Consider the following 57,671-nt stretch of genomic DNA (forward strand, 5'->3'; position numbering starts at 1 on the left):
CCTTCTGACGCTGCACGATCAGTTCCGAAAACGGCATGATCGCGAGCGCGAGGATGCCCACGAGCGCGAGCGTGATCACCAGCTCGATCAGCGTAAATCCACGCTGATCGAGCCGGCCTGCGCCGTGCAAGCGCATCGCGCTCTTTCGGGTGGCCACGGTTCAGTACCCGTTCTGGATCGAGCGAAGCGGGTTATCGCTCGGCATGGTGCCAGGCGGCATCTGCAGCGATGCTGGCGGCGCTGCCGGTGCGGCGGGCGGCGCGGGCGCCGGTGTCTCGGCGGCCCCAGGGCCCGGCTCCGCTTCGCCGCCCGCCTGATCCGCGGCCGGCGGCGCAGCCGGTGCCGGCGCCGCGCTCTGGGCAGCCTGCCCTGCGGGAGCCGCTTGCGGTGCAGGCGATCTCGAGAAGCGTCCACCGTACGGTTCGGGCGGCGGCGTCGTGCGCGGCGCCGGCGCCATCTGCCCGAACGCGCCGTTCGACGGGGACGGCAGCGCGGCAGCCGCCGCGGCACTCGCTGCCGGCGACGCGCCGCCTACCGTGCCGCCGCCGACCATGCCGGGCCTCGGCTTCGCCGCAGGCACCACGGACGTTTCCGCGCTCGCCATGACGGGATCCAGCCGCAGTTGGTCGGCGTGCACATTGACGTCGGTGCCCGACCACAATTCCTGCGTGTCCGCATCGGCTGCAAGCTGCGGCCGGATGATGTGCGGCGTGATCTGCAACACGATCTCGGTCTTGACGTGGTCGCCCTGGTGGTTGGAGAACAGCCTCCCTAGTACCGGCAATTGCCCGAGACCCGGCACCTTGTCGGCAGTTCTGCGGTCCGCATCCGAGATGAGGCCGCCGAGAATCTGGGTTTCGCCATCCCGTAGGCGGAGACTCGTGGATGCGCTGCGTGTTCCGATCTGATAGGCGAGCGAATTCAAGCCCTGTGGATTGTTGCTCGAGATCGTATTCGTGATGTTGCTGACTTCGAGATTCAGCTGGATGCCGACGTCGCCGTCGCGATAGACCCGTGGCTCCACTTCTAGCTTGATGCCGACATCGAGGTACTGAATCAACTGCGTAAAGGATGGGCCGCTCGTGCTCGGCGTGCTGGAGCTGGAGATCACCGGCACCTTGTCGCCAATCATGATCCGCGCCTTCTCCCGGTTGCGTGTCCTGATGCGCGGACTCGCAAGCAGGTTCGCATCGGTGTCGGTGAGCTTGAAGTTCGCCGTGGCCGAGAGGCTGCTGACGTTCAGCGAATTGACCGGCAGATGATGCAGCGCGCCCCATGTATCCGCGGTACTCGGGGTCGACACCGTGAACGAGTTCGGCCAGTCGATGCCGAGATCGGAGAGGCGCTCGTGCGTCACCTCCAGCACCTCGACCTCCATCATCACCTCGGGATCCGGCAGATCCTGCGCGGCGATCATCTCCTCGGCAACCTTGATCGTGTCCGGCGTGCCCCGAATCGTCACGGTATTCGCACGCTCGTCGATCACGACCTCCTTGATCTTCAGAATGCTCTTCAGCAATTGCTGGATCTGCTTGGAGTCGACGTTCGACAACTGAAACGTGCGTACCTTGAGTTCCTGATATTCGAGCTGCTTGGCGGGGGTCGCGGGGTAAATGAAAAGCGTATTCGCGTTGAGCTGCTTCTTGTCGAGCTGATTCTGCATCAGGATCATGTCGACCGTGTCCTGCACCGACGCGTTCGTCACGAAGATCGTCGTCTTCAGGTCGGCGCGGACGTCGCGGTCGAAGATCACATTCAGCCCCGTGGTGCGCGACAACGCTTCGAACACCATGCGCACGTTCGCGTCGCGAAACTGCAGCGTCACCGGCTTCTGCATGATCGACGAAGCGGCAAGCTTGTCGTCCCGTTCCGCGCGTTGCTGCCTGCGCTTCTCGTCGAGCTCCTTCTGCATCTGCAGCGCGAGGGTATTGGTCGGGTTCTCCACCAGCACGCGGTGCACCCGATCAGCCGCCTGCGCGTAGGAGCCGCGCTTCATCATGCGTTCGGCCTCCTGCAGGATGGCCAGATCCTTGCGGTCTTGATCGATCATCGCCCCGATCTTGCGTATGCGCTCATTGGTCGGGTCGATCTCGTTCGCCATATAGAGTCGCTGGACCGCCTCGTCGAACTGGTAGTGCTGGCGGAATAGATCGGCCTGGTCGAGCAGCGCGTCGACCTGGCTGTTGCGCTGGTTCAGATAGTCGACCTTCACCTGTGCGTTGGTCGGATCGTCATGAATGTTCGGGACGTGCATGCAGCCACCCAAGGCGAGCACCGACACGGCAATCGCAAGCGCACGCCTTCTCGCGACCTGCGTCGCGCCCGAGCACTGGACATGGAACAGGACGACTGGCGAGAGGCGTGTTGATGGGCCGCAGTCCTCGTCGCGGCTCGCACCCCGTGTGCGTGAGGTTTTCATTCACTTGTCCTCTCTTGGAATGGATACCACCTGTCTTTCGTGCAGCGGCAGGTAGGTCAGCACCACGTCCGACTCCGACACCGACTCGACGCGATACTGGCTATCGATCTCATCGCCTGGCGACACGATCAGCAACTGGTCACCGTTGCTGAGAAAAACCTGCGGCTTGTCCGCCTTTGCGTCGAGTTCCCCCACGTAGGTAAAAGGCACGGGAGGCGCGACCGGGGGAGCCGGCCGCACCGGTGCGGCCGGCACTTCAACGGGAGGCGGCGGCGGAAGCCACGAAGAAGCCGTGAATGGATCGTGGGCCGATTCGACGGAAAGCGGCGCGCGCAACGAGGCGAGCTTCGCATGGGGCGTCGCCGCCACCATGCTGGCGGCCGCGCCGTGCGCCGCGGATGCCGGCGCCACGGTCTTTACGGCTGCCTTGGACGCGAGCATGCGGTGCATGGCAACTGGCCCCGCGTGCGCGTCGTTGCGATGCTGGCTGTCGAGCACGGTGACGTGCGCTGGCATCTGGGGCGCCGCGACCAGCACGCGATACGCTGCCCCGGCGGCAGCGAATCCGCAAAACGCCAGCAGCACACGCATGCGCAGAGCGCGTTTCATGGCTGGGCGCTCCGGTAAATCAGTTCGAAGCGCACCCGCGCGTCGAGAATATTGCCGTCCACCGCGGGACGCTCGACATGGATTTCCCGTAGCGCTGCATTCGGCACGCTGTTGAGCACCGACGCAAGAAAATGCCGGATCGCGCTGTACTGATCTTTGACGGGCAACATCACCTGATAGCGCGTGAAGCGCGTGCCCGCATCCGTGTTCACCTGGTACTCGGCAGACCCAAGTGTCAGATTGCTGCCGTGCGCCTGCTCGAATATCGCCGCGATATCATCCGCGCTTTGCGAAAAGCGCGGGAACAGCTCCGGCAAGGCGTCGAGCGCTATCGCGTCCCCCTCCACGCTACGCGTGTCGGCCAGATGTTGCGCCTTGGCCGCCAGCGCGAGCCGCGCCGGATCCTGCATCTCCTTCGTATCGGCGTCCACGCTGGAGATCTCGGCACACATGAGGGCTGCCGCGACGATCATCAGCGCGCCGAGGAGTCCAGGCAGGCCGTACGAGCGACGTAGCTCGAACCGCAGTGTCAGCAGCATGTCCCGGAGTTGATCCGCTTTCATGACTTCCTCCAGACGGCAGTGATCTGGAAACGAACCGGCTTGCCCGGCACATTGGTCTCGACCAGATGATCGTTGAGCACGGCTTCGCGCAGCAGCACGCTCGTCTGCAGATACTTCAGGTACGCGATCATCGCGTCGACATTCTTCGCTTCGGCCGTGATGCGAATCTGGCTCTGCGCAGGGTTCTGGTCGATGCCGATCAGCGCGACATCATGGTCCGGATAATCTTCCACGATCGAAAAGAGGTCCTGCCACGGCACAGTCAGTTCGCGCAGTATCGACAGGCTCTGCTTTTCCGCCTGCTTGGCGGCCGGTGTCGGCGGCGGCTTCACCGCGTGTTTCTGCGCGAGCGTCCGATGCCGGACGGCGTCGAGCTCCGCCTGCACGCGATCGTTCTCGGCATGCGCATGCCAAAGCCGCGCGCCGCATACGAGCAGCAGCAGAACCGCGGCGCACAGCAGGATCAAGCCGCTCGTCGCGGAGCGGACACGGCGCCTGCCGAAGTCGATATCGAGGATCTGGATCATTGCGCATACTCCATCAGCCGACGGGCGGGTGCGCTGTCCGCCGGTTGTGCCGGCCGCACCGCAGCCGCAAAACGCGCTTCGAACGGCGCCGGGTCGGTGTCGTTCCCGAACAGATAGACCGTGCAATCTTCCCGCTTGAGGCCCGCACGAGTCGCCGAGCGTTCGAACAGCTGCTCGGCCAGTTCGGCAAGCCGCGAAGCGTTGCCCGCATCGCCAGGAAAGAGGCGCTGCGCGTCATAGGCGGCCCAGCCGCGCTGCTCGATCATCACGGCCTGCATCAACTCCTCGGCGACGAACATCAGCAGCGCCTCGCCGCCCGCCGCGACATCGAAGCGATTGAGCATTTCCGGAAGAGCCAGTTTCAAACTGGAAATTCGGACATCTCCGGTGGCGCTCACTTCATGAATGCCGTCATGAAGCGCGCGGGACATGGCGCTCGCAAACAGCGCACGGCCGCCTGGCTGCACGCAGAAGCGCACCAGCAGCGATTCGCCGGCAATCCCATAGGTATCGGTGAAATGGGCCAGCGCGATCTCTTCGAGCTCGCGCGCTCGCAGGGTGCGAAAGTCGCCGCGCAAGATCGCGTGGTTGCCCCAGAAATCGTCCAGCACCAAGTGTGCGTTGCGCGTCGACGACATCGCATCGCGGGGCGCTTTCTCATCTGCGTCATCCGCAGCGGCGCCGGACGTGGTGACGAGAGCCGCGCGCAGCGCGTCGAGCAGGCCCGACTCGGTGCCGTACTGGTCATCGGGAATCGTGATGCAGGCCGGCTCCGCGGGCGGCAGGTATTTGCGCGAGCGCCACCGTCCGGGCGCGCGTACCCCGACGACGATTTCGCGTGTGCCGACTCCGATCGCAAGCGGACTATTCAACCATCGTGACACGGTTAATCTCCTCGAGTGTCGTTTCGCCGCGCTTCACGAGATCGATCGCGGCGACGCGCAGCGTCTGCATGCCGTAGCGCATCGCCGCGGCCTTGATGTGTCCGAGCGGCGCGCGCTCCGACAGCAGTTGCCGCAGCTCGTCGTTCATGCGCAGCGCCTCGGCGATCGCACGTCGTCCGCGATACCCGCTGCCGCGGCATGCGGCGCAGCCGGCGCCGCGGCGAAAGAGGTAGCTGCCCGCTGTGTCCGGGTCGATTCCCGAGCGGATGAGCGTCTCCTTGTCGACCGTGTCTTCGGTCATGCAGTCCGGACAGCATTGCCGCAACAGGCGCTGTGCAACCACGCCATTCAGCGCGGAAACGAAGCTGTACGGATCGACCTCCATGTTGGTGAAGCGGCCGATCACGTCGAACACGTTGTTCGCGTGGACGGTCGTGAACACCTGGTGCCCGGTCAGTGCGGCCTGCACGGCGATCTGCGCCGTTTCCGGATCGCGGATTTCTCCGACCATGATCTTGTCCGGGTCGTGCCGGAGAATCGAGCGCAGTCCGCGTGCGAACGTGAGTCCCTTCGCTTCGTTGACCGGGATCTGGAGGATCTCGCCCAGCTGGTATTCGACCGGATCCTCGATCGTCACGATCTTCTCGAGGCCGTTGTTGATTTCCGTCAGGATCGCGTAGAGCGTCGTTGTCTTGCCGCTGCCGGTCGGCCCCGTGACGAGCAGCATCCCGTACGGCATCGATGCGATCGTGCGCATGAAGCGCGTGTCGCCCTCCTGAAAGCCGAGTGCCTCGAGCGTCAGACCACCTGCGGATTGCGAAAGCTGATAGCGGTCCAGGATCCGCAGCACCGCATCCTCGCCGAACTGGTTCGGCATGATCGACACGCGGAAGTCGATTTCACGCCCCGCGTACTGCGCCTTGAAACGGCCGTCCTGAGGCACGCGCCGCTCCGCGATGTCGAGCTCGGAGATCACTTTCACGCGCGAGAGCACCTGGTCCGCGACGTCGCGACCCTCGGCACGGCCGACCACGGTGAGCACGCCGTCCACGCGGCACTTGATCATCAACCCATTCGCGCGGCATTCGAGGTGAATGTCGCTCGCCATCATCTTGAGCGCGTCGTAGATCGTCGAGTTGAGCAGTCTGACCACCGGACTGTCGTCGCTGCTGATGCCCTGCAGCGTCAACGCCAGCGAGGCCGGATCGACCGTGTTCTGGATCCGGTCGTCGAACGCGAGGGAGTCCATCGCGCGGACGTCCTTTTCGCGCACGGCTAGAAACGCATTGACGTCTCCTGCGCTTGCGAGCGCCCAGCGATACGGGACGCTGGGCCGCGAGCGCATCCGATGCTCGACCCAGCCGCGCGTGCGTGCATCGAGCGGATCGGCGATCGCGAACAGCAGTCCATTGCCGCCGTCCGGATCGTGGAAGCACACGCAGAGGCGGGTTGTCGCGTCGACGAACGGAATCACTTCGAAATCCGGTTCGAGCTGATTCAGCTCGCGCATGGCGATCGATTTCATCCGGAAAAGCGCTGCCAGTTGCACGCGCAGTTCGTCCGCGCTGAGCGAGGTCTGCGCCATCAGTTCCTCGAGCGCGCGGATGCCGGAACCATGTTGCTCGCCGAGCGCTCTCAGTGCGTCGCGCAGATCTGCGCGCGCTTCGGCGTGAAGGCCTTCCGGTAGGGCGATGACGGTATCCACGCGCTTCCCCAATACGTTCTACTGAATGCTCGACGCGATTTCGAAGATCGGCATGTACATCAGTACGACGATGCCGCCTATTACCACGCCAATGAAGATCATCATCGCGGGCTCGATCAGTCGCGAAATCAGATCGATCGTGCGCGACACCTGCGCCTCCTGGAATGCCGCGATCCGGTCGAGCACGGGGCCGAGACCGCCCGTCTTCTCTGCTACCGTCAGCAGACGGTACGCGATCGCGCTGGCGAGCCCCGCCTCCTGAAACGCATCCGAGACCTTCGCGCCGTTGCGCACCTGCTGCAGGGCGCCGGCGAGCGCGGCTTGGTCCGCGCGTCCGACCAGACCTCGTGCAAGGTCGAAGGCCTTCACTGCGGGAATGCCGCCGTCGACGAGCATGGCAGTCGTGCGATAGAACTGCGACTGGCGAAAAACGCGGAAGTGTTGCCCGATACCGGGCAGGGCCAGCAAGCGATCGGCGATCCAGTTCCGTACGAGCGAGCGGCGCAACGCGAAGCCGGTCGCCGCGGCCAGCACGGCGAGGCCGAGGGTCAGCTCGGACCCGTGCGCATGCACCATGCCGCCCCACGCCATCAGCAGGCGCGATAGCAGCGGCAGCTGGCGCCCGCTGTGCTCCAGAAGGCTGGCGAAGCGTGGCACCACGAAACCGAGCAGGAACAGGACCACGGCCGCGCCGACGAGCAGCAGGACCGTCGGATAGATCGCCGCCGACACCACCCGTGCACGCAGCTCATGGAGTGTCGCGCTGTTGCGCGAGTAACGTGTGAGGCTATCGGCGAGACCGCCGGTCTGCTCGCTCGCCTTCACGCACGCAACCAGCACCGGCGGGAAGACATGGCTTGCGTGCTCGAGCGCCGCGGACAGCGATTGTCCCTCTTCGAGTTGGCGCAAGAGGTCGCGATACACTTGCGCCGACGTCTCCCGGCGTTCATTGCCGCCAAGCGTGCGCAATGCGTCGACGACACCCACGCCCGCGTCAAGCAGCGCGGCGAGCTCGCGGGCGAAGAGTTCGACGTTGAACCGGGCGCCGTGTATCCCCAGCCGGTTCGCACGATGCCGCTGCCGGCCGCCGTCGGCGCGAACCGACACGACGCGCAGGCCGCGAGAGCGCGCGAGCGCCGTGGCGGTCGTCGACGAATCGCTGTCGATGCGCAGCGTCTGGACCGAGCCATTCGTATCGAAGACACGCAGCACGTACTTCACGTCGACTCTCCTTGCAGGCAACCCACCCCCGGCGCAGCCGCGCCACGCATCCCTACCATGACGAGATCGTTACGTTCTCGCCCGAGCCGTCGCCGCGCCCGTCCTTGCCAAGCGAATACAGGTCGTAGTCGCCGTGGTCACCCGGCGAACGATACTGATAGGGGCGATCCCAGGGATCCACCGGCACCGCTTTCTGCAGATACGGCCCGCCCCAGCGGGTCGCATTCTGCGGCTTGACCACGAGCGCCTCCAGACCTTCTTCGGTCGTCGGATACACACCGACATCCAGCCGGTATTGATCGAGCGCCTGGCCGAGCGACACGATCTGCGCACGCGCGATCTTGACGTTCGACTTGCCGACCTGTTCGAAATATCGGGGTGCGACGAGACCCGCCAGCAATCCGATGATGACCATCACGACGAGCAGCTCGAGCAGCGTGAAGCCGCGGCTCACACGCGCGCGTGCGGCAAGGCCGACGTAGTGCCGTGACGGCTCCTGCATGCCGCGTTGGATAGAGGTCGATTCGCTATGCACGGCTTCCCCCTGTATCGACTCACGGCTTCAGCATCGCTGAAGCCGTTGAATGCATTCTTGTTCAGGTCGATACGGCCAAGAAGTAGGGAGTGCCGTCCAAAGACATGGGTAAATACCCCCCAGTTGCACCGTCCCCGTCTGGAGGGATTTCACACATGCTCGTCGCGGGGCGGCGTCAGCACGCCCATGTCAATCGCAAGGCGCACGAGGCCGTTCAGGTTCCTGATGCCTAGCTTGCGCATCAGGTTCGCGCGATGCTTTTCTATGGTTTTCGGGCTGAGACTCAGGCACTCGCCAACTTGGCGGTTGGTGTGCCCCTCCACCACGAGCCGCAGCACGGTACGCTCGCGGCCGGTCAACGCGTTCCACAACCTCGCCTTGTGCGCGATGTCCTCCTGCGATCCGCCCGCGTGTGCGCAGATCCGGTTGGCATCGGCACCGGCCATGCGCTTGCCCTGCATCACGCAACGCATCTCCCGGACCAGCTGGTCGAACGATGCGTCCTTGACCACGTATCCATCGGCACCGGCGGCAAACGCTTCCCGCACATGGTCTTCGCTCCAATGAACGGAAAGGACGATGATCCGGATGCGCAGGGAGTCGCGCTTGATGGCGGTGATCGCCTCGAAGCCGCTGCCACCCGGCATCGTCAGATCCATCAGGATCAGATCGGGCAGCGTCTCCCCGGCGAGGCGATGGGCTTCGATCCCGCCGCTCGCCTCGCCGACGATGCAGTAGTCGTCCAGTTCGGAAACCATGTGGCAAAGGCCGCTGCGCAATAGATGCTGGTCCTCCGCAATCAGCACACGATGTTTTTTTTCCAATTTCGTCGCTCCTTGCTGGACGCTGCGCGCCTAATTGGAAGCGGTCACGTCGTGATAGGCGGCGAGCAGTTCCGACGGTGTCGCGAAGCCGTCGATGCGCAACCAGGGCTTGCCGGGCGAGGCGCGCAGGAATGCAACCGGCGTGTGGTTCATCTTGTCGCCCCGATAGACGTTGAACGCGCGCTGCGCCGCAACGCTCGCCTCGACCGTGCCGGTATAGTGCTGCCACTCGGGGCCGGCTTCGAACCTGGCCGCGTAGGCCTTGAGCCGTGCCGGCGTGTCCTCTTCCGGATCGATCGAGATCGACACGATGTGGACCTTGTCCCGGTCGCTGCCCAGATCGCTCTGAAATTTCCCGAGCGTCTGGCTGATCATCGGGCAGATCGTCGTGCAGGTGGTGTAGATGAATGTCAGGATCACTGGCCGGCCATCGTTCAGCTCGTTGATCAGCGAGACGGTCTTGCCGTCGTCGCGCACGAGTTCGACCGAGGGCAGCGTGTACTGGGCCGTCGTGCGCGTCGTCATGCCCGCCATCATGTGATGATGCGCGTGAGGATCGGCAACGGCCGCAGCGTCCTCGGCGGGTGCGCTCCACGCCGCCGTTGCCGCGAGCGCCGCGCCCGTCATCACGAATGCGCCGATCCTTGATTTTGCAGTCCTTTTCATACTGGTCTCCAGAAACGAGAAGAAAGTCGCGCTGCACGATGCGCAGGTCGCGGCGCTTTCACTCCCTCACACGTGCAGTGTCATGAGTTTGCAGGCAAGGGTCATTGGATGAGGGACCCCAAACGACGGTAGGGCATCCCCGCTTGATGGAAAACCCGCACTGTGCAACCGGGATGTCCCCACACTGCGACCCTATCAATTCCCCGTTGTGGCGCGCCTGGATCGCGGCCTACAATTTCGGTAATCTTGCGATTTGCTTATACCGACCCATCGGGAGCTCCAATGGATGAAAGGCCGCCAGGGGGACCGCAGGTAGGATTGCTAGATCTGATCGAAGCAATGCGCACGCTTCGTAGCGCGGCCCACCCCAGCCAACCCGACACCGGCGTCGTGACCGACGCGCGTGGCGCCGCGCTCGCGATTCTCACGCCCGATGGGACCTTCGTGTCGGCAAACCGCAGCGCCTCCGCGTTGCTCGGCTATTCGAGCGCCGAGCTCGTTGGCAAGCGTCTCGACGACCTTGCGCCCGATGACTTTCGCGCCGAATTGGCAGACGAATTGTCCGCGAGCGCGGCTCGCGAGTTTCATTCGTTCAGTGCGGTTATCAGCGGCCGGACGGGCCATCCAACGCGGCTCGCGCTGCATCAACAACGGTTGCCCACGAGACAGACGGAATCGATCGTCTTGCTGACGCTTTTCGAAGAGCCCCTGATCTTCGAGCCCAGGTCTGCCGACCCGCCCAAGCTGTTCGATGCAAGCGAGCGGTTGTGCCAGAGGTATCTGATGATGGGCCAGCAGAAGGAGCGCCAGCGTCTTGCTGCGGAATTGCACGATGGCCTCGGGCAGGCATTGACCCTCGTCAAGCTGATGACGGAGGACGCACTGATGCGCATACGCCGCGGGCAGGTCGACGATGCGGCGAACCTGCTGGATGCGACCGTGTTCAGAGTCCGCGAAACGATTGGCGACGTGCGGCAGATATGCGGCGAACTGCGGCCGCTCATGCTGGACAAGCTGGGGCTGCCTGCGGCATTGGGTTCGCTGTGCCGGCGCATCGAGCACGGCACGGAGACGATGTCGGTGGTGTTCGACTGCGATGTCGTGGATAAGGACGTGCCTGAGCATCTGAAGGCGGACATGTTCAGAGTGGCTCAGGAGGCGCTGAACAACGCCGTCAAGCATGCCGAGGCTACGGAAATCTCCCTCAGCCTGCGGCGTGACGCGGGCGGCTTGCTGTTGACGATTCAGGACAACGGCATCGGCTATGAGAACCACCCGCTCGCCACGGAAGACGCGTATACGACAGGACTGGGCCTGATCGGAATGCAGCACCGCGTCGAGATGCACGGCGGCGCGTTCTCGATCGAGTCATCCGCCGCGACGGGTACCCGCGTCTGCGCGACCTGGATGCTCTAGATCGCGCTCAGTTGCCCGCATCGCCGATCCTGTATTCGGGCAGTTCGCCCCCTGGGCTGGAGTCTGGCGCCGGATCGGAGCGTTCCGGCAAGTGCTCATCGTCCACGTTCGGCTCAGCGCACTTGGCGGCGAGCGAGGTCAGCAGCCCCATGTTCATCGCGACGAGAACCAGTTCCGTAAGATTGACGATATGGAGCTTGTGCATCATGCTCGCACGATACTTCTCGATCGTCTTCGGACTCAGGTTCAGGTATTGCCCGACCTGCCGGTTGGTGCGTCCTTCCGCGATCAGCTTCAGCACGCTGCGCTCGCGCGCCGTCAGCACGTCCCATACATGCTTCGGTGCGGGCGCTTCGCGGCCGCTGACGAACGAGTCGACCATGTACCCATACACGTCCGCGCTCAGATGTTTCTTACCCTGCATGACGGAGCGCATCGCGACCAGCAGCTCGTCAAACGATACGTCCTTCAGCACGTAACCGTCGACGCCAGCACGCAGCGCTTCCCGCACGTACTCCTCGTTTTGATGCACCGTGAGCGCAATGATCCGCACGCTCGGCGATCGCCGCTTGATCGTCGCGCTGGCATCGATGCCATTCATCCCCCGCATCGACAGATCCATCAGGATCAGATGAGGGGTGAGCGTCATCGCCTGCTGGCAGGCTTCCTTGCCGTCTCTTGCTTCGCCGACGACGTCATAGTCGCCTTGCGCACACAGCATCGAACGTAGCCCATTTCTCAGCAGATCGTGATCCTCTGCGATGACAACGCGACATTTGGTATTCATGCCTTTTCTCCCCGGTTCTACTGGTCCCGGTCGCTGGCGATATTCCCGCATTCACAAATCTTTTACTTTTTGATTTCGAATTCCGAAGTGTTTGCTTCACGTTTCTGTCAGGCGACTGCGATGTGTCTGAGATTCGCAAGGTTCGCGCCACCTCTCTGCAAGCGAGCAACGGCGCGGATCTCTGCATTTCCCGGCACATCGGGAGCACTTGGGATGTCGAAAATGTTTCAGATTTGAACGTCTTCGACTTTTTCCGAGGATTGGTATCACTACGGATCGCGGGGAAATCACTCCTTTTTTGCCACCGCACGAAAATGAATTCGTGGCAATTGCGTAAATTGAGAACAATGCAGACACCGCACGTGACAATTGATTTATTACCGCCGATTTCCGCCCGTTACCGTCTGTTTCGAACGTAAAGTTCCTGAACTGGGCATCGCGGCAGCCATTTCACGCCTCAAGATGTAGGGAGGTGCCCCATTGCTGATCCGTTCTTTCTTACACCACAATTCAGGTGCAGGAGAACAGGAAGATGCATTCGCGCCAGCCATCCACGTTGAGAAGTGTGACCGTTGCCGCATTCGCGATGCTCGGCGTGGTGTTGCCAGGTTCGGCGCTCGCACAGATATTTGGCGGGGTCGACAGCAACGGAGCGATCGTTCTCACGAACGTGCCGGGCAAGCCCGGATTGAAGGTCATCGTCGCAGATGACCCGCCAGGCGAACCTGGCGCGAAGCGCACGTCCCGCAAGTCATCCGGCAGCGCTCAGCTCGCCTTGTTCGCGGATGTGATCGACGAGGCCAGCCGCTCCTATCGCGTTCAGCCCGAACTCCTTCGCGCGGTGATCGACGTCGAGTCGAGATACAACCCGAAGGCAGTGTCGGACAAAGGTGCGCTGGGACTGATGCAGTTGATGCCGGAAACCGCCCGTCGCTTCTCGGAAGGCGACATGCTTAATCCACGAGACAACGTGCTGGCCGGCGCCCGCTATCTGCGATTCCTCCTCGATCTGTTCAAGGAGAATGTCGAGCTCACGCTGGCCGCTTACAATGCCGGCGAGAATGCCGTGATTCGTGCCGGCTATCGTATTCCGTCGCTGCCTGAAACACGACTGTACGTTCCGCGAGTGCTGGAGCGTTACAAGCAGCTTCTCGCGGCCAGTTGATCGCCGAAGGACTTGCGCACGCGTCACGGAAACGCGGGGATGGTCGGGTCTGTTCCCTCGATGTGCGCCTCCTCGTGGTGAATCTTGATCATCTGCTCGATCTCCTCCACGCGGTCCTTCGGAACGTCGATCATCATCAGAAGCTCGCCCCGACCGATCCCTTCTTCGAAGCGCTTCAATCGCGTGTTCGGCACATCGATGCCGATCATCGAGGCCGCCCATGCGCCGAATCCCGCGCCTGAAAGCGTGATCGCCAGCACGGCGCCGCCGGTGATTTCGAGGTCTTCGGGCGGAAAAGCGAGTGAAATCAGCGCCATCATCATCCCGGTCGCGCAGCCCACTACTGTGCCTCGCGTCAGCGCCGGCAGCAGGTCGCTGCTTTGCGCGAGCGATGCCTGCGGCAGGCCATTGATTGACACATTCTCGTTGGCGATGACATGCATATGCCGCCACTCGACCCGCTGCATCAGCATCTCGTTGACGATCGCCCACGCACACTGTTGGGTCGGCAACAGAAGATAGATTCGTCTCATTTCGGTGACTCCTACTTTGCACCGGGCTCACACCGAGACCCGTGATTACATTCTTGTCCCCGCCGCAGCGGGCTTGAAGTAGGAGGGCTCGCCGAAATGCGTGGGTAGAGAACCGTATATAGTCTTTCGTTATCCTCACAGACTGCCGTAGCTATGCAAGCCGGACAGGAACATGTTGACGCCGAGGAACGCGAACGTCGTGACCAACAGGCCGGTCAGCGCCCACCAGGCAGCGACCGCGCCACGCAGCCCCTTCATCAAGCGCATGTGCAGCCACGCCGCGTAGTTCAGCCAGACGATCAGCGCCCAGGTCTCCTTCGGGTCCCAGCTCCAGTAGCCGCCCCAGGCTTCGGCGGCCCACAGCGCGCCGAGGATCGTCGCGATCGTGAAGAACGCGAAGCCGACGGCGATCGACTTGTACATCACGTCGTCGAGCACGTCGAGTTCGGGCAGGCGGTCGGCGAGCACACCGCGCTTTTTCATCAGGTACGCCACGCCGACCATCGCCGACAGCGCAAAGCTGCCGTAGCCGATGAAGTTCGCCGGCACGTGGATCTTCATCCACCAGCTTTGCAGCGCCGGCACGAGCGGCTGGATCTGCTGCGCGTCGCGCGAGATCGAGTACCACATCAGAAAGCCGACCGCGGCGCTGATGATCAAGAGGACAAACGCCCCAAGCGCGCGCGTGTTGTAGTGCTGCTCGTAGTACAGATAGAAAAGCGCCGTGATGAGGCTGAACAGCACGAACACTTCATACAGATTCGAGATGGGGATGTGGCCGACGTCGGCGCCGATCAGATACGACTCGTACCAGCGCACCATCATGCCCGTGAAGCCCATCAGCACGGCGGCCCAGGTGAGCTTGGAGCCGATCGCGCCGCCCGACGGCGAGCGCGACAGCATGCCGATCCAGTAGAACAGCGTGGCGAGCACGAAGAGCGCGCTCATCCAAAGAATTGCCGACTGGCTCGACAGGAAATACTTCAGAAAAAACGCGGAATCCGCGCGCGTCAGATCGCCTTGGTAGATCTGAATCGCGAACAGCGACAGCACGGCGATGCCCGCAATCAGCAAGCGCACCGGCTTCCAGCGCCACCCCAGCACGACGAACACGGGCACCGAGCACACCAGCACGAGCTTGTCGTAGTAGTTCATGAAGGCGTGGTAGCGCGATAGCGCGAACCCCGCTCCGGCGACCATCGCGAGCGCGAACAGCCAGTCGAATGCGTTAAGACGCTTGAGGAAAGGGCGCTCGTCGTACAGCACGCTCGTTTGATCCACGCTCCACGTGGGCTGAGGCCGATGCATTGCCGCTTGAGCAGGCACCGCGGCACCGGGAGAAGGCGAGCTTGGTTTCATGGCGTTCACCGTTTGACTCCTGCGATGAGTACGTGCTTCATGATTCACTCGCAAGCGCGTACTGCTGGGCATAAAAAAAGGTGCCCGCCCGGGAAAGCTGGGCACCAAGAAGGATGCCAGCCGGGGACAGCTGGCACCAGAGCACCACGAAAGCCGCTAGCTTATTGATCGACTGGCGGGCTGGCAGATGTCTCCTCTTCAGGCGGAAACGCCTCGACGAACGCCGCCACAGCGCGCATTTCCCGGTCCGACATGTTGGCGCACACAGCCTTCATCACTGCGCCGCGAGGCCGGGTGTCGGTTTGCCGGAAGACCTCTAGCTGCTTCGTGACGTAGTCCGCGTGCTGACCCGCGAGCCGAGGAAACTGATTCATCCCTTCGCCATGCTGGCCATGGCACGAAACGCACGCCACGACGCCCTTGTCAGGCAGGCCCGAATGATAGATCGTCCGGCCTTCGTTGATGAGCGCGAGATCGCTCGTCTCACCGAGGACCGCAGATTGACTCGAGAAATACGTTGCAAGCTCGTCGATCTGCGTGTCGGTCAAATGTGTGAAGCCCCACATGAAACGCTGCGCGTTCGGGTCGGCTCGCGAATGGCTCTTGAAGTCCGTCAGTTGATCGACCAGGTATTCCTTTCGTTGCCCGGCAAGCTTCGGAAAGGTCGGCGATACCGACACGCCGGTCGCGCCGTGACAGTTCGAGCACACCTGAAGCGCGATGGTCTTTCCCCGCACGTCGGGGTTGTCGACTTGCCGCGAATGTTCCAGGTCTTGACAAGCCGACCCGGCGAGCAGCATTCCGATGGAGAGGATATGCGCCACTTTGTTCATGTCATCAAACTCCTTACTGCAGTTGCGCACCGTCCGCGAGGCGCGGCGCACGGGAAACAGCGGACGGGATATCACCATGAAGCGACCCATAGATAGATGAACAGCGTGTCGTTGTCCCTCGCGTTGCGCCCGTTGCCGTCGTAGTTGGTCGTCGCACCGAGGAACTTGGTGAAGAACGTGTACTGGATGCCGATGCGGACGCGCTGATCCGGCATCCAGAATATTTCGGGCATCCAGCCCTGGGTATTCGGATGGAAGTTCGCGCTGGCCGAGTAGTGCACGCTGTCCGGGGTGCCCGTCGTATTGAAAAACGAGAGGCTGATGCCGTATTTGTTCTGGTACACGTACGACGCCTTCAGGCGTAATGAGTTGAGATTCGCCGCTGTGTTGTCGCCCAGCACGAAATTGTTCGGATCATGGATGTTTTCCCGCACATAGCGCGCTTGCGCGGTGATCGTGTGCGGTTCCAGCAGGTACTCGTACTGCGAGTCGAGGCCGTAATCGCGATAGCGCGTCACGCCCGTGCCGAAGATCGGAAAATTGTTCGCGTCGTTCGGATACAGGTTGGCGCTGAACCCGAACGCGCCAAACATCACGCTATGAGGCCCCCAGTCGTGCGTCAATGCGATGCGTGCATACGGGTTGTAGCCGCGCAGATAGATCTGCGGGTGGACCGGATTCCCCTCGCTGTTCCCATGGCTCAGGAATGACCAGATGCCGTCGGCCGTACTGTATGCGGTCAACTCGGCGTAAACCAGCTTGTTCCAGTACAGGTAGGCGCCCGTGCCGACGGCCTGCGACGCGAGGGTCCCTCCTTCGATGAGCGGCAGGTTCGGGATCTTGGCAACCGGGCTGATCGTCGACGAAATGTACGGGTAGCCCCATGCCGGCGCGGAGTTGAAGACGTCCTGCACGGTCGGATTGTTGTGCACCGTCGCGCCCAGGATGAGATCGTTCGCGTCGGTCATGATCCGGTCGACGAAGCGGAAGTCGGTATTGTCCGACGTCCAGTGGCCTTTCCATCGGCCTTCGGGGTCCTGGTGATCGTAGTTGATGTAGGTGAACTGTGCGAACCCGCCGATCTTGTCGGTGATCTTCCCGGCGAGGAAGATGCTCGCAAAGTCGAATATCGGCAGGCCATCTTTGGTATTGATGGGATTGCCGTTGGCGTCGCTGTTGAACCTCGTCTTGCTCAGATCGCCTATCGCCATCGCGGCGATCGGAACTGTGCGTTCACCGAGCGTATAGCCGTTCAGCTTGAACATCCGCCCATACGGCGTGAGTTCAGGAAATTGCCCCCCGGCGTGACAAGCCACACAACTTTGTCCGGTTTGGCGCGCGAAAATCGGCAGCGCGTGTGCGGTGGTCGCCTGCAGCAATGCCAGCATCATGAAAGCGAGTATCCAGCCACCGCGCAGCACGTGACGAAGTGCTGCATGGCTGACAAGAACCTTTGTCATGGCTATGACTCCCGCACCGCGCGCAATGCCTTCATTGTGCAAACGCGAGGTCGGAATCGGGATGGGTCAACCTCCTCCACTTGCGGTAGGGGAAGCGCTAGATGCAATCGGCCTCACGGCACGATCCAGTCCCCATCTGCCACGAGCTTGATATGATCCGGCCCGGCAAAGCGGACGATATAGCCGCCCTTGGACGCGAATGTCTGGCCCGGCGCCAGCGTCAGGCGCGGATAGTAGCCCGTCAGGATGCGGCGTTCGAGCATGTCCTGAATCCGCTCCACCAGATAGTCCCTCACGAACGCATCGACCATATGGCTCAGTGTCTCGGCGAGCAGACCGCATGCGAGATAGGTGTCGGCCTGCACCTGTGGAGCCACCATCGGAATCTGTCTGATCGAGAACCAGCCGAATGCGTAGTCGACGCGCACGCGCCGCCCTTCCGGCAAGTCGAACGGGTAGGCGAGACGCGTGACGCCGCGCCAACTGGCCGGCAAGGGCGTGCTATCGAGCCCGCCCAGCAGGCCTGACATGAACACGGTATCCGTCGCCGGGGGTATCCGCGCGAGCGCCGCAACATCGGGCGGACGCAGCCACAGTACGAGCACGTCCGAGTGCGGTATCCCATGCATCGCGTGCGTGATGCTCTCGCCGGGGGCAAGCGCGTGGTTCGATACCGCGATTCCGTGAGCCTTCAGTGCCGCGGCAAGGGCCTGCGCTCCGTGCTCGCCGTTGTCTCCCGCACGATAGACCTGCCAGATGGCTCGCGCCGCTTTCGTCGCCTGCGCTGGCCGCGCTCCGGCTTCACCGAGAATGCGCGCCGCGATCAGGTCCGACTCGAGCAGCACGCCTTTCGAAAAGTACACCGAATAGAAATCGTGATCGGTCTCGACCGGTACCTCGACGTTGGGAAAGAGGCACGGCACGGCCTCCTGCTCGCAGAAGTCGTGAATCGGCGCCCAGTTCCTGCCTCCGAGACCCGACAACACCGCGAACACCGGCTGCCGGGCCAGAAACTGCGTGAGCTGGTCACGCCAGGTGTCCGGCGGACCTTTGAGTTCCCACACATGCAGTTCCCAGCGGCGATTCACCATGAACATCATCTTGCGCGACGAACGCAACCGCGGCACCGCACCGAGTGGAAAGACGTTCTTGTCGGCGAAGTAGTGCGTGAGGACATCGAGCATGCCTGCCCGTTTCACCGGGTCGGCATCGGGCGTGATGATCGTCGCGAAGTGCAGCACGGTATCCGTTACGCCCGCCGGCTTTCGCTGATCGAGGTGTTTCAGATAGCCGATCAGCGCCTGCATATCGGCGTCGTTCAGCGCGTACTGCGGCATGAGGTTGCTGAGCGGCTTGCCTTCCGAGTCGATCCCTTCGCGAATGGCTCGCGCGATCGTCGCATCCGTGTACGGTTCGCGTTCGAAGCGCATCCCGGGAACATACGGCAATTCGACATCTTCCGGGTTTTGCGCGCGCGGCTCGACGAGGTAGCGCCAGGTGATTGGCGGGATGCTGCTGTTGCCCTCCTTGGAGCCTAAGCCACTGCGCCGATGGCAGTTCGCACACGCCGCGGCGGCGCCTTGCAGGCGCACGCCGTCCTCATGCAGCGCTTGAAGCGGTTCGCCCGAGCTCAGAACTCCCTGCTGGTAGAGGGCCGCCCCCGCGCTCGCCGTCGCGACAGGCTGCGCGGCCGGCGCGCAACGCGCCTCGCCCACAGGCGCGATCAGCGCGGCGAGCAACGCGCATCGAGCGAGCCATCGCGCCGCAAGCGGGGGGGCCGATGCGCGGCCTAGCGGCCAGCCTCCCGCGCGGCTCATGGTCAGGGTGCCGGACGTCCGGCACCAGACAGCGCCGGCGAGGCGTCGGCGTCGGCGTCGATCGAAACCGATTTGCGGCGCATCTGCGGCGACGCGGGTCTCGTGAAGATCCCATCGTCCAGCGGCGGATTGAGCGACACCTTGTCGATCGTCAGCATGTCCTTTTTCTCGGAGGCCGCTGCGCCGCTCTCGATCTTGAGCGGTATCTGCAACCCCTCGACGCTCCGGAAGTCGCTGTAGCTCGTCTCCACGACGACCGTTTGCCCGAGCGGGGTGCGCACCTGGCGGTCAACCTTCACGTCGAGAAACGTTTGCGCGTCGATCCACACATGGCGGGTCACCCCGGAAGGCAGCTTCGCGGCGAGACGATACGCATCGCGCCCGCCCACCTGATCGGTACCCTCGAGCGTGACACTGACACCCTTCGCCTCATGGTCGATCAAGAGCCCGTCAATGACCTGCTCGTCGCGCGCGGAGCTCACCTCATCGATCGAGTACGGCCGCGGAGTGGCGCTGCCCATGCCGTTCGGGCCCAGTTTCCAGCCTTGCTTGCCATCGAATACGCGCACCGATTTCTGATTGAATACGGTGACCTCGAAGCGTGTCTTGTTCGGGCGCTTCATGGCGAGGACAAACGGCAGATCCGCTGCAGGAGCATTGGCGCTGTCCACGTGGCCGGACCAGATCATGGTCTGGACTTTGCGCCATGCGTCGAGACCGCCTCTCGAGGCAATGTTTTTCTCGACGATCTGATCCACGCTCAGATCCTGCTTGGGTATCTGCTCGCTCGCGAACACGGCGGCCCCGAGGCAACCGGCGAGCACCCATATTGCGAATGGTTTCATGGCCGCATACCGCATCCGGGCACCCGACGGCTAGTGGCTCGAGCCCGGGCTCGGGCTGCGGCTTGTGCTTGTGCTCGTGCTCGTGCTCGTGCTTGCGTTTGCGCCGAGCACCGGCGCCGGGTGCGTCACTTTCGCCACAGCGAGCTGCGGCTTGGCAAAGAGGGCGTCGTCCGCCTGCGAGTTCAGCGTGACCTTGTCGATGGTCAGCTTGTGCGTCCCCCTGCCGCCGACGACAACCGTCTCGAGCGTATGCGGCATGACAAGGCCGCTCTCCTTCCGGTAGTCGCGATAGAAAATGGCGACGTTGTGCATCTTGCCGTCGAGCTTGCGCGGGTCCCCGTCGATCTTCACTTCGAGAAAGCTGGACGCATCGATCCATACGCGGCGTGACGTGGTGTCTTTCATCGTCACCTTCAGCACGTACGCGCGGTGGCCTTCGATCATTTCCATCCCGAGCACGTCGATTTTCGTGCCCTTCGCCGCATAGTCGACCAGCGGACCGTCCAGCTCGGCCCACGACGCGGCCGCTTTGGCCTCCGCGGACGTGTAGGGCTCCACTTCGTTGCGGCCGAGGAAGGGCCTGACCTTCCAGCCTTGGCTGCCGTCGTAGACCTGGAGTGCCGTCTGGTCGTTGAAGCGGACCTCGATGCGGCTTTTGTGCGGACGCTTGAGCGTCATCGTGAACGGCAGCTTGGTGTTCTTCGTGCCGCCGGCCTCGAGCTGCCCCGATATCGTCATCGTGTTGACCGCGCGCCACGCCTGCAGACCGCCGCGCGCCGCGACGTTCCGGTCGACGATCTGCGCCGCGCTCAGGTGTGCCGCTGCCGCGGACTGGGCGCTTCCCGCAGCGGACGCCGCGAGCGCTGCCGGACCGCACGTCACAAGCGTCGCCACCGACGCGGTCTGGATCGCCAGAGAAAGAAAGCGGTTCATGAGTGATTTCCCCTTTATCTGCGCACGATCGCTGTTGCGCGATCATTCGACTATCAGCCCGTCGACATGGAACGACCCCACGAATACGTCCACGCGCTCCCCGGTCTTGATCAGTCCACCTTTGTTCGAAAACACCATCCAGTACTCCTGACCGGTCTCCAGCGGACCGCTCTGGCGCAGCGCGCCGACCTTGTCCATCACCGGGATCTCGAGTAACGCATGGCTCGTCCGCCCGAACATCAAGGCCGTCGCGGTCTTTTCGCCGAGCGGCCGCGCCGCCACCGGATCCGTCACGCGATAGCTGAAGCGGATCAGGTTGCCCGACGCCGTGCGGCGCGCGCTCAGGTGGTCGATGCCCTGCGCCAGCTCGTAGTAGCCCTTCGCGCGCGGCGGCAGGTTCACCGGCGAGTACGGCGACTGCTTCACCGCCGCCCCCGCCGCCTTGTGCGCCGCGTTCGCACTTTCCTCGCCCGCGGCCGGCTGAAGCACGGCCGCGGCGAGGCAGACACTGCCGGCAATCACCGCTGCCAGCGGCGTCAAGCGGCAACGCTTGCTCATGGCAATGCTCCCAGCGTATTGGCACCCGGCACTGTTGTCTGTGCGGGAGCCAACGGCGTGCCCACCGGCAGCACAGGCAGCACAGGCAGCACCGGCAGCACAGGCGTCACAGGCAGGGCGGCCGGCGTCAGCGCCTGCAGCAATCCGAACAGCGTCGCCGAATTGCCTCCTCCCAGTGCAAGCGGGTACGGCTGTCCTGCGGGCTGTCCTGGGAGCAGCCCTGCGAGCACGCCTGGCCTCACGAACTCCACCGCGCCGATGTCGAAGCCACCCAACTGCGGCCTTGCGGTGCCGAAGATGTCGTGCTTCGGCGAGCCCGCCGGGGTGGCCTTGCCGATTGCCGGCGAGGTCGCCTGGATCGTGTAGTTGCCCAGCAGCACGTTCAGTTGCGTGCCCGTGCTCGCCTCGTTGAACAGCGACAGCGGACCATACGACATGTTGATCCAGTTGTTGCCTTCGTCCGGCGTCGCCGACGGCAGCAGGCTGAACAACGGATTCGGCAGCACCGTGTCGGCAATGCCCGGCGGCACCGTGATGCCGATGCCACCCGCCTCCGGCGGCACGCGCGCACCGTTGCAGTACTGATGCACGACACCCGGATTCGAGCCGCTGTTGCTCGCGTTCGGATAGTCGCCGGCGTCGGTCAGGATCGAGTACTGCGGGCTCATCGTCAGCCCGGACCCATGGTTGCTTGGCCCGGTATCGCCGAACGCACCGATGTCCCAGTAGACCGCCTTCGGATCGCAATAGCCCGTGGTTTGGCCAGCCTGATTCAGCGCCGGATTCAGCGTGACCACGTTCTGCAGCCCCGCGATGCCCGGGTCCAGTCCTCCCACTGTGATGTAGAACGTGCGGTTCTGCCAGAACAGGTCATTCGTCAGCACCGGGTTCGAGAACGTCGTGCAACCCGGGTTACCCGTTGGACACGTCACGTTCGGGTTGGTAAATGCCGCCACCAGGTTCTGCGTATGACGCGCGGCCTCGAGTCCGGCCGGCTCGTACGTCGACGTCGTGGTCGGCTGGCACGTCGTTTCCGAACCTGACGTCGTGCAGTTCGGCGGCCCGACGTTGGCCTGGCTCGCGGCGGAGGTGTTGAACAGCACGCCGGCGGAAGCCGTCGAGTCGTTCGAGACGACCGTGTTGTTGATGAAGTTCACGGCCACCGCATCCTGCAGCGACACGCCACCGCCAGCCCAGCCCGCCACGTTGTTCGCGATGATGTTATTGGTCACGTTCACCACATACCACGTTGCGCTGTTGTTCGGACTGCGTTGCACGTCGGTGCCGTTGACGTTCTGCAGACGCAGGCCGCCGCCCTTGCCGCTTTCCGCCGTATTGCCGACGATCAGGTTGCCGTCGATCGTGATGCCTGGGCCCACGCCGTCCGAAAGCTGCGGCGCGCAGTCGACGTCCGTGGTCGCGTTCTCGCAGAAGGTGCCGTCAGGCGGCACGCCCTGAACAATCAGCCCACCGCCGTACGTCGGCAGCGTCGGGTTGTTGCTCTGATTGAACAGGATCCAGTTGTGCGACAGGTCGCCGTTGTAGCTGAAGCCGAAGTGCGCGACACCGCCGCCGTCACCGCTGCTGATGTTGCCGCATACCCAGTTGTAGTTGAATTTGTAGTAGTCCGCGCCCGAGCAGAACGTCACCCCTCCGGCCGACGACGGCGTGGTCGAATTGATCTCGTCGCCATACGCAGCGTTCGACGTGACCGCGTTGTTATGCACGTTCACGTACGTGTTGTACAGGAACGGCATCTGGGTCACGCCATCCGACGCGATGGTGCCGTCGGGCACTTCGACCTGGCCCACGATGATGCCGCCCGAGAGCGTTCCCGCGTTGGCGAAGACACGGTTGTTCGACACCTCCGTGTAGTGGTTCCAGCCATGCAGGTAGATCCCGCCGCCGCCTTGCGAGCTGTTCGTGAAGGTCATGCCGTCGATGCGCGACGGGTTGCACAGGAAGTTGCTCGGATAGTTGGTGCAATCCGGCGGATTCGGCTGGGTCAGGGTCGGGCCCGCAAGCGGCGTGCAGATGCCATTCGCGACGCAGTTCTGGTCCTGTGTCAGCACACCGCCCACCAGTACGTCCTTCACGCCCTTGCCGAGCACGGTAATCGCCGCGCCTTCGTACGCGCCCATCAGCGTCGGCTCGATCAGCGTCTCCGCCAGGTTGCCGTTGAGGTTGAAATCCCAGCCGGAGGTCGGCTCGAACGGAACCCCGTCGATCTTGCGCTGCATCGAGGCCGAGCAACTGTACGTGCCGGTCGGATCGTACGGATTGCTCGCCGAGATCAGCCCGCCGTTCAGCGCATCGCCGAACAGGCACCCTATCTGCCTGCGCCACGGGTCGAGCTTGCCCGACGGATGCGGGTTCGCGTCGATCGTCACGGCCGTCGCACCCACCCCTTGGAGCCGCAGCGGCTTCCACATGACCAGCATCTCCTTGTAGACACCAGGACCGACGATGATCATGTCGCCCGGCGTCGCCTTGTCGATCGCGGTCTGGATCGCGTTGCCCGTGCTGTTCTCGCCGCTCACGTAGGTGGGCGTCTTGCCGCCGACCGTGACGGTGACCGCATCGATCGAGCGCTTGCCGTTGGCCGCCGTGATGACGAGCTCGCCGCATTGGGCAGGCGTCGTCACGCCGCGCTGCTGGATCTTGCAGGCCGGCAAAACCGGTACGGTCACCATGATCTTGTTGTCGTTCCAGTTTTTCACCACCGCCGGGATGCCCGCGATCGTCACGGTACCCGTTTGCTGGCCGAAGCCGTAGTTGCGCGTGATGAACTTCTGGTTGAACGGCGCCGCGGTGGCACTCGGACCTGTGTACGCGTTGTTCGGCACTTGCTGCGTGCCGAGCGACGTGATCGTCAGCGTCTTCCCGGCCGCGCTGACCCACGGGCCCTCGCCGGCGTTGGTGCCGGGGATGTTGTCGCCGGTCACGGTCGAGATTGCCGGTGTGCCGTCCGGGTAGGCGCAGTCGACCTGGTTATACCCTTCCGCGAAGGCCGAGACGGGCACCACCGGCGTATCCATGTACTGCGTCTGTCCGGGCATGAACGGAATCTCGTAGCAGAACTGGCTGTATGCCGTGTTGTAGAGCGGGTCCTGGATGGTCTGGCCCGGATGCTTCGGGTCGGGCATGTACGGGTCGTTCATGCAAGCGACCATCATCGTCGGCGCGTAGCCCGTCGGGTTCGGCGGATTGACTTGCCAGGTCGAGTAGGTCAGCCCGTTGAAGATGCCCCACTGGTCCGAATAGGTGCGCGAGATTTCGTTGCCCGCGAAGTCCTTGAACGACACCGGCACGTTCGGCACCGCGAACTTCTCGCCGAACTGCGGCGAATACGGGTCGAACTCCGACGAGAAGTCGTCCAGCATGAAGCCGGTGTAGTGCGCGGCAACGTGCGTCGAGCTGAAGATCCAGAACTTCGCCTGCACCGCGCTCTGGTCGGTGAGCTCCACCTCCTTGCGGTCGCACAGATGCCGCGATGCCCCCGCGAACGGCGAGACTTCCTGCGAGCCCGGGAACAGGCTGATGTAGTCCGGCACGATCCGCAGATCGCCAACACACGGCCAGAAGCGTTCGATGTCGCCGGTGTCGCCTTCGGCGTGCGGGCCGGAGCCGAGATTCGAAGTCATGTTCTGCGCGTTGTTGCGGTTGTAAGTGGCGTTCATCGCCGCCTGGTCGGGCAGGATGTAGACGTCGCCAATCCCGGCGAACTGTTGCGTGACTGGCGCAATGTAGTTGTCGCCGATCAGGATGTTCTTGTCCTCCTCCTTCACCAGTTCGTAGCCAGGCGGCACGATGATCTCGACCACGTACTTGCCGGGCGGCAGCATCTGCGTACCGTCCTTCGTGGGATTCGCCTGGCAGATCGTGCAGTTCGTGCCGGCCGGCAGGCCGGTATGCGGGTCGCGACTCGTCACGCTCGGGAACTGGTACATGCCGTCGAACGGCGCCGGCTGCACCTGGTTGAACACGTGCATCCCGTCATAGCACTTGAACTGCGAATTGTTAGGCAGCGCACGCTGCTGCGGATCGAGCCACATCTTGGTGTTCTGCAGCGTGAAGAAGTACGGATCGCTGGTGCTCTGGCCGGGACAGTTCATGTTCGGGATGTTGTCCGAACGGAAGCCCTGGGCCCAGTCGTCCCAGCTCGCGGTCTTCGTCGTGTCGACGAGCTTCAGGCTCGTGGAACCGTCCGCAGCAATGCCTTCCTGGTACAGGTTGACCGTGACGCCCGGCACGTCTGGGGTCCACTTCGTGTGAACCAGCAACATGGGATCGTCGAACGGGCGCGTCGAGGCATAGACGACTTCGCCCCTGATGCCGCCGTTCTCATTCGCCGCATAGGGCGTCTTGCCGAACTCGATGAACGAGCTCTGGCCCGAGAAGCCCTGCCAGCCCATTGTGGTCACCCACGGCGGATCGACCCGGCCGGTCGAAGGATTCGAGCCCGAGCGGTCGTTGCAGTCCGCGTCGTTGCAGTACACCGCGCCCGGCACCCGCAGGTTCGTGGGCAGATGGACCGATTCCAGCGTGTTCGCGAAGTTCGCGGCAATGGTCGACGTGCCGCCGCCCGGCGTGCCGTCGGGCGGACCGCCCGAGTCGTAGACGACGTGCACGCCCGTCTGCTTGAAGCGGGTCAGGTCGGTATCGACGACGTACCAGTTGAACAACGGGAACTCCTCGTTGAACGACGCATAGCCGTTCGCGTCCGTGACGTTGAAATCCGAATAGCTGCCGTCGCGGAAACGAATGTTGGTCGGCAGCAACGCGAGACCGGGCTTGCTCGGATCGCCCACGCCGTTGCCGTTCGTGTCGAGGAATGTCCGCGTATAGAGATTCGTCTGCCACTGAAGCACCGCAATATCTCCGGCGTCCGTTATCTGGCCGCCCCCGAGCGTCTGGGCCGATGCGAGCCCGTCGACGATCTGGTCGTTCCACTGGTCGAACACCGTGACGCGGGTAATGCCGGGAGGCAGGCCCGTGAAGCTGAACGTGCCGTCCGCGTTGCACTTGGTGAACGCGTAGTCTTCGCCGTCCGGATCGCCCACGCTCACGTAGCACTGCGTGAAGCTCAACGGCTTGCGCGACTGGCTGCCGTACAGGTTCTCGTTGGGCGGACGGCTGTAGTGCAGGTTCGTCACCCGGCCCTTGAGCCCGTTGTTGCAGGTCTGGGTGGCGCACAGCAAAGGCAGCCGCGCGTTGATGATCTTCGGGTTGGCGAAGCCGATCGACACGTGGAAGCCCGCCGGTCCGAACTCCTGGAAGTAGGCCGGGCCGCCGATCTTGATGAACGAGTCGTGAGCCTTCTCTCCGTCCAGCGTGTTCGTCTGCAGCCATTCCTCGCCTCGTGCGATCCGGTCGGCCGCCGGCGTCGCGATAATGCCGTATCGGCCAGGCATCAGGTTGGCGATCACCGCCTGGCCGACGAGCGGCGACAGCGTCTTGCCGTCCGACTCGTATTTCGGGCAGGTCGGGATCATGCCGACGAGGCCGTCGGTGGATGTCGAAATCGGGCACGCGTTGAGATTCGTGACCGGATCGATCGTGCCTTGCAGCGAATTGGACAATGGCATGTTGAACATGTCGTAGGTCATCTGCCCGGTCGGCTGGCCGCTGCCGCCGGCGTCGTCCCACAGCTTGATCTCGAAGCCGCCGAGACCCGGCTCGCGGGCCGAGCCGAAGGTATCGGTGCCGCCGCTCACGTCCACTTCGCCGTTGAGCGGCGCATCGTCCTCGAACACGAACACCGAAACCTTCGCAGTCGGGAACGGCGACTCTTCCAGCAGCACGTTGACCGAGTTCTGTCCGGGCGCGATCGGCGCGCCTCCCATGCCGTTGCCGCACTTGCCCGTGCCCGGCGCGAAGTTCGCGACGGTCGGACAGTCTTGGGCGATGGAGAACTGCCGCTGCGGACCTGTGGGGTTGCTCGGATCGACCGGCTGCGGATTGCCGCCGCCGTTCGTGAACGAGTTGTAGGCGTTGCCCGGCAAGATCGAGATGTAATAGTGCTTGGTCGGATCGAGCGCCACCTGCGACGGATCCACCGGCACCTGTTGCGCCGCGGTTGTCCGGCATACGCCGTTGCCGACATCGCACACCGCCGGCTTGTGGGTCTGGCTGACCGGATCGTAGACCGTCTGGCCCGATTCGCATGCGGCGACGCCGACACAGCCCGCCGCCACCACCGGCATGTAGCTCGTGTGGAAGTTCGCGCCGAGACTCGGCACCGGCAAGGGCGGACACGTCTTCGGACGCGTGGTCGAGTTCACCTGGCAGGCGGGATCGATCTGGAACGTACGGTCTTCCTCGATGATCCAGCGGTAGTCGCTGATCTTCACCGGCGTGTTGCCCGGTTGCGCGCTAGGCGCATCCAGCACGTTGACGACGAGTCCGCTGCCGCCCTTGAAGGTCACCGTCACAGTCGCCGCCTTGCTCGCCGTGTTCTGCGCATTCACCGCCTGGTACTGGAATGTCACGTTGGCGTTCGCACTACTGCCGACCGGCGCCGTCGTCGGCGTCGCCGTGAACGAGCCGTCCGGATTCAGCGTAACGGAGCCGCCCGTCGGGGTGCCGACCAGAGTCGCGCTCAGCTGCAGTCCACCTGGATCGCTGGCGTACGCGAGCACGCCGGGCTCGCTGATCTGCAGACGCGATGCGATGTTGCTCGTATAGGCGGCGTTGCCGGCCGTGGGCGGTCCGGACAGACACCCGTTGCCCGACGTGCACGCGGCGAGCATCACCGTCGCGAAGACGTTCGTATTGCCGTTCGCCTGGTACTGGAAGCTGTCGGCTGTCGTGCCGGCATTGGGTGTGTAGACGAACGTGCCGTCCGGGTTCAGCGTGAGCGCGCCGCCCGTCGGCGCTGTCTTCAGTTGCACGCCGTATACGTTGACGTCCTTCGCCATCACGCCTCTCGCCGGGTCGGACACGGTCAGCGTCTTGCCGGGAACGAAGTAATACGTGGAACCGGTGGCTGACGCGTTCGCCACGGCGGCGGCGGCCGCCGCAGTGGCGTTGTTGACGCTGATGTAGCCCTGCATGCCGCCGTCGCGCGCGTTGTTCGTCGACAGGCTCAGCTGGCGATCGAACACCGGCAGCGCGGAAGCGCTTGCCGGCGGCAGGTTGACCAGCGCGTCGTACGTCTTGCCGGCCGCCATGAACACTTCCGACTGAATGCGCGGATTGCCGGGCAGCACGTTGCCGTCCTCGGCGATCAACGCGAAGCCGGACACCGGCGAGGTGCCCGTTTGCGCGCCGATCACCGCCGGCACGTGCATGCGCAGACCCGCGTTGACAAAGCGCAGCATGACCGGCCCGGTGGTCGCGGTGCTCGTGGCGGCGAACGTCGAAGCGCCCGGTTGGGTCCGGTCGAACGAGACGCCGTTGATCAGGTAGTAACGCGGATCGTAGTTCACCGTGGGCGGATAGCAGGTGCCGAACGAGGTCGACTTCGAATCGCCGCAGCCGCCCGGCTGCCCGGACCAGGCTAGGGTTTCGCTAAAGCCCGGGGTCGCGACCGCGGCGGCGACCGCAGTGTTCTGCGCCGGATCGATTTCGCTCAGCACGAGCGGCACGTCGGTGTCATAGCTGATGTTCGGATAGGCTTGCGCGGGCGTCGTGCCGTTGGCCGGCGTTCTTACCACCAGTACGCCATAAAGGCCCATCGGCCCCTGGATCGACGGATGCGTGCCCGACTCGATCAGATAGGTGCCAGGGTTCAGGTTGTTCCACGTAAGCGCGGTGGTGCTCCCATGCGCCACTTCGGTGGCGAACGACTGCACGCGGGGCGCTTGCGCCGGCGGCGTGAAGGTCGCGCCGCCAGGCGCGGCGCCGGCGATCGGCCACGTGGTCGCGGTCTGCGTCGGGTGTGTCGGGCTCGGCATGCTCGTCGCCGTCGTGCCCAGGCCGCCGCCCAGCTGACCGACGACGACGAGCGAGGTCGGCACGGAGCCCGGCAAGCTGTTGGTGAGATTGATCGTGAGCGGCCCTGGCGGCACCGTGATCACCACGGGCGACCAGTTCGCTCCAGCCCCGGGGTTCGCGGCCGCGCACGCGGCGGGCGCGGCTGCCGCCGCGGAGCAGGTGTAGCCCCACATCGGCACGGACTGCCCGTCCGGCAGCACGGCAGTGCTGGCCTTCGCCGTCAGACTGACGGCAGCCTGGGCGAATGCCGTCCCGCTCGCAGTCAGCAAAACGGAAACCGCAATCCCGGCCTTAAGCATCCCTAACAGGTTTGCATTGAGTGTGGTGGATCTCATTGCGTTTCTCCCCGCCTCTAGTTCGATTCGTCGATCAGGAACACTTGCGGATCAACGAGCATCATCATCATCATTCCGCCAGGGAAGATGTTGTTCGTGGTGATCTCGCGCTCGTTGTGCGAGTGCCACATGAATGCGAAGCCTGCCTCCGTTTGCGGCGGATTCACGCTCGTGCCGCTTGGCGGCGTCGTGCCCGTGGGCGAGGTTGCGCGCATGGTCGCATCCGGTCCGAGATAAGGGCTGCCGCCGTACCAGAAGCCGTTGGTCAGCACGTGCGAGTCTGGCAGCGTGACCGGGCCGCCGCTGGCGACCTTGCCGAACGGATGCGTCTCGAGCGCCTTGTTGTGATCCGCGCACCACTCGTAGTAGTTCGGCGCGGTCGGATCGGCCGTGTAGTAGCCGTTTGCATCCGGGATGCAGACGCTGCCGTCGCCGGGGTAATGCGCGTACACGTCCCAGTTCAGGCCCTTGCCTGTCCAGTAGAAGATGCCGTCCATCGCAAGGCCCGGCGTCGTGGTGGTCGTGAACAGCAGCGGGCCGGCGACCTTGGTTGCGTCCGTTTTCGCGAGCAGCATGTTGCCGTCGCGCGCGAGCACGCGTACGTGATTGCCGTGCTCATGGAACGGATGCTGCCAGCGGCCCGTGCCGATGATCCTCAGCAGGACCAGCTCGCCGGGGTGCATGTGCGGGTTGCCGTTGTACGGCTGGTTCGGATACTGCGCCGCGTAGTTCGGGTCCATGTCGTCCGGCATCGAGCGGCCGTTCACCATGAAGTACGCCGGATGATAGGGCTCCGTCTCGACGGTCATGCAGCCGGTCGGCTGGGTGCACGCGTTGCCGGCCTGCTGCTCCGCCTGTGCATGAATGCGCGGATCCATTTCTGAGAACTGGAACAAATACTCGCGGTCGTAGCACGCTGCGCTGTGGTTGTAGGCCGCAGCGGCGTTGCGGAAGTCGGGCTGGCCGTCCAGCAGCTTGCGCGTTCCCTGGATCGGGTTGCAGCCGGTCGGCACGGCGAGCGTGCCGGGCGCCGAGGTCGGCAACACGATGATCGCGCCGAAGAGCCCCATCTCGATCTGCAGATCGCCCTGCGTGCCGCTGTAGTAGGCGTGCGTGCCGGGTGTGGCGGCGACGAAGCTGTAGGTGACCGTGACGGTGTGGGACGCCTCGCGCGTGAGCAGCCCCTGCACGCCGGTTGGCGTGCCGGAGCAGAGCTTCGTCGTCGGATCGATGGTGCCCGTGCAGACGTCGAACCCGGGAAAGAGAATCGACGTGTTGCCCGCTGCCGCCGGCAGACCGTCGGTGAGGGTCACCGTGATGATGTCGCCCTGGTTGACGATCAGCGTCGGGCCAGGAATCTGCATGGTCGGACAGTTCGCACCGGCAATGGTGGGCGGCGAAAATCCGGCCGGCGCGGTATTGCAGCCGTAGCCCCACGAATAGACGCTATTGCCGTCCGGCTGGCTGATGCGGCTCGCCTCGGCCCGCAGATCGAAATGCGTGCCCGTGATGCCCGGCGCGGCCGCATGCACTTGCATGCAGAAGAGCGCCGCGAGCGCCGCCATGCCGAACCTCGCAAGCCGCCCGAGGCGCGCGAGCGTCGCGATCCATGTTTGGTGAGTGTTGTGTCCCACGGCTCTTCTCCTAAATGCAGGACTCCTGGCCGGGTCCCTGGCTGAGCAGCCGTGGACCGCGTTTCTCAAGGGCAAGAGGCGTCTCATAGCGTGCAGACCTTCGTCTTGGGGTCCACCGACTTGCAGATGTGCACCTCGGTCATCAGGCCGCCGAAATTCTCCTGGTCGTTCGCCAGATGATCCAGATTCGGCGTGTACAGGTAGAAGACCTGCCCTGACTGATACTTCGTCGTATCGGTGGCGTCGAGGATCAGATCGAGCGATTCCCCGCCGCCGAGCGTGATCGAGTTCGTGTAGTAGGTCATGTCATTGCCGGCCATGTCGCGCAGCAGCCGGGCATTGACGCCTACGACGTGCATCGGAATGCCGAGCGAGGCGAGCGTCTGGTATTCGGTGACGTCGAGATCGGAAATCCGCAGCAGCACCTTGCCCCCGACCGGAATATTGATCAGCGACGGCAGCGGTTGCGAGAATCGCGGCACGCCGTCCGACGCCGGCGTCGAAAGCGGATTCGGATTCACCGTGTCCGGATAGCTGCGGCCGTTCAGCAGGAAGAACTTGTCTTTCATGTCGGTGAACGGTTCCGGATTGAACGTCATGCCGACGAAGTGGAAGTTCGGATCGAAGCCGTGGATCTGCACCGGATACTCGACGTCGTAAGCGGTCGAGCCGTCGCCGTCGTTGTACGCGTAAAGCGTTGGCGTGCCGCTCATGTTGTTCACGTGCAGGACGTTGTTCTGCGGCGGCACCGGTGTCGAGCACAGAATGTCGTTGCCGCACCGTGTGCGCAGATCCTGCTGCTGCGCCTGCAGCCCGTTGTAAAGCGACTGGCCGGCAGGGACGCGGTTCTGGCGCGGCCGCACGAAGATCTGTCCGACCATGCCCATCTGCAGGTGCTCCGGCGGCGTGATGTGGCAGTGCCAGAAGTAGGTGCCGGCATCCGGTGCGAGGTAGTAGTACGTGAAGCTCGCGCCGATGTTGATCGCGACCGACGCGTCCGGCACGCCGTCATAGAACGACGAGGCGTTCGGATAGCCGTGGAAGTGCACCGTATGCTTCTCGAACAGGTCGGGACGCATGATCATGCCGACGTTGGTCAGCGTGAGGAAGAACTCGTCGTCCTCGTCGATCGCCATCATCGGCGCGGGCTGGTTGCCGTTCATCACGCCGACGTCCATGATCGGCCGCGGGTCGACATGGCCGGTGAGCTGGCCAGGCGGAACGGATTCCGGATCGGGCGTGAGACCGACCGCGCCGTTGTAAGTCGGATCCGTTCTGGGATCGCCTACGGTGTTGAACACCGAGGCGAACTGCGTGCCGGGCAGCCCTGCCTTGATGTCGGCGAGACCGGACAGCGGCCCGAAAGCGAACAGGTAAGTCTGAACCCCGTTGGCCATCGTCGCGTAACCGTCGCCGCCCGAGATCTGCTGACACTTGATCGCACCGTTGACGACGCCGGTCGAGGTGGAGTTCTGTCCTGTGAAGGATGGTCCCGTGTACGCGGGTTCCCCGGCGCCGGGCGGCAGCGCCGTCGGGTGCGCCGGCGTGGTGCTCGGGCATTGCACCATGAACGACTGGGAGAATGAGGGAATCGCGAACAGCATGAACAACAGTGCGGCCACACTATTGCGACACCTGCGGATGCTGAACATATGACCTCCGTCCTTCGGGTCAACCAGCGCGGTACGCGCTAAACGTCACGCACTACTCCAAACCCGGGCTGGTGACATCGTCACAGTGGCCCGTATCTGGATTCTGGATTTGGACGACGGAGCCCGCGATGGGTCACCTCCCTACACTTGCGGTAGGGCAAACCCAGTGCGTTGTGCGGTCGTGTCCTGGACGGACGATGGAGCGTGTCCTGGCCAACACAAGCGACCAGTCACGCAGCCACTCCGGTATGGGAGTGGAACGCGGACACAGCGCGATTCCTTTCATTTGCTTTTCACAGAAGGCCATTGCTTCGGTGCGCTTCAGCGAGCGTGAGGGCTATCACGGATTCGTCACAATCGTTCTCGCACTCGGGCTCGATCTCCGGCGAGGCGTGAGGCGCCCGACCGTGCTCGTCGAAAAAACGGAGGACTGCAATGTCCTTCTTATGTGTCCTACGTCCTATAGAGGCGCACTTTCGCATGGGTACAATCCCCCGTAATCACGTCTTGCGCGCAAGAGCGAAAACCGCGGACTTCTCGATCAAGCGGTCAGACGGGCGGCACTCATATCCTGGTTGTTAACCGGCGAAGGACTTGACGTAATCAGTAGCGGGGGACGCGTCATGGTTTATCTGGAAAAAAGGGCTGTACTGAATTTCGTTGAGCGGAAGGATCACACCCTTGAACTTGTCGGGGTCGATAACGAGAAGCGAACGTATTACCCCGCCATGTCAATGTGGTTGAAGCTGGAGAAGCTTCAGGTGGTGCAACAGCTCGTCGAGCCTCTGGGTGGAGACCGGCAGCCGATGCTGTCCACTTCGCTACACGGAGTGGCACATCTTGACGGCCAGGACCTCTCGATCATCGGCGCCTCTCAGCAAGCGACGCGCACGCTTCAGGTGTCCTTTGAGGCCCGCGACGTCAGCACGGCGGACCGGCTTGGTTTGCGCGCATTGGAAGACGAACTGGGTAACTCGTTGTCCGATGTGGCGCTCGGCACTGCCCGACTGGGCTTCAATCCTGCCGATGGCGAGACCAAGGAACCCGAACAGTGGTGGCTCGCCTGCCACATTCCCACCGCCTGCCTACAGGTGCTTGCGAAGGCAATCTCGGATGGCCAGCTTGGCGCGGTAGAGTTAGGGCTGGCAATGCGGCACCTCTACACGAGCGAAAGTCCGGCGGCTGACCCTGCACGCCAGCCTCGGCTCTTTCTCCGGCCCAACGAAAGCGACGACACGATCGAATGGCCGAATATCGCAACTGGCTATGTCACCCACCTTCGGATCGACTTTGCGACGGCTTCATTGCGTGGCTCCGCGGCGAGCGGCGACCAGACGGTAGCGGCGAACCTCGTCGCGGAAGCCGTGAACTCACTGGGACCGAGGCTCCTTAACCTGAGACTGACGGTAAGATGGATTGGCCTCCTCATTGCCATGTTGCTCTTGCTTGAAGTTCTCGAGCGGATGCGGATCTAGATCGTTAACAATCGATTCGAGAATGTTAGTCCTAGAGGGGCGGATGGCGGATTTCGCAATGCACCTCCCCGTTCTAAATCGGCCTAACGCCTTGTCGCTCGGATTGAGATTTGCACGGTCTCTTTGCCGCCTATCCAGTGTGTGAGAATGCCGGTATTCCATCGATGGCCAATCTGACCTGGCCCCGCCCAGTATGGATCAGCCGCACTGGAAGATTTTTTTCGTCCAGTCGACGACGCAGCAATAGAAGACGCGTTTCAAGATTGTCTTTGATATCGGGCAGCCTGAGCGTTTCCGCCAGGCGGATCTCCCGGTTCGTGAAATCGCTCCTGCCTTCGTTGATATAGGCATCGAGCATGTAGGCCAGAAGGCGTCCGGCGACACCTTTGATCACGTAGGCGTTGTCAATGAAGACGCTGTCGTCATACTGATGGTGAATGACATGGATGGCACGATCGCCATGCTGCTCGTGCGCGGCACATGCTGCCTCCGGCCCGGCTTCGGGCGCGAGCGCTTCGCAAAGCGCAAGTGCGAGTGCACACTGGTTCGCGATCATTTCCAGTGCCGTTTCGTGCGTCGTGGTGAAGGCAAGCCGATCCCGGCTCTCGACGAAGAGTACCCCGCGTATCGTCCCCTGCGCGAGAAGCGGTATTGCGATCTGACTCATGGCATCGGGCATGCTCGGCAGCACGATCGTTCGGGTACGGTTCTCATCGGAGTCGCTCGTTGCTTCAATCGCGGCCCCCATCCTGAGCACCCGGCTCATATCGTTGATCTTCACCGGGCGCTTGCTTCCAGCAGCGATGCCGATAAGACCGTCGTCAAAAGCAATTTCCGAACCGATGCCGGAGCGATCGTAACCTCGGCTGGCGACGGTGGTGAGCAGCCGGCGCGCATTGTCGCCAAGCAGTACGATGGCCTGGCTGAAGCCCACGTCGTCGCATCCGTCGAGTACCGCGCCGAGAACGTGCTCTGTATCGTTTTGCGCGCTGATCGCGTTCATCGCCCGACGGAGGACAGCGAGGTCAAGCGTCGACGACAGGTCTAATGTGTCGGCGGTCTCAACGGGAGACGCAACGCCAACGATAGCGTTGACCCGAAAAATATCGATCGCTTTCAGGCGCATGATTCCGGCCAATCCTACCTGCGCGCTGCTAGCCCGCAATTGGTCCGACACACGGTCAAAGAGCAGACCCTCATCGCGCGACGTGACCCAGGTGATATCAAGCTTGTACTGTCCACCGTGACGAGCACTGACCAGCAGCAGCGACGCCTGTGGATTTGCGCGAACATTCGCAGCCGTCTTGGCGAAGAACTGGTTGGATATCGCAACATGTGCGTCGTCTACGAGCACGACATGCGACAGGTACGAGATATTGGGCGTGCCGTCGGCTGCGGCAGTCGCAATGATCGAAGGAATGACCCCTTCGAAGCAATCGTCGAGATCTCGAAGCCGTATCATGATGCGACGCCCGTTCCCGCAGCGGTGCCAGCTTTGGGGCCAGGCGTCTGCACATAAGCCTCCTTCACCAGAAGACGCGCAACCGTCAGTTCCCGTTCCGTGATGAACGGCGATACCAGTTTGGCGGGGTGGCCAAGGCCGCTGAAGTGCGCATAAAGCTTGGTCTGGTAATGGCGGGACTGCTCCAGGTCTCGTTGCTCCGCGGCACGGAGACAGGCAGTGCCTTTCAATTGATACGAAACATAGTCGGAAGGGCGCGAAAACGTGATCGCGGCCTGTCCGTTGGCAGCCAGGTTGGAAGTCGTTTCCGGCCATTGCCACGCGGAAATGAACAGTTCGATATTCTCGTCGTCCACGATTCGAGCGCCGACGGCCCGACCTATCGACGGGCGGTTCGCTTCATCTCGCGTTCCGACAATGATCATCACGGGGCCCACGACAAAGCGCTTGATCTCCTCCGAGAGTCGCATATGCCCTCCTGTTTCTCTGCCCTTTAGGAAGCCGCACCATTTGCTTAGGCATTATTTAGCAACGCGTTTTGCAGCTACGAATTATAACGTGGGGCCCACCACGAAGGAGAGCCGTACATGAAGCATGGAGAGAAGGACACTGTCGCGATCATTGGCGCCGGGCCGGGAGGTTTGGTTTCGGCTCGCTGGTTCGCGCAACATGGAATCGAGCCCGTTTTGTTCGAGGCCGGCGATCGACTCGGCGGCCAATGGAACCTGGCGGGCGCAGCGAGCAAGACCTGGGCGGGGATGCGCACCAACACCAGCCGCGTGATGTCGGCGTTCTCCGATCTTGACCACGCCGCGGACGTGGCCATCTATCCTCGACAGGATCAGATGCTGGCCTATCTGGAGCGCTACGCCGCCAAATTCGATCTGGTGCGGCGCATCCGGTTTGGAACGCGCGTCGAACGGCTCGAGGCCGCGCCGGATGGCCGCTGGCTGTTGCGCTTGCGGACGCAGGATGAGGTGGTCGAAGAAACTTTCAGCCGTGTCATTGTGGCCACGGGTGCCCAGGCCCGTCCCCTGGTGCCGGATATTCCGGGCATCGAAGGCTTCACAGGCGCGCTCGGCATTGCACATACCGCGCAATACGAAGGGGCCGACCGTTACCGGGGGCGTTCGGTTGTCATTGGGGGGTGTTCGATCAGCGCACTGGAAATCGCTTCTGACCTCGCATTTGGCGGCTCGCAGGTCACGTCCGCGTACCGGCGACAGCGATTTATTTTGCCCAAGCTGATAGCGGGTGTGCCAACCGAGCATGTGCTGTTCAATCGCGCTGCCGCCCTTGCAGGCGAAGTGCTTCCAGTCGAAGCGCTTGCTGAAGGGCTTAAGGCGACCGTATTGAGGGCGGGTGGCAATCCCGCCCAATTCGGCGCACCCGAGCCCCACGCGAACATCTTCGCGGCTGGCATCTCGCAGTCACAGAGTTTTCTGCCGGCAGTAGCCGAGGGCCGAATCACCGTTCGTCCGTGGATCGAGCGCATCGACAAAGACACCGTGTTTTTTGCCGACGGTAGTCATGCGACGCCCGACGCCATTCTGTTCGGGACAGGTTATGGCCTGTCTTTGCCTTGGCTGGCTGACGACATTGCGAGGACGCTGGGCTTCGACGGGAAGCGGATCGATCTTTACGATCATACGTTCCATCCAGACCTCGAGGGACTGGCGTTTGTTGGTCTCTTCAACCTGATCGGCCCGTATCTTCCGGTGTTGGAGCTGCAGGCACGCTGGATTGCCTACGTACTGGCTGGCCGCGTGAGTATGCCGACACGGACTGAGATGGAGCGGGGGCTCGAAGCGTGCCGAGCGATGCGGGAACGCGACCAGGAGCCGGTGCTGCATCAAACCGCGGTCTGCCTTGCGCGCCACGCGGGGGTGGAGCCCGACCTGGAGCGCTGGCCTGACCTGGAGCGTGCGCTGCTATTCGGCCCGCTTTCGCCCGTTTCATTCCGGTTGCAAGGCACCGATTGTCTCGACGATGCGCCCGTACGAACACAAGCTGCGGCAGCGGCATTTGGCGCGATAAGATCCATGACCTTGACCTCCGACGAGCTGCAGCTCCGACGCCTGATTGACCAAGGCCAATCGCTCGTAGCCTGAGCCATGCGTTACGCCGCATGCGCGACTCGCGAGGCGGATGCTTGAACGGTCGGTCGAAAGTACGCATTCGTCAAAGTCGGTAGGGGCCGTTCGCCGTTGCAGTCGGCGAATGGCCGCTCTGAACTTTGGGAAGACAGCATGCGACACGTCGCCGTCATCCGGGTCGCCGCGACCGGTTGAACCCGCAAAGTCCAGCGGCCATTCACCCGCGAATAAGTCAAACGAATCGAAGATGCCTTAAATAAGCACGTCTTTGCATTCGCAGGTCAATATTTCCCTCTGCTTTTTGTCGCCCGGCTAACGATGACCCTGCCGAATTACGGCGGACAGGCAGTGCCTACCTCACCTAACGAGGGCGGCCATGGCCAACGGCAAATAAATTGATCTACATCAAATTCGTTCTGCACTAGGCGGGCAATCTGTGCGAACCGGCGCGAGCAGGCACGCGCAACGCGCAAAGGGATCGGATCGTCCCTGCTTTCGCCCGGACGGAGCGGGTGGCCGCAGGCATGCTCTGCGTCGCGGCAGTCATTGCCGCAGTGGAAGATCCCGGATGGACTAGTCCATGACGAGATCAAGGCCCTTCGTCCGCGTCTCAGAAACCTCGTGCTGCACTGAAACTTCTTCAGTTTTCCGAAGCAACCCAAGAGGGATCTACCATGTCATGGCTAGCGGCCACACTACGGCACTACCCCGAAATCGCAGTCTTCCTCGCGCTCGGCATCGGCTACTGGGTGGGCGGCAAGAGCTATAAGGGCTTCAGTCTGGGAGCCGTCACGGCAACCTTGCTGGTGGCAATCGCTCTCGGGCAGCTGCACATCACGATTTCGCCCAACGTCAAGTCTGTGTTTTTCCTGTTGTTCCTCTTCGCGGTCGGCTACGGCGTCGGCCCGCAATTCGTCCGCGGCATCGCGAAGGACGGCATCCCTCAGGCCATTTTCTCCGTCGTGCAATGCGCGCTGTGCCTCGCCGCCCCGGTCGTCGCCGCGAAGCTGGCGGGCTACAGCGTCGGCTCCGCCGCCGGGCTCCTCGCTGGCTCGCAGACGATCTCAGCCTCGATGGGCCTCGCCACGGATGCGATCAACCGGCTCGGCCTGCCGCCGGACCAGACCAAAACGCTCCTCGACGCAATGCCGACCGCCTATGCGGTCACCTACATCTTCGGCACGGTAGGCTCCGCGGTGATCCTCGCGATGCTCGGCCCGACGCTCCTGCGCATCGATCTCGTGGCCGCCTGCAAGGAATACGAAGCCACGCTGGGCGGTGCCAAAGAGCTCGGCGGCGCGGGACAGGCGTGGCACCGGTACGAACTGCGCGCGTACCGGATTCAGAAAGACGGCCCTGCGGTCGGCAAGACCGTCAGCCAGCTGGAAGCGCTCGAGCCCAAAGGCATGCGGCTCTTTATCGAGCGGATCCGGCGCGCAGGCGGCGTTCAGGACGCGACGCTCGACTTCGTGCTCCAGGCCGACGACGTGGTGGCGGTAGCCGGCCCTCGCGACCAGCTCGTGTCGCTGCTCGGCGAGCGCGAGCACGCGCACGAAGTCGACGACCCCGAGCTCCTGGCCGTTCCAGCCGAGGGCGTCGACGTCTTCGTGACCAGCAAGGCGGTAGACGGCAAGACGCTGCAGGAACTCGCGACCCTGCCGGCGGCGCGCGGCGTGTTTCTGAGAAAGATCAAGCGCGGTCCGACCGAAACTCAGATCCCGGTCCTGCCGAGCACCAAGCTCATGCGCGGCGACACGGTGACGATCGTCGGCCGCACGCAGGACACGACGGCCGCCGCAAAGGCGCTCGGCGTGCTGGACCGGCCCACCAACGTGACGGATGTCGCGTTTACGTGCCTCGCGATCACGATCGGGGCGCTGGTGGGGGCGGTCGTCTTCAAGGCCGGCAGCGTTCCGATCACGCTCTCGACCGCCGGCGGCGCATTGATCGCGGGCATCGTGTTCGGCTGGCTGCGGGCGATACACCCGACGTTCGGCCGGATTCCCGAGCCCACGGTCTGGTTCATGAACTCGGTCGGGTTGAACGTTTTCATCGCTGTCGTCGGCATCACCGCGGGTCCTGGCTTCGTGGCGGGCCTGCAGCAACTGGGCGTGAGCCTTTTCCTATGGGGCATCGTCGCGACCACAGTGCCGCTGATTCTCGGGATGTACATCGCCAAGTACGTGTTCCGCTTTCATCCCGCGATCGTGCTCGGCGCCTGCGCCGGTGCGAGAACGACGACGGCCGCGCTGGGGATGGTTTGCGATGCCGCGAAGAGCCAGATCCCCGGTCTCGGATACACGGTGACTTACGCGGTGGGCAACACGCTGCTGACGATCTGGGGCATGGTCGTCGTGATGATCCTGAGCTAGCCAGCCTGAACAGGCGCCAAGGATTCGTTCTTCCTTATGTTGGCTCGGCCGAGAAACTTCTTCAGGAGGTGCCAGATGGCGAAGTCCGAAAAGAAGGAGACGGGAGAAGCGGCAAAGCTGGCCGCACTCAGCCCGTTCGAACTGAAAGACGAACTGATCAAGGCGGCCGGCGGCGGCGCCGTGGAGCGCGCGGCGAACGTCGCGATGCTCAACGCCGGGCGCGGCAACCCGAATTTCCTGGCGACGATTCCGCGGCATGGATTCTGGCAGCTGGGTCTCTTCGCGATGCGCGAAGCGGAGCGGTCGTTTGCGTACTTGCCCGAGGGCGTGGGCGGTTTTCCGAAGCGCGAAGGTCTCACCGAGCGCTTCGAGCTGTTCCTGCGCGAGAACAAGGGCGTGCCCGGCATCGCATTCCTTGCGGGCGCGGTGTCGTACGTGCGCGACCAGCTGGGTCTTTCCGCCGGCGAATTCCTGTACGAGATGTGCGAAGGCATCCTCGCGTCGAACTATCCGGTACCGGACCGGATGCTGAAGCTGTCCGAGATCATCGTCGGACAATATCTGCGGCGCGAAATGATCGGGCGCTACCCGTTCATCGGCGAATTCGACCTCTTCGCCGTGGAGGGCGGCACGGCGGCGATGACGTACATCTTCAACACGATGCGCGAGAACCACCTGGTCAAGGCCGGCGACACCATCGCGCTCGGACGCCCGATCTTCACGCCCTACATCGAGATTCCCCGGCTGAACGACTATGACCTGAACGTCGTCAATCTCGACGCCGACGTGGCGAACGGCTGGCAGTACTCGAAAGAGGAGCTCGACAAGCTGCGCGACCCGAAGGTCAAGGCGTTCTTCCTCGTGAACCCGAGCAATCCGCCGTCGGTGAAGATCAGCGACGAAAGCCTCGAAACCATCGCGGACATCGTCAAGGAGCGGCCGGATCTCATCCTGCTCACCGACGACGTGTACGGCACGTTCGCCGACGACTTCGTGTCGCTGTTCGCGCTCGCGCCGCACAACACGATTCTCGTCTATTCGTACTCGAAGTACTTCGGGGCGACCGGCTGGCGGCTCGGGACGATCGCGACGCATCGCGACAACGTTCTCGACAGGCTGATCGCCGAGTTGCCGAAGGACGTGAAGAAGAATCTGCACAAGCGCTACGAGTCGATCACGACCGAGCCTGACAAGCTCAAGTTCATCGATCGCCTCGTTGCGGACAGCCGCACGGTCGCGCTGAATCATACGGCCGGCCTGTCGACACCCCAGCAGGTGCAGATGGTGTTGTTCTCGCTGTTCTCGCTGATGGATACGCCCGACGCCTACAAGAACGCGCTGAAGCGCCTGATCCGTCATCGCAAGCGGGCGCTGTTCGAGGAGATCGGCATCACGTTCGAGGAGGACGACCCGAACCAGGTCGACTACTACACGCTCCTCGACATGGAGTTTCTCGGCGAGCGCGCGTACGGCCGCGACTTCGTCGACTGGGTGACCAAGAACACACAGCCGTCCGAGATGCTCTTCCGGCTCGCGCGCGAAGCGCGCGTCGTGCTGCTGCCCGGGCGCGGCTTCGGCACGCCGCATCCGTCCGGGCGGGTGTCGCTGGCGAACCTCAACGAGTCCGATTACCGGAAGATCGGACAGGCGATCCGCAAGCTGCTCGCGGAATACGTGGAGCGTTACAACGCGGCAACGGGCAAGCAACTCGACAAGAACAAAGTCTTATAGAACCCCGCCGTGAATTGCGACTTGCGCAGTCTGCGGCTTCCATTCATCAAACGTGTTTGGACGTTGAGGAGTGTCAGATGAACCCATCCGTGGAAAAGATCACTGCCTACGACCAGTTTAACTTCCCGACTCCGGAGAACGAGTTTCCGAGAGACGGGATGGCGGCTCGCGCGGCGGAGGCCATCGTCATCAGTTCGGAGTGGACGGATGCGAACCCGATGCTGAACATGTCGTCGTTCGTGACGACATGGGCAGAGCCGGAAGCCGTGGACACGGCGAGACGGAACATGTTCAAGAACTACATCGACCACGACATGTACCCACAGCTGTTCGCGATGGAGACGCGGATGGTCAAGTGGCTGCACCATCTCTGGAACGGTCCGGCCGGCGTGGAGCCGTACGGCACCGCCACCGTGGGCTCGTCGGAAGCCTGCATGCTGGCAGGCCTCGCGCACAAGTGGAACTGGCGGCAGAAGCGCGAGAAGGCAGGCAAGGACGCAAGCCGGCCCAACATGGTGACGGGCGGCAACGTGCAGATCGTCTGGAAGAAGTTTCTGCGCTATTTCGACGTCGAGCCGCGCATCGTGCCGTTGAAGCCCGGCAACTACCGGCTCACAGCGGAAGCGCTCGACCAGTACGTCGACGAAAACACGATCGCGGTGGTCGCGATCGCGGGTCAGACGTTCACGGGCGAGGACGACGACATCCAGGGCATCCACGACTGGCTCGACGACTACGAGAAGAAGACCGGCATCTCGATCCCGATGCATATCGACGGCGCGTCGGGCGGCTTCGTCAATCCGTTCCTCTACCCCGACTACCAATGGGACTTCCGGCTGCCGCGCGTGCAGTCGATCAACGCGTCCGGGCACAAGTACGGCCTCGTTCCGCCGGGACTGGGGTGGGTCGTCTTCCGTGAGCGCAAGGTATTCAACGAGGATCTCGTTTTCTACGTGAACTACCTCGGCGGCGAGATGCCGACCGCGACGCTGAACTTCAGCCGCAACGGCTTCCAGATCGCCGTGCAGTACTACATGTTCCTCAGACTGGGATTCGAAGGCTACCGGCGGATCATGCAGCACACGCTGGAGAACGCGATCGCGCTGCGCAAGACGCTCGTCGACAGCGGCTATTTCACGATCATGAACGAGATGCAGCGGATACCGGTTGTCGCCGTTACGCTGGACAAGAAAGTCACCAAGTTCAACGAATTCGACGTTTCGAACAAGGTGCGGGAAAAGGGCTGGGTGCTTTCAGCGTACTCGATGCCGCCGAACGCCGAGGAAGTGAAAAGCCTGCGGGTCGTCGTGCGTCCGCACATCAATCAGAACGTGGCCCAACAGCTCGGGCACGACGTCATCAGTGCGTGCCGGTATCTCGAGCAGCACGGCGGAACCGCCGCGCCGCCCAAGCTGCACGGACACGAGAGCGCAACGCCCGCCAAGTGCTGAGGCAGGCGTCACGCCTACGGTCACGTACCGGCCCGGCGCAAGCCGCGAGGTTCGCGCCGGCGCCCGCGTGCGGCATGCGCATTCACACGTGGCCGATCGCGGCCTCGACCAGCGCCAGCACGCGGCACGGGCTGCCGGATCCCCGGCGAATCTTCAACGGCGGCGTAATCAGCAGCGCCCCCGTCGCCGGCAGCTTGTCGAGGTTGACGAGGCTCGCCAAGCCGAACTTGTTGTTGCCGTGCATGTTGGAATGGCACGGGAACGGCTGCGCGAACGCATACGCCTGCCCCGCATCGGTACCGACGCCCTCCGTGCCCCAGCCGATCACCTCGCGTTCCCGCGCGAGGAAGTTCGGCAGGTCGGGGTGCCCGCCCGGCGTATGTGCGCCGTCTTCTTTCACGTTGAGAAAGGCGTCCGGATCGGTCCGCTGCGACCAGTCCGTGCGCATCAGCACCCAGCTTCCCGCCGGAATGCGTCCGTGCTCGGCCTCCCACTGCTCGACACGCTCGATGGTCAGCAAATAGTCGGCGCTTTCACGCACCTCAGCCGACACGTCGATCACGCAAGCCGGCGCGATCAGCTTCTGGACGTCGATCGTGTCGGTCGCGTTGTTCGGATAGTCGCGCCCGGTGATCCAGTGAATCGGCGCGTCGAAGTGCGTGCCCGTGTGCTCGCCGCACGAGATGTTGTTCCAGTACCAGGCCGGGCCGCGTTCGTCGAAGTTCGAGATCTCTTCGAGTCGAAACGGCGCTGTCTGACCGTATTGAGGCGGCAGCGGAATGATCGGCGTGCGCGCGTGCAGCGTCTGGCTCAGATCGATGACGCGAATCGCGCCGCTTTGCAACGCATCTGCGAAGGCTTTGAGCATGGGGTTCCCCTTTGTCAACCGCAATTCATCGAAGCAGCCTACTGCAACCGGCCGCAACCTATCAATCACGCCGCGACACGCCATTGGCCGAGCAGATCGGCGAGGCGCTGGCCGCTGTCGTCCGCGAGCGCGGCCTCGCGCAGTTGACGCACGCGATCGGCCGCCGCGCTTTCGCGACGCAGCACCGGCAGCGCCGCCTCGATGGCCGTGAAGCTGCGCATGCCGCGCGCGTGCGTGTCGCCGTAGCCTTTCACGAGACGCTGACAGCGCGCGACTTCGACGGCCAGCCAGTAGTCGTGCCGGGCGATCTCGGCAACGCTCGCGAGCCAGCGCCGGCACGCCGCCATTTCGCGCTCGTAGCGCAGCGAGCGGCGGCGCATGCCGCGCAGCGACGCCACGCAATACAACTGCAAGAACCCGCTCAGCGACGACGTCCGCACGACCCGTCCCTCGCGCGTCATCCGCTCCACGAGGCTGCGCGCCCAACCCGGCTTCATCAGCCAGCGGCCAAGCGCAGCGGGCAGCGTGTCGGCGATCTCGTCGACGCGCGGATGCAGGAATTCGCTGATATGCAGCAACTGTCCGCGCTCCACTTTGACCTCCGCCGCCACGCGCGTGAAACGGCCGCCGCGAATCTTGAGGTCGGCCACGCGCACGGTGTCCTCGTATGACATCCAAAGCGCAAGATGCCTCGCGGTTTCCGACAGAAGCTCCCAGCGGGCGTTGCCGTTGTCGATGTCGCGGATCGTCATCAAGTGATCGAGATATTCCGCGCCATAGGCCACGTCCTGATAGTCGGCAAGCCGTCTCACACCCGCCTGCAAGATCGCGTGGACTTCGGCAGGGAAATCGCTGCGAATGCGAGCGTCGAGCGCGGCCAGCCGGGCATCGTTCGGCAACGGCTTGAACGCCGCTGCATTTCCGGCCGCAGGCATTGCCGTATCCGCCGATTCCTTCGCTGCCGTAGCCGTCGTCGCCGCGAGACCGGCGCCGAACGCCTTCACACTCGTCTCCACGCCGACGCCGCCGCGCTCGATCGCCGCCTCGAAATCGGCGCGCTCGAACGGCAGCACGCGTGCGCCCGCGAGCGCGCCGAACAACGCAGCGCTGATCACGCTGCCGGTCTCCTGCGCCAACGCCGCGAAGTCCGCCGCGATGAAGCGCTTGGCGGCCGCTTTCCCGGCCTCCAGCAAGCGCTGCGAATCGACGCGGCCGTCGCCCATCGCGGTCTTCTCGGTCATCGAGTAGACGCGGTGCGTCGACGTGATCAGCGTCGTGAGGTCCGCCGTGACGAACCCGCGCTGCACGGCCCGGCCCGCTTCCATCAATTCGGAGCACAGGACGATGTCGACATGGCCCGCCACCGGCGCGAGCGCGAGGACCGGCTCCGGTGCGCCCGGTGCGAGCTTCAGCGGATGAAACTCGACGTAGTAGATCGTGGCGCCCGTGCGCTGCGCCACGCCGGGCACGGACGTCGTCTGCGCGACATAGCCGGCATGCTCGGCGAGATCGACGATCCAGTCCGCGAGCACCCCGCCGCCTTCGCCGCCCATCGCGAGAATCGCGATGCCGATCGGCCTCACGGCATCAGACAACATAAGCGACCTCCCGCGACTTCACGCGCCGCTGCAGCGCGGCGATCACGCGCTCGGCGATGCGCTTCGCAACACGCTCCCGCCAGCCCGCGTTGCTGACCAGCTCGGCGCGATAAAAAGACGGACACAGCACAGCGGCGTGCGAGACCTCTCCGCAAAGCCCGCAACCGACGCAGCTATCGAGCACGGCCGCGACCGGATCGCGGCGCAGCGGGTCGGGGTTCTCGCGGATCGTCAGCGACGGACAACCCGAGAGGCGAATGCACGAATGGTCCCCCGTGCAGGTGTCGGAATCGACGCCGAAGCGTTCGCGCACGACGCGCTTGCCTTCCTTGATCCAGCGCTTCATCAGCGGCTTCATGCGGCGCTGCTTGTTCAGCATGCATTCCGATTGCGCGATGATGACCTTCGGCCCGCTCTCCTTCGTCGTCAGCGCTTCACGCAGCGTGTCGCGCATCTTCGCCACGCTGTACGTGCGCGTGATCGTCTTGACCCATTTGACGCCGACGCCGCGCACGGCCGCCTCGATCGGATTGCGGGTGGTGCGGATCGTGTTGTCGGCCCTCGACGACATGATGTCCTGTCCGCCCGTCGCCGCCGAGTAGCCGTTATCGACGATGACGAGCACGTTGTCGCTGCGGTTGAACACCGCGTTGCCGACGCCGCTCGTGAGACCGTTGTGCCAGAAACCGCCGTCGCCCATCACGCTGATCGTGCGGCGGTCCGTTTCCTTCGTGTTGAATGCGGCCGCGCCGGCCCAGCCGAGCCCATAGCCCATCGTCGTCGCCCCGAGGTTGAACGGCGGGAGGATCGAGAACAGATGACAGCCGATGTCGCAGCTGATGTGATGCGCGCCGAGCTCGCGCTCGACGAGCTTCATGGCCGTGAAGATCGGACGCTCGGGGCAGCCCGTGCAGAACGACGGCGGGCGCGGATGCACCTCGGGCAGAGCAGGCGGCGGCGCCTCGATGGCACGAGGCGCCGCCGCGTCAGCCGCGGCCTGCACACTCGCCGAAGCCGAGGCTGACGACACCACCGGCACGGGCACGGGGCGCCGTGTCGACACCGTCTCGCGCACGCCGGCAGGCAACGCCTCTTCACGAATCAGATCGGGCAAGTAACGGCCGACAAATTTCAGCAACCCCTTGATGACGACGTTCGGCGTGTAGTCTCCCGCGCGCGGCAGACAATCCTTGCCATGTACGCGCGTTGGCAGATCGGCCTGACGCAGAATCGTGTTGAGCGCTTGCTCGATGAATTCCGGCTGGCCTTCTTCGATCATCAGCACGGCGCGCTTACCCGCGCAGAATTCGCGCACCTCGGCATCGATCGTCGGATAGGCCACGTTCATCACGTAGATCGGCAACTCGGTGCGGCCGTAGACGTCGGCGAGGCCGACGAGCGCGAGCGCTCGCATCAGCGTGTTGTAGAGGCCGCCTTGCACGATGATGCCGACGTCGTGCGCGCTGTCCGCTCCGAAGAACTCATTGAGCCGGTGCCGGCGCACGAACTCGACGGCGGCCGGCCAGCGCTCCTCGACTTTCTCGCGCTCGTGCCCGAAGCTCGCGGGCGGCAAGACGATCCGGCCGACGTCGCGCACGGGGTTCTCGATTGCGTCCTTGAGCGTGTAGGACGGCCGCACGTTGGCCTTGGTCGTGAAGTGCCCGTGCACGTGGCACGCGCGAATGCGCAGCTGCAGCATCACGGGCGTATGGCTCGCCTCCGACAATTCGAAGCCCTTCTCGACCGCATCGACGATCGAAGGCAGATTCGGACGCGGATCGAGCAGCCACATTTGCGACTTCATCGCGAACGCGTGCGAGCGCTCCTGCATGATGCTCGAGCCTTCGCCGTAGTCCTCGCCGACGATCACGAGCGCGCCGCCCGTCACGCCGCCCGAAGCGAGGTTCGCGAGCGCATCGGACGCGACGTTCGTGCCGACCGTTGCCTTGAACGTCACCGCGCCGCGCAGCGGATAGTTGACCGAGGCGGCCAGCGTCGCCGCCGCTGTCGCTTCGCTCGCGCTGCTTTCGAAATGGACGCCGAGGTCTTCGAGAATCTCGTTCGCGTCCGACAACACATCCATCAGGTGCGAGATCGGGGCGCCCTGATAGCCGGCGACATACGACACCCCCGACTGCAGCAGCGCCTTCGTGACCGCGAGAATGCCTTCGCCGCGAAATTCCTCGCCGGCCGGCATGCGCAGCTTCTGCACTTCCTTCTTGAACGATTTCTCTGCCATGGTTCCGTTACTCGATTGCTCGAATCGGACGAGCGAGAATGCGGTTCGCTTCGTCCATGTCGAGGGCCACTTCGTCGCCGGCCAGCACACCCTGTTCGAGCCGCGCGATCACGACCGGACCGGCGCTCGTCACGACGCTCGCAAGATGCACGTCGCCGCCTTCCTGCGCGCCGACGCGATGACGCACCACCGTCGACTCGTTCACCGTGCCGCGCACGACGGCGCATTCGCGCCATTGCGCCCCGCCGCACGCGGGGCAGAAAACTCGCGCCGGGAATAGCGTCGCGCCGCACTGGGTGCATTGAAATACGCTGAGCGTCATGGCGCACCTGCCTCGGTTCGTTCGAGCACGACCGCGTTCGCGCACATGCCGTAGCGATACTCGACCATGCCGTAGCCGCTCACGACCGCGCGCCGCGCCTCGGACACCTGACGCGCGCCGGCTGCGCCGCGCAATTGCGTGATCGCCTCGACGAGGCCGTGCATGCCGCCCGCAGCGCCCGCCTGCCCCGCCGACAACTGCCCGCCCGACGTATTGACCGCGAGCGCGCGCGACGCGACGCGCTCGATCAGCGCCCGCAGATCGCCATCGGGCGCGAAGCCGAGATCGGCGAGTTGGACGAGCGTCATGACCGGGTAATCGTCGTAGACCGACACCACGTCCATGTCTTGCGGTGAGACGCCGGCTTGCCGCCACAAGTCTTCGGCGATCGTCGCCAGCGAGGTCTGCAAGCCGTCGCCAGCCTGGTGATCGAAGTTGTATCGGCATTGCAGCGCGCGCACCCGCATGTTCGACGCATGGCGCACGAGATCGGCGCGCGCGACGATCACGGCGTTCGCCCCGCTCACGACCGGTACGCAGTCGAAGCGGCCGAGCGGTTCGGCAACGACAGGGGCCGCGAGATAGTCTTCGATCGAAAGCGGCTCGCGGTAGACGGCGTCCGGGTTCTGCGCCGCCCATGCGCGTTGCGCGACGCACAGCGCGCCATAGTCGCGGCGCGTCAGGCCGTTCCGCTTCGCATGGCGCTGCGTCAGCATCGCGAACAGGCTGTTCGGGCCGCCGTTTTCGAGCGGCCGCAAATAGGTGCGCGTCGTGAGGTTGTAATGCTCGACGAGCCGCTTGAAGTCCGCCGGCTCGAAGTGATCGCCGGACACGAGCGCGACGGCGCTCGCATCGCCGCATTGAATCGCGCGTATCGCGTGCTGCAGCAGATTGATCGCGCTCGCGCCGCCGTGACAATCGTCCATGCACCAGCGCGGGGTCAAGCCGAGCCTCCACGCCACGTCGATGGCGTGGTCGGGCGCAAGCGTGAACGACGCGACGCCGAGGCCGTCGATATCGGCTGCGCGCAAGCCCGACTGCTCGAGCACAGCGGCGAAGGCTTGCGCGAGCAGGCCGCCGGTCGAAACGCCCGAGGCGTGGCGCCGGTACGGCACCTCCACGCCGGCAGTCACGAGCACGTTATGAAGAGGCATGGGTTGCATGTCGGATTGCTCTGGGTTGCCCGGTTCAACGCGAGCGCCGCGGCGCGGTCTCGTGCGTGAACAACAGCGCGATCACCGTGATGGCGCCCATCGCGATCAGCATCAGCGCGACCGGCCATGCGGCGCGATAGTGAGCGAGCAGCGCTGTCGCGAGCAACGGCGACAAGCCGCCCGCGAACACCGAGGCGATCTCGTGACCGAGCGCCATGCCCGAGTAGCGCACCTCCGTGCTGAACAGCTCGCCCATCAGGCTCGGCTGCGTGCCGATCATCGCGCCGTGGCAAAGCGGATTCCCCAGCAGGAACGCAAGCCAGATCAGCGTCGGCACCTTGGTGTCGAGCAGCCAGAAGAACGGGAACGCGACGACGATGAGCCCCACCGCGCCGATCATATAAATCGGCTTGCGGCCAATCCGATCGGACAGGCGGCCCCAGATCGGCATCGCAACCAGTTCGACGGTCATCGATACCATCACGCCGGCCAGCATGACCGCATTGGGCACGCCGATGAATTTGCCGTACACGAGCGCGAACGCGAGAAAGATGTACGAGCCGCCGTTTTCCGCGACGCGCAGCCCCATCGCCATCAGGATCTCTTTCGGGTGCTTGCGGATGGCCTCCATGACCGGCATATGCGCCTTCTTGCCCGCCGCTTCCGCTTTGGCGAACTCGGCGCTCTCCGGCAGCTTCGAGCGGATGTAGACGCCGACGCCGAAAATGAAAATCGACAGCAGGAACGGGATGCGCCATCCCCAACTCATGAACGCGTCCTTGGGCAAGGTCTGCACGGCGAAGAACACCGCCGCCGAAAGCACGAAGCCGCCGCCCACGCCGATCTGGCTCCACGCCGCGAGAAAGCCGCGCTTCTCGGGCGGCGCCGATTCGCTGATGATCAGCACGCCGCCGCCCCATTCGCCGCCGGACGCGATGCCTTGCAGCACACGCAGCAGCACGAGCAGCGCGGGCGCCAGGAGGCCGACTTGCGCGTAGGTCGGCAGCAGGCCGATCAGGAACGTCGCGCCGCCCATGATGGAGAGCGTCCACACGAGCGCGCCCTTGCGTCCGTAGCGATCGCCGATGTGCCCGAACAGCACGCCGCCGAACGGCCGCGCGGCGAAGCCCACTGCGAAGCCGGCGAACGCGGCGAGGGTGCCGAGCAGCGGGTCGGCGCCCTTCGGGAAGAACACCTGGCCGAACACGAGCGCGGCGGCTGTGCTGTACAGGAAGAAGTCGTACCATTCGAGCGCATTGCCCGCGACCGACGCCATGACGATGCGGCGCAGCGCCTTGGCGTCGACAGGCGCCGCCTGAATGCCGGCGGCCGTGCCGTTGCCGGCAGCGTCATTGCCGGGTGCACCGGCGGCGGAAATGGTCTGCATGCTTGTCATCTGAGTCTCCCTCACGCCCGCTCGAGCCGGTAGCCCGACGTCTCCAGATCCCACGTGCTCGCCGTGACGCCGGCCTCGCGCAATTTGTACTTCTGAATCTTGCCGTTCTCCGTCTTCGGCAAATCGGGCGCGAACTCGAGATACCGCGGCACGGCGAAATACGGCAGACGCGGCTCGCAAAAGCGAATCAGTTCGAGCGGCTCGAGCGCCTCGCCGGGTTTCAGCACGACCGCGGCCATCACTTCGTCTTCGGCGAGCGCGGACTGCACCGCGAAGACGGCCGCCGTCTCGATCGACGGATGACTCAGCAGCACTTGCTCGACTTCGAACGACGAGATGTTTTCGCCACGGCGGCGGATCGCATCCTTGAGACGATCGACGAAGCGGAAATAACCATCGGCCTCGCGCACGACGCGATCGCCTGTGTGGAACCAAAGGTTGCGCCACGCTTCGACGGTCTTTTCGGGCATGCCGAAATAGCCCGTCGCGAACGCGAACGGTTCGTCCGCGCGCAGCACCAATTCGCCTGCGGTGCCGTCCGGCACCGGACGATCGGATGCATCGACGACGCGCGCATCGAAGCCATTCGCGACCCGGCCCATGTAGCCGGGACGCTGCGCGTCGATGGTCCCGCCGATCGCGAAGTTGGTCTCCGTCGAACCGTAGCCGTCGAGCAGCGCGATGCCGCAGCGCGCCGTGAAATCCGCCTGGAAGCGCTCCGGCACGCCCGGCGCGAGCGCGATGCGCACGCGATGCGCGCGCTCGTTCGGCGACACGGGGCGGCCGAGCAGGATCGGCACCATCGCGCCGAGCACGAAGGTGATCGTCGCGCGCGAGGCGATCAGCGCGTTGAAAAATCCGCTCGCGGAGAAGCGCCGGCCGACGACGAGTTCGGCATCGCGAATCAGCGCCTGGAAGAAGCTGTTGACGGCATTCGTATGGAAGAGCGGCAGGCAGGTATAGAGCACGTCGCCCGCCACGACGCCGAGGTGGCTTGCCGTATGCTCGCCCCACCAATAGAACTGCGCGTGCGGGCAGATCACGCCCTTCGAGGGCCCCGACGTTCCTGACGTGTAGAGGATCGCAAGCGGATCGCCGTCAGCCAGCTCGGCGGCTTCGAGAGGCTCGCCCGCGGGCGGCATCGGCATCGTGCGGCAGGCTCCGGGAAACGCGCCGGACTCCTGCTCGCCGCCGATCAGCCAAATGCTTTCGAGCGCGAGGTCGGGCGCTGCCAGCGCGTAAACCGCGCTCGCCAGATGCGCTTCCGTGACCAGCAAACGCGCGCCGCTGTTGCGCAGAATGTGTTCGAGCTGAAGCCCGCGCGACGCGGTATTGATCGGCACGACCACGGCACCGAGCCAGGCGCAGCCGAGCACGATCTCGATGAATTCGATGCGGTTCGTGCACATCAGCGCGACGCGATCTCCGCGCTCGACGCCGTGCGCGGCGAGCGCCCCGGCGCGGCGGGCGGCGATGTCGAGCGCGTCGGCCGCGCTCCAAGTCGTCGTGCCGTCGGAGATCAGCGGAGCCGCGCCGTGTCGCGCGACACGCGCCGCCAGCAACGCCGGCAGCGTGTGCGGTCCCGCATGCTCCCGCATCGCGCCACTCGTGTTCTCGCGTGCTTCGACAACCGCTTCCATCGCCCGTGTCTCCATGCCGCTGCGTGTATGAGACCCAGGTTAGAATCGGGTAATCTATCTGTCAAATTTATCAAATTTAGCTACGCCATAAACATGACTGATTTCAACAAGATCGATTTGAACCTGCTGCGCGTGTTCGAAGCGATCCTCGAGGAACGCAGCCTGACCCGCGCCGGACAGCGTCTCGGCCTGTCGCAGCCGGCGATCAGCTATGCACTCGGGCGCTTGCGTTCGTCGTTCGACGATCCGCTGTTCGTCCGCGCGACCGAAGGCATGCTGCCGACGCCGACGGCCGAGCAATTGGCGCTGCCGATCGGGCGCGCCATCGCGTCGATCCGCGAAGCGCTGCGCCACGGCGAACAGTTCGATCCGGCCACCAGCGTGCGCGAGTTTCGCCTGTCGATGTCCGACATCGGCGAGCAGGTGTTTCTGCCGCCGCTCTGCGAGCAGCTGCAGCAGATCGCCCCGCTGATTCGCCTGGAGGCGGGACAGGTGCCGGTGACCGATGTGGAGGAGCGTCTGCGCCTTGGGCAGCTCGACTTTGCCATCGGCAATCTGCCGGCGCTCAAGCAAAGCACGAAGTACGCGGTGCTGTTTCACGAGGCGTACGTGTGCATGACGCGCAAACGCCCCGGACTGCCGGCGCGCAAACTCTCGCGCGACAAATTTCTGGAGCTGCTGCACGTGGCCGTGGCGTCGAGCGAAAGCAGCCACCGCACGATCGACGATTCGCTGCGCGCAGCGGGCCTGCATCGGCGCGTGGCGCTGCGCGTGCCGCACTTCACGGTGATCCCGCAGATACTCGAGCGCACCGACTGGATGGTGACGCTGCCGCTGCGCGTGGCGCAGTTGTTCAATCAATCGGAACGCTTCGTCGTCTATCCGCTGCCGGTGGCCATTCCCGAAGTCGAGGTCACCGTGCATTGGCACGAGACCTTCGACAGCGACGAAGGAAGCCGCTGGTTTCGCGAATTGATCATCCGGACTCTGAGGGACACGTAAGGCCGTGCCCCCGGATCACGATGCGAGTCACACCGCGCCCAGCAACGCCTTCGGCTCGAGAAACGCTTCCAGCCCGAACGTGCCGTACTCGCGGCCGATACCCGATTGCTTGAATCCGCCGAAGGGCGCCGCCGGTTCGTGCGCGAGCGTGTTGACCAGCACGCGTCCCGCTTCGATCCGCGCGGCAACCGCGCTTGCTCGCGCGGCGTCGGACGAGCACACGTAGGCTTGCAGGCCGTAGGGCGTATCGTTGGCGATCGCGATGGCGTCCTCCGTATCGCGGTACCCGATGATCGAGAGCACCGGGCCGAAGATCTCCTCTCGTGCGATCGTCATATCGTTCGTCACATCGCTGAACACGCTCGGACGCACGAACCAGCCCGCGTCGACGCCATGCGGCCGACCCTCGCCGCCGGCGATCAGGCGCGCGCCTTCGTCGATGCCGATGCGGATATAGCGCTGCACGCGATCCCATTGTTTCTGGCTGACCATCGGACCGATGCTCGTGCGAGGATCGCGCGGGTCGCCCGACTGAACGTGAGCCAACGCCGCCACGATTTTCTCCTCGAACTCCCGCAGCCGCGCCTGCGGCACCAGAATTCGCGTGCCGGCAATGCACGCCTGCCCGCTGTTCATGAAGCCCGCCTGAAGGGCGAGCGGGACGGCCTCGTCAAAATTGGCGTCGTCGAGGACGATCATCGGCGACTTGCCGCCGAGTTCCAGCGTCACGCGCTTGAGCGTCTCCGCCGCGGTCCGCAAAATCGTCTTGCCGACCGCGGTTGATCCGGTGAACGACAGCTTGGCGACGTCGGGATGCGAGCTGATCCGCGCCCCCACGATCTCGCCGCGTCCCGTGACGATGTTGAACACCCCCGGCGGGAGCCCGGCTTCATGGAGCGCCTCCGTGACGATTCGCGTCTGGATGGCGCTCATTTCGCTGGGTTTGATCACGGCCGTGCAGCCCGCGGCGAGCGCCGCCGCGAGCTTGCCGCAGATAAAGCCCGCGTCGCTGTTCCATGGCGTAATCAGTCCCGCCACGCCGAGCGGCTGCATCACCACGTCGGCAGTGCCGGCGCGACGGCTGAACGCGTAGTCCTCGAGTATCTTCGCGGCCTCCAGCAAGGTGCTGCTCGCGTGCTGGGCCATCCAGCGGCCGCGCGACACCGGCGCGCCGTATTCCTCGACGATCGCCTCGAAAAGCTCGCTCTCTTTCGCGGCTACCGCCGCATGCATGCGCCTCAGCATCTCGACGCGCTCACGCTTGTCCGTGCGCGAGAACGCCGGGAACGCCCGCTTCGCCGCCGCGACGGCGTCGTCCACGTCGCGGGCGTCGGCGAGACGCACGCGGCCGATCACCTTCTCGGTCGATGGATTGAAGAGATCGAAATATTCGTCGCCGTGTGGCGTAACGAATTCGCCGTTGATGTAGATCTGGTCGATGGTCTGCATGGTGGGTGGGTCCGCAAAAGTGTTAGCGATGACCCAGGATAGAGCGTCGCGATTGCGTCGACTAGCCTTACAATCGTGGATGACGTGTTGAAGGATTTAGGACAATGAAAACATCCGGTCTCAGCGAACTGGAAGCCGTTCTGGCCGTCGCGCGCCATCGGAACTTCCGGGCCGCCGCGAATGCAATGAGCGTGTCGACTTCCGCGCTCAGTCACGCGGTGGCCGCGCTCGAAGCGCGCATCGGCGTGAAGCTCTTCAATCGAACGACGCGCAGCGTGGCGCTGACGGAAGCCGGCGCGCAATTCGTCGACAGCGTCGCGCCCGCGCTTTCGACCATCCGCGACGCGCTCGACCAGGCGGGCAGCTTCCGCGACACGCCGTCGGGCACCTTGCGCATCAATACGTCGGCAGGCGCGGCACGGCAGGTGATGCCGGTCTTCGTCGCGTTCCTGAAGCGCTATCCCGAGATGAAACTCGACATCGTCACGGAAGGGCGGTTGATCGATATCGTGGTCGAAGGATTCGACGCGGGCATCCGCCTGGCGGAAATCGTGCCGCAGGACATGATCGCCGTGCCGTTCGGCGACAGGCAGCGGTTTGCCGTCGTGGGCAGCCCGGCGTATTTCTCGCAGCACAAGCCGCCGCGCTCGCCCGGCGACCTCAATGCGCACCCATGCATCCGCAGCCGCATGCCGAGCGGCTCGATCTATCAGTGGGAGTTCGAACGGCACGGCGAGACGGTGCGCATCGACGGCGGCGGCGCGCTGACGCTGGACAATCCGGAGCTGATGCTGGAGGCCGCGCGTGCCGGCCTCGGTCTCGCGTATTTGACCGAGTGGAACGTCGACGCGGATCTGGCGGCCGGGACGCTCGTGCGCGTGCTCGAAGACTGGACGCCGCCGCTGGATGGGTTGTGCCTCTACTATCCGGGCCGGCGTCATGTGCCTGCGGGGCTGCGTGCGCTGGTCGAGATGATTCGCGAATACGCCGATGCGAAGCGCGGACGTGCATCTGACAAGAGGAAACGCCGCTCGCCGCCGGCACATGGCAGCCGGCGCTGACGCGCTGAACGCCGCGACCGGCGAACCGCGTGAACCGGCCGCCCGCTCACCGCGCCCGCGTCTACCGGGGGTTTTTCCTGAGGCGGTCGATCGATACCGCTAATTAGCGGCTCTCCCCTCCCATCGGCCTTTGCTGACGCGCGTTGCCGTCCGCCCGAGCGCCATTATTCGCATTTCGCGAATGTCGTATTCGGTCGTTATCCCGTTCTTGCCGTGCCGCGCTTGCGAATATCGTTGCGCCATCGACACCCGATGTCGATGCCGGTCAGATGCCACGCAAGCACGATCGGGTGGGTACCTATGGAGACACCGATGAAATCGAACGAATGGGATGTGCGCTACGAGTGGAAGGCCGTGACGCTGCTGGCTCTCGGCTTCGGCCTCGTGGGGCTCGACCGATGGCTGATCGCGCCGCTGTTCCCGTCCATCATGAAAGACCTGCACCTGACCGCACAGGACGTCGGCAACTGCATCGGGATACTCGGCCTTTCGTGGGGCATCTTCGCGGCGCTGATGGGAGGCATCTCCGACAAGGTCGGACGCCGCAAAGTCTTGATCCCCGCCATCCTGGCGTTTTCTCTGCTATCCGGTTTTTCAGGGCTCGCCGGCGGTCTCGCCAGCCTGCTCGCGATGCGCGCGCTGATGGGCGTCGCCGAAGGCTCCTTCTGCCCGACGAGCTTCGCCGCCACCGCCGATGCGTCCCATCCGAAGCGCCGCGGTTTCAATCTCGGGCTGCAGCAGAGCGGCTTCGCCCTGTTCGGACTCGCGCTCTCGCCGATCATCGCGACGCAACTGCTCAACGTGGTGACGTGGCGCTGGGTCTTCGCCCTGGTGTCCGTTCCCGGGCTGATTCTCGGCCTGTTGATGTTCCGCGTGATTCGCGAGCCGCAAACCGCGCCCAAGCGTGTCGCCACGCAGTCCGAGCGCGGCAACTGGCGCGACGTGCTGAAGAGCCGCAACATACCGGTCGCCATGGCGGCACTGTTTTGCGCGATGACCGGCGTGTTCGTGCTGGGCGCGATGCTGCCGCTGTATCTCACCGAGTATTTGTCGCTCGACACGCAACGCATGGGTGTCGTGGTCTCGGCGATCGGCTTCGGCGGATTCATCGGCCAGTTCGGGTTGCCCGGCCTCTCC

43 protein-coding genes (2 of these 43 running past the window's edge) are annotated in these 57,671 nt (G+C 64.0%); 10 read left to right on the plus strand and 33 right to left on the minus strand.

What is annotated here, in order from left to right:
- The 11 genes from FAZ95_RS22535 to FAZ95_RS22585 form a co-directional block, all read right to left on the minus strand.
- Positions 1–136, minus strand: the beginning of a protein-coding gene (locus FAZ95_RS22535; protein ID WP_137337549.1) for a type II secretion system protein. Its footprint begins 392 nt before the window's first position; 136 of the gene's 528 nt are visible here — the first part of the coding sequence; it begins with the start codon at positions 134–136; its stop codon lies beyond the left edge, outside the window.
- A 24-nt stretch (positions 137–160) separates the two neighbouring features.
- Positions 161–2,419, minus strand: coding sequence for a type IV pilus secretin PilQ (locus tag FAZ95_RS22540; RefSeq protein WP_137334760.1), 2,259 nt, complete (start codon positions 2,417–2,419; stop codon positions 161–163).
- Positions 2,420–3,028: a hypothetical protein gene (locus FAZ95_RS22545; protein WP_137334761.1), complete on the minus strand. Its 609-nt coding sequence runs from the start codon at positions 3,026–3,028 to the stop codon at positions 2,420–2,422.
- Positions 3,025–3,591: a hypothetical protein gene (locus tag FAZ95_RS22550; RefSeq protein ID WP_137334762.1), complete on the minus strand. Its 567-nt coding sequence runs from the start codon at positions 3,589–3,591 to the stop codon at positions 3,025–3,027. Before FAZ95_RS22550 ends, FAZ95_RS22545 begins: the two co-directional genes overlap by 4 nt.
- On the minus strand, positions 3,588–4,118 hold the full coding sequence (locus FAZ95_RS22555) for a hypothetical protein (protein ID WP_137334763.1): 531 nt from the start codon (positions 4,116–4,118) through the stop codon (positions 3,588–3,590). The genes FAZ95_RS22550 and FAZ95_RS22555 overlap by 4 nt, the downstream gene beginning before the upstream one ends.
- A complete protein-coding gene (locus tag FAZ95_RS22560) occupies positions 4,115–5,002 on the minus strand; it encodes a hypothetical protein (RefSeq protein WP_137334764.1) in 888 nt (295 codons plus the stop codon). The genes FAZ95_RS22555 and FAZ95_RS22560 overlap by 4 nt, the downstream gene beginning before the upstream one ends.
- Positions 4,983–6,587 (minus strand): GspE/PulE family protein, encoded by a 1,605-nt coding sequence (locus tag FAZ95_RS22565; protein ID WP_437437808.1) that lies wholly within the window; start codon positions 6,585–6,587, stop codon positions 4,983–4,985. Before FAZ95_RS22565 ends, FAZ95_RS22560 begins: the two co-directional genes overlap by 20 nt.
- A 138-nt stretch (positions 6,588–6,725) precedes the next feature.
- Entirely contained in the window at positions 6,726–7,928 is a 1,203-nt protein-coding gene (locus tag FAZ95_RS22570) for a type II secretion system F family protein (protein WP_137334766.1), read from the minus strand.
- 52 nt (positions 7,929–7,980) lie between these two features.
- Complete coding sequence (gspG, locus tag FAZ95_RS22575; protein WP_137337550.1) at positions 7,981–8,430, minus strand: type II secretion system major pseudopilin GspG; 450 nt, start codon at positions 8,428–8,430, stop codon at positions 7,981–7,983.
- A 182-nt stretch (positions 8,431–8,612) separates the two neighbouring features.
- Entirely contained in the window at positions 8,613–9,269 is a 657-nt protein-coding gene (locus tag FAZ95_RS22580; RefSeq protein WP_137334767.1) for a response regulator, read from the minus strand.
- 48 nt (positions 9,270–9,317) lie between these two features.
- Positions 9,318–9,953, minus strand: a complete 636-nt coding sequence (locus tag FAZ95_RS22585) for an SCO family protein (protein WP_137334768.1) — start codon at positions 9,951–9,953, stop codon at positions 9,318–9,320.
- A 339-nt stretch (positions 9,954–10,292) separates the two neighbouring features.
- Between FAZ95_RS22585 and FAZ95_RS22590 the strand changes: the two genes are divergently transcribed.
- A complete protein-coding gene (locus tag FAZ95_RS22590) occupies positions 10,293–11,369 on the plus strand; it encodes a sensor histidine kinase (protein WP_254700252.1) in 1,077 nt (358 codons plus the stop codon).
- 7 nt (positions 11,370–11,376) lie between these two features.
- On the opposite strand, the gene FAZ95_RS22595 is transcribed toward FAZ95_RS22590, so the two are convergent.
- On the minus strand, positions 11,377–12,156 hold the full coding sequence (locus tag FAZ95_RS22595) for a response regulator (RefSeq protein WP_137334770.1): 780 nt from the start codon (positions 12,154–12,156) through the stop codon (positions 11,377–11,379).
- A 532-nt stretch (positions 12,157–12,688) separates the two neighbouring features.
- Here FAZ95_RS22595 and FAZ95_RS22600 point away from each other — a divergent pair.
- The gene (locus tag FAZ95_RS22600; protein WP_137334771.1) at positions 12,689–13,321 is read left to right on the plus strand and encodes a lytic transglycosylase domain-containing protein; all 633 of its coding nucleotides are present in this window, start codon (positions 12,689–12,691) and stop codon (positions 13,319–13,321) included.
- 23 nt (positions 13,322–13,344) lie between these two features.
- On the opposite strand, the gene FAZ95_RS22605 is transcribed toward FAZ95_RS22600, so the two are convergent.
- From FAZ95_RS22605 to FAZ95_RS22655, 11 genes are all read right to left on the minus strand, one after another.
- Positions 13,345–13,854 carry an RpiB/LacA/LacB family sugar-phosphate isomerase gene (locus tag FAZ95_RS22605; RefSeq protein WP_137334772.1) on the minus strand — a complete coding sequence of 170 codons (510 nt, stop codon included), beginning with the start codon at positions 13,852–13,854 and terminating at the stop codon, positions 13,345–13,347.
- Positions 13,855–13,989: 135 nt separating this feature from the next.
- Positions 13,990–15,162, minus strand: a complete 1,173-nt coding sequence (gene ccsB / locus FAZ95_RS22610; RefSeq protein ID WP_137337551.1) for a c-type cytochrome biogenesis protein CcsB — start codon at positions 15,160–15,162, stop codon at positions 13,990–13,992.
- Between the two features lie 212 nt (positions 15,163–15,374).
- Positions 15,375–16,046 (minus strand): c-type cytochrome, encoded by a 672-nt coding sequence (locus FAZ95_RS22615; RefSeq protein ID WP_137334773.1) that lies wholly within the window; start codon positions 16,044–16,046, stop codon positions 15,375–15,377.
- Between the two features lie 71 nt (positions 16,047–16,117).
- On the minus strand, positions 16,118–17,506 hold the full coding sequence (locus FAZ95_RS22620) for a cytochrome C (protein ID WP_175425724.1): 1,389 nt from the start codon (positions 17,504–17,506) through the stop codon (positions 16,118–16,120).
- A 113-nt stretch (positions 17,507–17,619) separates the two neighbouring features.
- Positions 17,620–19,323 carry a c-type cytochrome gene (locus FAZ95_RS22625; protein ID WP_137334774.1) on the minus strand — a complete coding sequence of 568 codons (1,704 nt, stop codon included), beginning with the start codon at positions 19,321–19,323 and terminating at the stop codon, positions 17,620–17,622.
- 2 nt (positions 19,324–19,325) lie between these two features.
- Positions 19,326–20,168: an outer membrane lipoprotein-sorting protein gene (locus tag FAZ95_RS22630; RefSeq protein ID WP_137334775.1), complete on the minus strand. Its 843-nt coding sequence runs from the start codon at positions 20,166–20,168 to the stop codon at positions 19,326–19,328.
- 30 nt (positions 20,169–20,198) lie between these two features.
- Positions 20,199–21,101, minus strand: a complete 903-nt coding sequence (locus tag FAZ95_RS22635; protein WP_254700253.1) for a LolA-like protein — start codon at positions 21,099–21,101, stop codon at positions 20,199–20,201.
- 42 nt (positions 21,102–21,143) lie between these two features.
- A complete protein-coding gene (locus FAZ95_RS22640; protein WP_137334776.1) occupies positions 21,144–21,659 on the minus strand; it encodes a hypothetical protein in 516 nt (171 codons plus the stop codon).
- The gene (locus FAZ95_RS22645; protein WP_175425725.1) at positions 21,656–29,932 is read right to left on the minus strand and encodes an Ig-like domain-containing protein; all 8,277 of its coding nucleotides are present in this window, start codon (positions 29,930–29,932) and stop codon (positions 21,656–21,658) included. The genes FAZ95_RS22640 and FAZ95_RS22645 overlap by 4 nt, the downstream gene beginning before the upstream one ends.
- 17 nt (positions 29,933–29,949) lie before the next feature.
- Positions 29,950–31,497 (minus strand): multicopper oxidase domain-containing protein, encoded by a 1,548-nt coding sequence (locus tag FAZ95_RS22650; protein WP_254700407.1) that lies wholly within the window; start codon positions 31,495–31,497, stop codon positions 29,950–29,952.
- Positions 31,498–31,649: 152 nt separating this feature from the next.
- Positions 31,650–33,218, minus strand: coding sequence for a multicopper oxidase domain-containing protein (locus tag FAZ95_RS22655; protein WP_137334778.1), 1,569 nt, complete (start codon positions 33,216–33,218; stop codon positions 31,650–31,652).
- Positions 33,219–33,841: 623 nt separating this feature from the next.
- On the opposite strand from FAZ95_RS22655, the gene FAZ95_RS22660 reads away from it, so the two are divergent.
- Positions 33,842–34,693, plus strand: coding sequence for a hypothetical protein (locus FAZ95_RS22660; RefSeq protein WP_137334779.1), 852 nt, complete (start codon positions 33,842–33,844; stop codon positions 34,691–34,693).
- Positions 34,694–34,823: 130 nt separating this feature from the next.
- Here the strand turns inward: FAZ95_RS22660 and FAZ95_RS22665 are convergent, their stop codons facing one another.
- Entirely contained in the window at positions 34,824–36,155 is a 1,332-nt protein-coding gene (locus FAZ95_RS22665; RefSeq protein ID WP_217497465.1) for a GAF domain-containing protein, read from the minus strand.
- Entirely contained in the window at positions 36,152–36,625 is a 474-nt protein-coding gene (locus tag FAZ95_RS22670; RefSeq protein WP_137334780.1) for a pyridoxamine 5'-phosphate oxidase family protein, read from the minus strand. The genes FAZ95_RS22665 and FAZ95_RS22670 overlap by 4 nt, the downstream gene beginning before the upstream one ends.
- A 117-nt stretch (positions 36,626–36,742) precedes the next feature.
- On the opposite strand from FAZ95_RS22670, the gene FAZ95_RS22675 reads away from it, so the two are divergent.
- From FAZ95_RS22675 to gad, 4 genes are all read left to right on the plus strand, one after another.
- A complete protein-coding gene (locus FAZ95_RS22675; RefSeq protein ID WP_137334781.1) occupies positions 36,743–38,266 on the plus strand; it encodes a flavin-containing monooxygenase in 1,524 nt (507 codons plus the stop codon).
- A 659-nt stretch (positions 38,267–38,925) separates the two neighbouring features.
- Positions 38,926–40,623 (plus strand): aspartate-alanine antiporter, encoded by a 1,698-nt coding sequence (aspT, locus tag FAZ95_RS22680; protein WP_137334782.1) that lies wholly within the window; start codon positions 38,926–38,928, stop codon positions 40,621–40,623.
- Positions 40,624–40,698: 75 nt separating this feature from the next.
- Complete coding sequence (locus FAZ95_RS22685; protein ID WP_137334783.1) at positions 40,699–42,354, plus strand: bifunctional aspartate transaminase/aspartate 4-decarboxylase; 1,656 nt, start codon at positions 40,699–40,701, stop codon at positions 42,352–42,354.
- 77 nt (positions 42,355–42,431) lie between these two features.
- Positions 42,432–43,805 (plus strand): glutamate decarboxylase, encoded by a 1,374-nt coding sequence (gene gad / locus FAZ95_RS22690; RefSeq protein ID WP_137334784.1) that lies wholly within the window; start codon positions 42,432–42,434, stop codon positions 43,803–43,805.
- 82 nt (positions 43,806–43,887) lie between these two features.
- Here gad and FAZ95_RS22695 read toward each other — a convergent pair whose 3' ends face one another.
- The 7 genes from FAZ95_RS22695 to FAZ95_RS22725 form a co-directional block, all read right to left on the minus strand.
- On the minus strand, positions 43,888–44,673 hold the full coding sequence (locus FAZ95_RS22695; RefSeq protein ID WP_137334785.1) for a cyclase family protein: 786 nt from the start codon (positions 44,671–44,673) through the stop codon (positions 43,888–43,890).
- Between the two features lie 65 nt (positions 44,674–44,738).
- Positions 44,739–46,271 (minus strand): indolepyruvate oxidoreductase subunit beta family protein, encoded by a 1,533-nt coding sequence (locus FAZ95_RS22700; protein WP_137334786.1) that lies wholly within the window; start codon positions 46,269–46,271, stop codon positions 44,739–44,741.
- The gene (locus tag FAZ95_RS22705) at positions 46,261–48,510 is read right to left on the minus strand and encodes a thiamine pyrophosphate-dependent enzyme (protein WP_137334787.1); all 2,250 of its coding nucleotides are present in this window, start codon (positions 48,508–48,510) and stop codon (positions 46,261–46,263) included. Before FAZ95_RS22705 ends, FAZ95_RS22700 begins: the two co-directional genes overlap by 11 nt.
- Positions 48,511–48,517: 7 nt before the next feature.
- Complete coding sequence (locus FAZ95_RS22710) at positions 48,518–48,832, minus strand: zinc ribbon domain-containing protein (protein ID WP_137334788.1); 315 nt, start codon at positions 48,830–48,832, stop codon at positions 48,518–48,520.
- On the minus strand, positions 48,829–49,986 hold the full coding sequence (locus FAZ95_RS22715; RefSeq protein WP_254700254.1) for a thiolase family protein: 1,158 nt from the start codon (positions 49,984–49,986) through the stop codon (positions 48,829–48,831). Before FAZ95_RS22715 ends, FAZ95_RS22710 begins: the two co-directional genes overlap by 4 nt.
- Before the next feature lie 34 nt (positions 49,987–50,020).
- On the minus strand, positions 50,021–51,382 hold the full coding sequence (locus FAZ95_RS22720) for an MFS transporter (protein WP_137334790.1): 1,362 nt from the start codon (positions 51,380–51,382) through the stop codon (positions 50,021–50,023).
- An 11-nt stretch (positions 51,383–51,393) separates the two neighbouring features.
- The gene (locus FAZ95_RS22725; protein WP_437437775.1) at positions 51,394–53,022 is read right to left on the minus strand and encodes an ATP-dependent acyl-CoA ligase; all 1,629 of its coding nucleotides are present in this window, start codon (positions 53,020–53,022) and stop codon (positions 51,394–51,396) included.
- Positions 53,023–53,115: 93 nt separating this feature from the next.
- On the opposite strand from FAZ95_RS22725, the gene FAZ95_RS22730 reads away from it, so the two are divergent.
- Positions 53,116–54,024 carry a LysR family transcriptional regulator gene (locus tag FAZ95_RS22730; RefSeq protein WP_137334791.1) on the plus strand — a complete coding sequence of 303 codons (909 nt, stop codon included), beginning with the start codon at positions 53,116–53,118 and terminating at the stop codon, positions 54,022–54,024.
- Positions 54,025–54,051: 27 nt separating this feature from the next.
- On the opposite strand, the gene FAZ95_RS22735 is transcribed toward FAZ95_RS22730, so the two are convergent.
- Positions 54,052–55,473, minus strand: coding sequence for an aldehyde dehydrogenase family protein (locus FAZ95_RS22735; protein ID WP_137334792.1), 1,422 nt, complete (start codon positions 55,471–55,473; stop codon positions 54,052–54,054).
- Positions 55,474–55,577: 104 nt separating this feature from the next.
- Between FAZ95_RS22735 and FAZ95_RS22740 the strand changes: the two genes are divergently transcribed.
- Positions 55,578–56,534: a LysR family transcriptional regulator gene (locus tag FAZ95_RS22740; RefSeq protein WP_137334793.1), complete on the plus strand. Its 957-nt coding sequence runs from the start codon at positions 55,578–55,580 to the stop codon at positions 56,532–56,534.
- Positions 56,535–56,846: 312 nt separating this feature from the next.
- A protein-coding gene (locus tag FAZ95_RS22745; protein WP_137334794.1) for an MFS transporter crosses the window boundary here: on the plus strand, positions 56,847–57,671 show its 5' portion. 432 nt of this gene lie beyond the right edge of the window; the window shows 825 of its 1,257 coding nt (coding positions 1–825); it begins with the start codon at positions 56,847–56,849; its stop codon lies beyond the right edge, outside the window.

It is taken from the genome of Trinickia violacea, from assembly GCF_005280735.1.
GTDB classification, from domain to species: Bacteria; Pseudomonadota; Gammaproteobacteria; order Burkholderiales; family Burkholderiaceae; genus Trinickia_A; species Trinickia_A violacea.

What these genes read in the sequence shown, in the direction of transcription:
- FAZ95_RS22540 (WP_137334760.1), bottom strand. Translation starts at nt 2,419, where the DNA reads ATGAAAACCTCACGCACACGGGGTGCGAGCCGCGACGAGGACTGCGGC.
- FAZ95_RS22545 (WP_137334761.1), bottom strand. Translation starts at nt 3,028, where the DNA reads ATGAAACGCGCTCTGCGCATGCGTGTGCTGCTGGCGTTTTGCGGATTC.
- FAZ95_RS22550 (WP_137334762.1), bottom strand. Translation starts at nt 3,591, where the DNA reads ATGAAAGCGGATCAACTCCGGGACATGCTGCTGACACTGCGGTTCGAG.
- FAZ95_RS22555 (WP_137334763.1), bottom strand. Translation starts at nt 4,118, where the DNA reads ATGATCCAGATCCTCGATATCGACTTCGGCAGGCGCCGTGTCCGCTCC.
- FAZ95_RS22565 (WP_437437808.1), bottom strand. Translation starts at nt 6,587, where the DNA reads ATGGCGCAGACCTCGCTCAGCGCGGACGAACTGCGCGTGCAACTGGCA.
- gspG (WP_137337550.1), bottom strand. Translation starts at nt 8,430, where the DNA reads ATGCAGGAGCCGTCACGGCACTACGTCGGCCTTGCCGCACGCGCGCGT.
- FAZ95_RS22585 (WP_137334768.1), bottom strand. Translation starts at nt 9,953, where the DNA reads ATGAAAAGGACTGCAAAATCAAGGATCGGCGCATTCGTGATGACGGGC.
- FAZ95_RS22590 (WP_254700252.1), top strand. Translation starts at nt 10,293, where the DNA reads ATGCGCACGCTTCGTAGCGCGGCCCACCCCAGCCAACCCGACACCGGC.
- FAZ95_RS22595 (WP_137334770.1), bottom strand. Translation starts at nt 12,156, where the DNA reads ATGAATACCAAATGTCGCGTTGTCATCGCAGAGGATCACGATCTGCTG.
- FAZ95_RS22600 (WP_137334771.1), top strand. Translation starts at nt 12,689, where the DNA reads ATGCATTCGCGCCAGCCATCCACGTTGAGAAGTGTGACCGTTGCCGCA.
- FAZ95_RS22605 (WP_137334772.1), bottom strand. Translation starts at nt 13,854, where the DNA reads ATGAGACGAATCTATCTTCTGTTGCCGACCCAACAGTGTGCGTGGGCG.
- ccsB (WP_137337551.1), bottom strand. Translation starts at nt 15,162, where the DNA reads ATGCATCGGCCTCAGCCCACGTGGAGCGTGGATCAAACGAGCGTGCTG.
- FAZ95_RS22615 (WP_137334773.1), bottom strand. Translation starts at nt 16,046, where the DNA reads ATGAACAAAGTGGCGCATATCCTCTCCATCGGAATGCTGCTCGCCGGG.
- FAZ95_RS22620 (WP_175425724.1), bottom strand. Translation starts at nt 17,506, where the DNA reads ATGACAAAGGTTCTTGTCAGCCATGCAGCACTTCGTCACGTGCTGCGC.
- FAZ95_RS22625 (WP_137334774.1), bottom strand. Translation starts at nt 19,323, where the DNA reads ATGAGCCGCGCGGGAGGCTGGCCGCTAGGCCGCGCATCGGCCCCCCCG.
- FAZ95_RS22630 (WP_137334775.1), bottom strand. Translation starts at nt 20,168, where the DNA reads ATGAAACCATTCGCAATATGGGTGCTCGCCGGTTGCCTCGGGGCCGCC.
- FAZ95_RS22635 (WP_254700253.1), bottom strand. Translation starts at nt 21,101, where the DNA reads ATGAACCGCTTTCTTTCTCTGGCGATCCAGACCGCGTCGGTGGCGACG.
- FAZ95_RS22640 (WP_137334776.1), bottom strand. Translation starts at nt 21,659, where the DNA reads ATGAGCAAGCGTTGCCGCTTGACGCCGCTGGCAGCGGTGATTGCCGGC.
- FAZ95_RS22645 (WP_175425725.1), bottom strand. Translation starts at nt 29,932, where the DNA reads ATGAGATCCACCACACTCAATGCAAACCTGTTAGGGATGCTTAAGGCC.
- FAZ95_RS22650 (WP_254700407.1), bottom strand. Translation starts at nt 31,497, where the DNA reads ATGGCGGCGCTCGCGGCGCTCTTCTGCATGCAAGTGCATGCGGCCGCG.
- FAZ95_RS22655 (WP_137334778.1), bottom strand. Translation starts at nt 33,218, where the DNA reads ATGTTCAGCATCCGCAGGTGTCGCAATAGTGTGGCCGCACTGTTGTTC.
- FAZ95_RS22660 (WP_137334779.1), top strand. Translation starts at nt 33,842, where the DNA reads ATGGTTTATCTGGAAAAAAGGGCTGTACTGAATTTCGTTGAGCGGAAG.
- FAZ95_RS22665 (WP_217497465.1), bottom strand. Translation starts at nt 36,155, where the DNA reads ATGATACGGCTTCGAGATCTCGACGATTGCTTCGAAGGGGTCATTCCT.
- FAZ95_RS22670 (WP_137334780.1), bottom strand. Translation starts at nt 36,625, where the DNA reads ATGCGACTCTCGGAGGAGATCAAGCGCTTTGTCGTGGGCCCCGTGATG.
- FAZ95_RS22675 (WP_137334781.1), top strand. Translation starts at nt 36,743, where the DNA reads ATGAAGCATGGAGAGAAGGACACTGTCGCGATCATTGGCGCCGGGCCG.
- aspT (WP_137334782.1), top strand. Translation starts at nt 38,926, where the DNA reads ATGTCATGGCTAGCGGCCACACTACGGCACTACCCCGAAATCGCAGTC.
- FAZ95_RS22685 (WP_137334783.1), top strand. Translation starts at nt 40,699, where the DNA reads ATGGCGAAGTCCGAAAAGAAGGAGACGGGAGAAGCGGCAAAGCTGGCC.
- gad (WP_137334784.1), top strand. Translation starts at nt 42,432, where the DNA reads ATGAACCCATCCGTGGAAAAGATCACTGCCTACGACCAGTTTAACTTC.
- FAZ95_RS22695 (WP_137334785.1), bottom strand. Translation starts at nt 44,673, where the DNA reads ATGCTCAAAGCCTTCGCAGATGCGTTGCAAAGCGGCGCGATTCGCGTC.
- FAZ95_RS22700 (WP_137334786.1), bottom strand. Translation starts at nt 46,271, where the DNA reads ATGTTGTCTGATGCCGTGAGGCCGATCGGCATCGCGATTCTCGCGATG.
- FAZ95_RS22705 (WP_137334787.1), bottom strand. Translation starts at nt 48,510, where the DNA reads ATGGCAGAGAAATCGTTCAAGAAGGAAGTGCAGAAGCTGCGCATGCCG.
- FAZ95_RS22710 (WP_137334788.1), bottom strand. Translation starts at nt 48,832, where the DNA reads ATGACGCTCAGCGTATTTCAATGCACCCAGTGCGGCGCGACGCTATTC.
- FAZ95_RS22715 (WP_254700254.1), bottom strand. Translation starts at nt 49,986, where the DNA reads ATGCCTCTTCATAACGTGCTCGTGACTGCCGGCGTGGAGGTGCCGTAC.
- FAZ95_RS22720 (WP_137334790.1), bottom strand. Translation starts at nt 51,382, where the DNA reads ATGACAAGCATGCAGACCATTTCCGCCGCCGGTGCACCCGGCAATGAC.
- FAZ95_RS22725 (WP_437437775.1), bottom strand. Translation starts at nt 53,022, where the DNA reads ATGGAAGCGGTTGTCGAAGCACGCGAGAACACGAGTGGCGCGATGCGG.
- FAZ95_RS22730 (WP_137334791.1), top strand. Translation starts at nt 53,116, where the DNA reads ATGACTGATTTCAACAAGATCGATTTGAACCTGCTGCGCGTGTTCGAA.
- FAZ95_RS22735 (WP_137334792.1), bottom strand. Translation starts at nt 55,473, where the DNA reads ATGCAGACCATCGACCAGATCTACATCAACGGCGAATTCGTTACGCCA.
- FAZ95_RS22740 (WP_137334793.1), top strand. Translation starts at nt 55,578, where the DNA reads ATGAAAACATCCGGTCTCAGCGAACTGGAAGCCGTTCTGGCCGTCGCG.